The 57,502-nt window shown below is 69.7% G+C and carries 51 protein-coding genes and 1 pseudogene (1 of these 52 cut by a window edge); 28 read left to right on the top strand and 24 right to left on the bottom strand.

Annotation, left to right across the window (positions count from 1 at the left end; genetic code table 11):
- Positions 1-53: 53 nt before the first annotated feature.
- The 3 genes and pseudogenes from OO71_RS33285 to OO71_RS46710 form a co-directional block, all read right to left on the bottom strand.
- Positions 54-656, bottom strand: coding sequence for a TetR/AcrR family transcriptional regulator (locus OO71_RS33285; protein ID WP_033293960.1), 603 nt, complete (start codon positions 654-656; stop codon positions 54-56).
- A 415-nt stretch (positions 657-1,071) separates the two neighbouring features.
- Positions 1,072-1,230 (bottom strand): annotated as a pseudogene (locus tag OO71_RS52565) (SDR family NAD(P)-dependent oxidoreductase); the annotation flags it as partial.
- 178 nt (positions 1,231-1,408) lie between these two features.
- Positions 1,409-2,698, bottom strand: a complete 1,290-nt coding sequence (locus OO71_RS46710; protein WP_211260722.1) for a hypothetical protein — start codon at positions 2,696-2,698, stop codon at positions 1,409-1,411.
- A 362-nt stretch (positions 2,699-3,060) separates the two neighbouring features.
- Between OO71_RS46710 and OO71_RS33295 the strand changes: the two genes are divergently transcribed.
- The 5 genes from OO71_RS33295 (at position 3,061) to OO71_RS33315 (ending at position 7,189) form a co-directional block, all read left to right on the top strand.
- The gene (locus tag OO71_RS33295; RefSeq protein ID WP_033293961.1) at positions 3,061-4,107 is read left to right on the top strand and encodes a glutamate-cysteine ligase family protein; all 1,047 of its coding nucleotides are present in this window, start codon (positions 3,061-3,063) and stop codon (positions 4,105-4,107) included.
- A complete protein-coding gene (locus tag OO71_RS33300) occupies positions 4,104-4,496 on the top strand; it encodes an MAPEG family protein (RefSeq protein WP_033293962.1) in 393 nt (130 codons plus the stop codon). The genes OO71_RS33295 and OO71_RS33300 overlap by 4 nt, the downstream gene beginning before the upstream one ends.
- Positions 4,493-5,641 carry an MFS transporter gene (locus OO71_RS33305; protein ID WP_051792536.1) on the top strand — a complete coding sequence of 383 codons (1,149 nt, stop codon included), beginning with the start codon at positions 4,493-4,495 and terminating at the stop codon, positions 5,639-5,641. The genes OO71_RS33300 and OO71_RS33305 overlap by 4 nt, the downstream gene beginning before the upstream one ends.
- A gap of 66 nt (positions 5,642-5,707) precedes the next feature.
- Complete coding sequence (locus OO71_RS33310) at positions 5,708-6,529, top strand: SDR family oxidoreductase (protein ID WP_033293963.1); 822 nt, start codon at positions 5,708-5,710, stop codon at positions 6,527-6,529.
- 66 nt (positions 6,530-6,595) lie between these two features.
- Positions 6,596-7,189 carry a TetR family transcriptional regulator gene (locus tag OO71_RS33315; RefSeq protein WP_245633866.1) on the top strand — a complete coding sequence of 198 codons (594 nt, stop codon included), beginning with the start codon at positions 6,596-6,598 and terminating at the stop codon, positions 7,187-7,189.
- Positions 7,190-7,442: 253 nt separating this feature from the next.
- Here the strand turns inward: OO71_RS33315 and OO71_RS33320 are convergent, their stop codons facing one another.
- Genes OO71_RS33320 through OO71_RS33335 form a run of 4 tightly spaced genes read right to left on the bottom strand, consistent with a single transcriptional unit; the run spans position 7,443 to position 12,486 of the window.
- The gene (locus OO71_RS33320) at positions 7,443-8,420 is read right to left on the bottom strand and encodes a LacI family DNA-binding transcriptional regulator (RefSeq protein WP_051792537.1); all 978 of its coding nucleotides are present in this window, start codon (positions 8,418-8,420) and stop codon (positions 7,443-7,445) included.
- 59 nt (positions 8,421-8,479) lie between these two features.
- Positions 8,480-9,376, bottom strand: a complete 897-nt coding sequence (locus tag OO71_RS33325; protein WP_033293965.1) for an ROK family protein — start codon at positions 9,374-9,376, stop codon at positions 8,480-8,482.
- Positions 9,377-9,394: 18 nt separating this feature from the next.
- Positions 9,395-10,789 (bottom strand): sugar porter family MFS transporter, encoded by a 1,395-nt coding sequence (locus OO71_RS33330; RefSeq protein ID WP_033293966.1) that lies wholly within the window; start codon positions 10,787-10,789, stop codon positions 9,395-9,397.
- A gap of 17 nt (positions 10,790-10,806) precedes the next feature.
- Positions 10,807-12,486: a class I mannose-6-phosphate isomerase gene (locus OO71_RS33335; protein WP_033293967.1), complete on the bottom strand. Its 1,680-nt coding sequence runs from the start codon at positions 12,484-12,486 to the stop codon at positions 10,807-10,809.
- A 190-nt stretch (positions 12,487-12,676) separates the two neighbouring features.
- Here OO71_RS33335 and manA point away from each other — a divergent pair, with 190 nt between their 5' ends.
- The 3 genes from manA (at position 12,677) to OO71_RS33350 (ending at position 18,707) form a co-directional block, all read left to right on the top strand.
- The gene (manA, locus tag OO71_RS33340; RefSeq protein ID WP_063740147.1) at positions 12,677-13,978 is read left to right on the top strand and encodes a mannose-6-phosphate isomerase, class I; all 1,302 of its coding nucleotides are present in this window, start codon (positions 12,677-12,679) and stop codon (positions 13,976-13,978) included.
- 93 nt (positions 13,979-14,071) lie between these two features.
- Positions 14,072-18,400: a polysaccharide lyase family protein gene (locus OO71_RS33345; RefSeq protein WP_033293968.1), complete on the top strand. Its 4,329-nt coding sequence runs from the start codon at positions 14,072-14,074 to the stop codon at positions 18,398-18,400.
- Between the two features lie 31 nt (positions 18,401-18,431).
- Entirely contained in the window at positions 18,432-18,707 is a 276-nt protein-coding gene (locus OO71_RS33350) for a VOC family protein (protein WP_211260727.1), read from the top strand.
- A 22-nt stretch (positions 18,708-18,729) separates the two neighbouring features.
- Here OO71_RS33350 and OO71_RS46715 read toward each other — a convergent pair whose 3' ends face one another.
- Positions 18,730-19,134, bottom strand: coding sequence for a GNAT family N-acetyltransferase (locus tag OO71_RS46715; protein WP_245633867.1), 405 nt, complete (start codon positions 19,132-19,134; stop codon positions 18,730-18,732).
- Positions 19,135-19,312: 178 nt separating this feature from the next.
- Between OO71_RS46715 and OO71_RS33360 the strand changes: the two genes are divergently transcribed.
- The 4 genes from OO71_RS33360 (at position 19,313) to OO71_RS33375 (ending at position 22,792) form a co-directional block, all read left to right on the top strand.
- Complete coding sequence (locus OO71_RS33360; RefSeq protein WP_033293969.1) at positions 19,313-20,203, top strand: LysR family transcriptional regulator; 891 nt, start codon at positions 19,313-19,315, stop codon at positions 20,201-20,203.
- Positions 20,204-20,310: 107 nt separating this feature from the next.
- Complete coding sequence (locus OO71_RS33365; protein ID WP_245633870.1) at positions 20,311-21,177, top strand: MBL fold metallo-hydrolase; 867 nt, start codon at positions 20,311-20,313, stop codon at positions 21,175-21,177.
- Between the two features lie 12 nt (positions 21,178-21,189).
- The gene (locus OO71_RS33370) at positions 21,190-22,449 is read left to right on the top strand and encodes an SLC13 family permease (RefSeq protein ID WP_033293970.1); all 1,260 of its coding nucleotides are present in this window, start codon (positions 21,190-21,192) and stop codon (positions 22,447-22,449) included.
- 76 nt (positions 22,450-22,525) lie between these two features.
- Complete coding sequence (locus tag OO71_RS33375) at positions 22,526-22,792, top strand: hypothetical protein (protein ID WP_033293971.1); 267 nt, start codon at positions 22,526-22,528, stop codon at positions 22,790-22,792.
- Between the two features lie 5 nt (positions 22,793-22,797).
- Here the strand turns inward: OO71_RS33375 and OO71_RS33380 are convergent, their stop codons facing one another.
- Positions 22,798-23,703 carry a LysR substrate-binding domain-containing protein gene (locus OO71_RS33380; RefSeq protein ID WP_051792539.1) on the bottom strand — a complete coding sequence of 302 codons (906 nt, stop codon included), beginning with the start codon at positions 23,701-23,703 and terminating at the stop codon, positions 22,798-22,800.
- 122 nt (positions 23,704-23,825) lie between these two features.
- Here OO71_RS33380 and OO71_RS33385 point away from each other — a divergent pair, with 122 nt between their 5' ends.
- Positions 23,826-25,061, top strand: a complete 1,236-nt coding sequence (locus OO71_RS33385) for an MFS transporter (RefSeq protein ID WP_051792540.1) — start codon at positions 23,826-23,828, stop codon at positions 25,059-25,061.
- On the opposite strand, the gene OO71_RS33390 is transcribed toward OO71_RS33385, so the two are convergent.
- From OO71_RS33390 to OO71_RS33440, 11 genes are all read right to left on the bottom strand, one after another.
- Positions 25,033-26,493, bottom strand: coding sequence for an aldehyde dehydrogenase family protein (locus OO71_RS33390; RefSeq protein ID WP_033293972.1), 1,461 nt, complete (start codon positions 26,491-26,493; stop codon positions 25,033-25,035). The two genes, OO71_RS33385 and OO71_RS33390, sit on opposite strands and share 29 nt — an antisense overlap.
- Complete coding sequence (locus OO71_RS33395) at positions 26,490-27,161, bottom strand: HD domain-containing protein (protein WP_033293973.1); 672 nt, start codon at positions 27,159-27,161, stop codon at positions 26,490-26,492. Before OO71_RS33395 ends, OO71_RS33390 begins: the two co-directional genes overlap by 4 nt.
- A gap of 14 nt (positions 27,162-27,175) precedes the next feature.
- Entirely contained in the window at positions 27,176-28,435 is a 1,260-nt protein-coding gene (locus OO71_RS33400) for an NAD(P)/FAD-dependent oxidoreductase (protein ID WP_033293974.1), read from the bottom strand.
- 7 nt (positions 28,436-28,442) lie between these two features.
- Positions 28,443-28,763: a 2Fe-2S iron-sulfur cluster-binding protein gene (locus OO71_RS33405; protein ID WP_033293975.1), complete on the bottom strand. Its 321-nt coding sequence runs from the start codon at positions 28,761-28,763 to the stop codon at positions 28,443-28,445.
- 15 nt (positions 28,764-28,778) lie between these two features.
- A complete protein-coding gene (locus OO71_RS33410; protein ID WP_033293976.1) occupies positions 28,779-29,513 on the bottom strand; it encodes an SDR family NAD(P)-dependent oxidoreductase in 735 nt (244 codons plus the stop codon).
- A gap of 6 nt (positions 29,514-29,519) precedes the next feature.
- Positions 29,520-31,334, bottom strand: coding sequence for a PEP-utilizing enzyme (locus OO71_RS33415; RefSeq protein ID WP_033293977.1), 1,815 nt, complete (start codon positions 31,332-31,334; stop codon positions 29,520-29,522).
- Positions 31,335-31,355: 21 nt separating this feature from the next.
- Positions 31,356-32,405 (bottom strand): PEP/pyruvate-binding domain-containing protein, encoded by a 1,050-nt coding sequence (locus OO71_RS33420; RefSeq protein WP_033293978.1) that lies wholly within the window; start codon positions 32,403-32,405, stop codon positions 31,356-31,358.
- Between the two features lie 3 nt (positions 32,406-32,408).
- Entirely contained in the window at positions 32,409-33,659 is a 1,251-nt protein-coding gene (locus OO71_RS33425) for a cytochrome P450 (protein WP_033293979.1), read from the bottom strand.
- A gap of 101 nt (positions 33,660-33,760) precedes the next feature.
- Positions 33,761-34,534 (bottom strand): IclR family transcriptional regulator, encoded by a 774-nt coding sequence (locus OO71_RS33430; protein ID WP_033293980.1) that lies wholly within the window; start codon positions 34,532-34,534, stop codon positions 33,761-33,763.
- Between the two features lie 61 nt (positions 34,535-34,595).
- Positions 34,596-35,285, bottom strand: a complete 690-nt coding sequence (locus tag OO71_RS33435; protein ID WP_051792541.1) for an HD domain-containing protein — start codon at positions 35,283-35,285, stop codon at positions 34,596-34,598.
- Entirely contained in the window at positions 35,286-36,482 is a 1,197-nt protein-coding gene (locus OO71_RS33440) for a 4-hydroxybenzoate 3-monooxygenase (protein ID WP_033293981.1), read from the bottom strand.
- Between the two features lie 419 nt (positions 36,483-36,901).
- Here OO71_RS33440 and OO71_RS33445 point away from each other — a divergent pair, with 419 nt between their 5' ends.
- From OO71_RS33445 to OO71_RS33490, 10 genes are all read left to right on the top strand, one after another.
- Positions 36,902-37,285, top strand: a complete 384-nt coding sequence (locus OO71_RS33445; protein ID WP_051792542.1) for a hypothetical protein — start codon at positions 36,902-36,904, stop codon at positions 37,283-37,285.
- A gap of 69 nt (positions 37,286-37,354) precedes the next feature.
- The gene (gene pstC, locus OO71_RS33450; RefSeq protein ID WP_033293982.1) at positions 37,355-38,359 is read left to right on the top strand and encodes a phosphate ABC transporter permease subunit PstC; all 1,005 of its coding nucleotides are present in this window, start codon (positions 37,355-37,357) and stop codon (positions 38,357-38,359) included.
- On the top strand, positions 38,356-39,492 hold the full coding sequence (gene pstA / locus OO71_RS33455) for a phosphate ABC transporter permease PstA (RefSeq protein ID WP_033293983.1): 1,137 nt from the start codon (positions 38,356-38,358) through the stop codon (positions 39,490-39,492). The genes pstC and pstA overlap by 4 nt, the downstream gene beginning before the upstream one ends.
- On the top strand, positions 39,489-41,078 hold the full coding sequence (gene pstS, locus OO71_RS33460; protein ID WP_033293984.1) for a phosphate ABC transporter substrate-binding protein PstS: 1,590 nt from the start codon (positions 39,489-39,491) through the stop codon (positions 41,076-41,078). The genes pstA and pstS overlap by 4 nt, the downstream gene beginning before the upstream one ends.
- A complete protein-coding gene (locus OO71_RS33465; RefSeq protein ID WP_033293985.1) occupies positions 41,075-41,323 on the top strand; it encodes a hypothetical protein in 249 nt (82 codons plus the stop codon). The genes pstS and OO71_RS33465 overlap by 4 nt, the downstream gene beginning before the upstream one ends.
- Positions 41,320-43,719, top strand: a complete 2,400-nt coding sequence (locus tag OO71_RS33470) for a type 2 periplasmic-binding domain-containing protein (protein WP_033293986.1) — start codon at positions 41,320-41,322, stop codon at positions 43,717-43,719. The genes OO71_RS33465 and OO71_RS33470 overlap by 4 nt, the downstream gene beginning before the upstream one ends.
- 150 nt (positions 43,720-43,869) lie before the next feature.
- Positions 43,870-44,856 (top strand): substrate-binding domain-containing protein, encoded by a 987-nt coding sequence (locus OO71_RS33475; protein WP_245633868.1) that lies wholly within the window; start codon positions 43,870-43,872, stop codon positions 44,854-44,856.
- Positions 44,857-44,870: 14 nt separating this feature from the next.
- Positions 44,871-46,451 carry an Ig-like domain-containing protein gene (locus OO71_RS33480; protein WP_033293987.1) on the top strand — a complete coding sequence of 527 codons (1,581 nt, stop codon included), beginning with the start codon at positions 44,871-44,873 and terminating at the stop codon, positions 46,449-46,451.
- 72 nt (positions 46,452-46,523) lie between these two features.
- A complete protein-coding gene (locus OO71_RS33485; RefSeq protein WP_033293988.1) occupies positions 46,524-47,537 on the top strand; it encodes a hypothetical protein in 1,014 nt (337 codons plus the stop codon).
- Positions 47,521-48,243: a hypothetical protein gene (locus tag OO71_RS33490; protein WP_033293989.1), complete on the top strand. Its 723-nt coding sequence runs from the start codon at positions 47,521-47,523 to the stop codon at positions 48,241-48,243. The genes OO71_RS33485 and OO71_RS33490 overlap by 17 nt, the downstream gene beginning before the upstream one ends.
- Positions 48,244-48,270: 27 nt before the next feature.
- Here OO71_RS33490 and OO71_RS51040 read toward each other — a convergent pair whose 3' ends face one another.
- Both OO71_RS51040 and OO71_RS51045 read right to left on the bottom strand, forming a co-directional pair.
- Entirely contained in the window at positions 48,271-48,705 is a 435-nt protein-coding gene (locus OO71_RS51040; protein ID WP_162186146.1) for a hypothetical protein, read from the bottom strand.
- Between the two features lie 15 nt (positions 48,706-48,720).
- Positions 48,721-49,191, bottom strand: coding sequence for a hypothetical protein (locus OO71_RS51045; RefSeq protein ID WP_162186147.1), 471 nt, complete (start codon positions 49,189-49,191; stop codon positions 48,721-48,723).
- 507 nt (positions 49,192-49,698) lie between these two features.
- On the opposite strand from OO71_RS51045, the gene OO71_RS33505 reads away from it, so the two are divergent.
- Positions 49,699-50,736, top strand: a complete 1,038-nt coding sequence (locus OO71_RS33505) for a sortase (protein WP_245633869.1) — start codon at positions 49,699-49,701, stop codon at positions 50,734-50,736.
- Between the two features lie 16 nt (positions 50,737-50,752).
- Positions 50,753-51,541: a phosphate ABC transporter ATP-binding protein gene (locus OO71_RS33510; RefSeq protein ID WP_211260731.1), complete on the top strand. Its 789-nt coding sequence runs from the start codon at positions 50,753-50,755 to the stop codon at positions 51,539-51,541.
- Here OO71_RS33510 and OO71_RS33515 read toward each other — a convergent pair.
- Positions 51,523-52,836, bottom strand: a complete 1,314-nt coding sequence (locus OO71_RS33515) for an MFS transporter (protein WP_033293991.1) — start codon at positions 52,834-52,836, stop codon at positions 51,523-51,525. The genes OO71_RS33510 and OO71_RS33515 overlap by 19 nt on opposite strands.
- A gap of 18 nt (positions 52,837-52,854) precedes the next feature.
- On the bottom strand, positions 52,855-53,592 hold the full coding sequence (locus tag OO71_RS51050; RefSeq protein WP_063740149.1) for an SDR family oxidoreductase: 738 nt from the start codon (positions 53,590-53,592) through the stop codon (positions 52,855-52,857).
- 126 nt (positions 53,593-53,718) lie between these two features.
- On the opposite strand from OO71_RS51050, the gene OO71_RS51055 reads away from it, so the two are divergent.
- The 3 genes from OO71_RS51055 to OO71_RS33535 all read left to right on the top strand — a co-directional run.
- Positions 53,719-55,365, top strand: a complete 1,647-nt coding sequence (locus tag OO71_RS51055) for a sigma-54-dependent Fis family transcriptional regulator (RefSeq protein ID WP_033293992.1) — start codon at positions 53,719-53,721, stop codon at positions 55,363-55,365.
- Between the two features lie 120 nt (positions 55,366-55,485).
- Positions 55,486-57,033 carry an aldehyde dehydrogenase family protein gene (locus OO71_RS33530; protein ID WP_033293993.1) on the top strand — a complete coding sequence of 516 codons (1,548 nt, stop codon included), beginning with the start codon at positions 55,486-55,488 and terminating at the stop codon, positions 57,031-57,033.
- Positions 57,034-57,115: 82 nt separating this feature from the next.
- Positions 57,116-57,502: the 5' end (the start) of an NDMA-dependent alcohol dehydrogenase gene (locus tag OO71_RS33535; protein ID WP_033293994.1), read on the top strand. It continues 726 nt past the right edge of the window; 387 of the gene's 1,113 nt are visible here — the first part of the coding sequence; its start codon is at positions 57,116-57,118; its stop codon lies beyond the right edge, outside the window.

Genomic DNA, 57,502 nt, shown 5'->3' on the forward strand with positions numbered 1-57,502 from the left:
GCCCAGCCCAGCCCAGCCCAGCCCAGCCCAGCCCAGCCCAGCCCGCGGCTCGCTCAGGGCAGCATGCGGTGCCAGATCCCGATGCACACCTCGCTCGCCCGCGACAGGTCGTTCCCGGCCGCGGAGGCGTGGTAGAGCGTGCGCTCGGTCATCCAGCACAACGCCCGCGCCACGTCCGCCGCCGATCCGGGCCCGGTGCCGGGCAGTCCGGCGCCGGACAGTACCTCGGTCATCGCGGCGATGTAGCGTTCCACCGTTTCTGCCCACCGGGCACCGACTTCCGGGATCACCGCGCCCAGTTCGACGGCGGCCCGCATCACCACGCCGTGCCGGGCCCACGAGCGCTCGGTGTTGCGCACAGCCTGCGCGATGCGCTCGCGTGGCTCGGCGGCGGTGTCGGCTTCGGTGGTCGCGGCGTCGTCGGCGATCTCCTCCACCGTGCGGCCGACCAGCGCGGTGAGCACGTCCCGTTTGGACCCGAAGTAGAAATACAGCGCGTTGCGGGTGATCCCGGCGGCGCGGGCGAGCGATTCGACGGTGACGTCGTCGAGACTCCGGGTGCCGAGCTGCTCCTCGGCGGCGTCGAGGATGGCCTGTTCCCGCAGGTCGCCCTTGCGCGGTGCGTCCCGGCGGCGCCGGCGGGAGGCGTCGGTCATGCCGCGGGATGATAGCCGGGCTCGGCCGGGAAGCTGTGCGCCGTCGGGGAAATCGGTCGACCTGGTCAGCTCGGCCCATTCCCGGATGTCCTGGTCGACGGCCGCGCGCCCGTGCGTGACGAGGCGCAGCGCGTCGGAGCCGAGGAGGAGATGGGCGCGCGTCGATGATCTTCAAGACCGCTTCGGCGGCCTTCGCCGGATTGCCGAAGCTGGCGGCCGCTGGCGGCGCGGCGATGGTCCCGGATCGGGTCCATGACCTCGTCGTAGTCCGGGATGGACCGCCCGGTGCAGACCATCGAGCGACCGGCCCACCCGGTGCGGAACGACCCGGGCGCGACCGCGGTCCCGTGGATCCCGAGGTGTTCACCTCCTTGCCGAGCGTTTCGAGCAGCCCTTCGAGCGCATGCTTGCCAGCCTGGTAGAACGCGGTGCCGGGCACCGTGATCAGGCCGGCGATCGAGGTGACGCCGAGCAGGTGCCCACGACGGCGCGGCCGCATCGCGGGCAGGACGGCCTTGAGCGTCGCCACCGCGCCGAACACGTTCACCTCGAACCGGTCCCGCAGCTCGTCCATCGTGGACTCTTCGAAGTTGCCTTCGAGCCCGTATCCGGCGTTGGCGATGGCGACCCAGCCGAGGCCGGAGCTCACGCCGGTGATGAGGAAAGTCCTGGTCAGGACACTAGTCTACGTAAAGTCGAGAAAAGTCGTCACGATGACCATTCGGTCAGCTGAGCCATGACGTCCGCGGGTATCACCGGAGCCAGCCCGCCCCCGCCGAGGAGGTTGACGACCGGGCTGGTGGCGGCGCGCACCACACTGCCGCCCGGCGCGACGTCGAGGAGGCCGGTGTAGGTGGAAATGTCGTGGTAGAGGTCGCCGTGGCGGGCTTCGAGCCCGGCGGTGACGCGTGTGGCGGGGGAGCGGGCGCCGAACACCCGCTGCTGCACGATGAAGCCGCCGTCGGCCGCTGCGGCGCGGACCCGGTGCGCCCATTCGCGCGGGTCGAGTTCGGCGCCGAGGGAAACGGATTTACCGCCGTAGTCCCAGCTTTCTTGAGGACGAAACATTCCCGTTCGGCGATTACCCGGGCAGTTCTGCTTTCGTCGAGCCGGCGCGTCCAGGGTAGTTCTTCGACGGCTTTGCGTTCCCGGTCGTCGAGCCCGGCCCGGTCGGCGAGCTGCTCGTTTTCGGCGCATTCCGACAGCCGGGCGAAAAGTGCTTTCTGTTCGAGGATTCCGTTGACCGGATTGGCGAGGACGAAGTCTCCCGGCGCCTTGAGTGCCCGGGCGAACGGGGATCCGGCGGGAGTCCGATGGGCCCAGATGTGCCGGTAGAGGATGTCGGACCGGGATGGCTCGCATGTCGTCGGCTGGAGTACTGCCGCCGGATTTCCCTTGGCGGTGAAGTGTTCGGCAAGCCGGCGTAGTTCGCTAGCCTGCGCGTCGCCTGGGCGGGCGATGATTGCGATGCTCGGGTTTTCCTTCTTGCCACCGCGGAGCCGGTAGAAATGGACCAGGGTTTCGCGGAGGTCTTCCATGTGGCTGCCGCTGCGATCGACCAGGTCAGCCGCGGTCCACGACGGAATTCCGCGTTCTTCGGCGGCGGCCCGGATCCAGCTGTGCGTTGCGAGATCGGCATACGCCTGCATTGCCGGGATTGTTGTGTTGATTTCGAGCGCCCGAGGTTTCCCGTCTTTCCCGGAGCGGAGGAAATCGACCCGCGCGAGCACTGCCGGGCAAGGTGCGGAGGTGAACAGCTTCTCCATTGCCTCCCCTTCGAGCCCCTGGAACGGTCTGCCCAGCGGCTCGCCGGTGTGCGCGGCGACCTTCACGGCCGCCGAAAGAATGGCTTTCGCCTGCGCGGCAACGTATTCGAGCGTTTCCCGGGGAACGACCTGAGGCTCGCAGACGAGTGGGATCGGGACCGTCGAGCCGTCTGCTTTCCGCACGGTCATCCCGTGCGCCCACGCGTCCGCGGCGGCTGCGCGGCCGACGGATAGCAGTTGCTCCGGAGTGAAGTGCCGGGGGAGGGAAATGGTCATGGTGATCAGTCCTCACGGGTAGGGCTTCGCCGGGGATTGACGGGCTGGCTCGATGAATGCAGTATAACTGCAATGCAGTCTTACTGCATCTACCGGACTTCTGGAGGCGACCATGCCCACTCCTCCGCTCTACACTGCTGACCTGCGAAAACGGCCGCGTCGGGGCTACCCGGCGAGTGCGCCGGTACTCGACGCGGTCTTCGATCGGCCTTTCCGCACCGCCGCCCGGCCGAGTTTCCGGCCCGGTGGGCAGCCGGACTTGAATCCGCCGCCGCGGGGGTCGGTCACGAAGCTGCTCGGCAGGAGTCGGGACCGGGATCTCACCCCTCGAGGCAGTTCGGCGCTACCCGGTGGGCAGAGACATGGCTGATGCACCGGTGTGCGACGTCGTCCAGCAGATGTTCCGGCCCGGTCCAGGCCTTGGCGTGGGGGTCGAGGTCGAGATGATCCCGTCCTTCGCCGACGGCTCGCCGGTTCCGCCCGCGGTGCTCGACGCGGTCTTCGACCTGCCCTTCCGCACCGCCGCTCGGCCGAGTTTCGAGCCCGGCGGGCAGCTGGAGCTGAGCCCGCCGCCACAGGAGTCCGTCACGAAACTGCTCGCCGAGCTCGACCGGATTCTGGCGCGGGCCCGGGAGCTGGCGGCGTCCGCCGGGGTCGGTCTTGCTGCTTGCGGGACCGACCCGGGCCGCTCGTGCGCCGACGTCCCGCTGCGCCTGTGCACCGATCGCTACCTCGCGATGCAGCACGACTTCGACCGGTCCGGCGCGGACGGGCGGCGGATGATGCGCTTGACCGCGTCCCTGCAGGTCGCCGTCGATCTGCAGCCCGGGGCCGCCGGCCGCGAGCAGTGGCTGGTGGCCAACCTGGCCGGACCCGCGCTCGCCGCGGCCTTCGCCAACTCACCCCATCTCGACGGCCTCCCGGCGGCCACCCCCGGCACGAGAACCCGGATCTGGCAAGGCATCGACGCCGCCCGGACCGGCTACGACGGCCGTCACCTCGACCCGGACGACCCGGTCGGCGCCTACACCGCCTTCGCCGCGGCCGCCCCGCGGTTGCCGATCCCGCCTGCCGCGGCCGGCGCCTATCACCTCGGCACGCTCTTTCCACCGGTTCGCCCGCGCGGCGGCTACCTCGAGGTCCGCTACCTCGACGCCCAGCCACCCGGCCGCATCGCCGCCGCGGTCACGGCGGTCGCCGTCCTGCTGCTGGAACCGGTCACCCGCCGCGCGGCCGTGGACCTGCTGCTGCCGAACCTCGGCCGGATGTCCGGGCAGTGGACCCTTGCCGCGCAAGGAAACGTCCCCGAAACCGGTCCGCTGCTCGACCTCATCGCCGCCGGGAAACGCCGGATGCCGCGCGGTTTCCTGCCGGACCGGCTCACCACAACGAATAGGGAGACCCCGTGACCCTCGCCCTCATCTGCGCCGCCGTTCTTGCCGCGCTGGTGTTCCTCCTCGGCGCGAACGTCACCCGCCTGCGCGCGGCCGGTGCCAAGACCGGCGCGCCGTTCGCCCCGGATGACCCCGCCGATCCGCTGTACAAGGCGATCCGGGCGCACGGAAACGCGATCGAGTACATCCCGACCCTCCTGGTCCTCTTCGTCCTCGACGCGGCCCGCGCTCCCGCCTGGACACTCGTGTTCGTCATCGGCGCCACCCTCGCCCGCCTCGCGCACGCCGCCGGAATGCTGACGACGCCGACCCTGGCCGTACCCACTCCGCTGCGCGTGGCCGGCGCGTCCGGCACTTACCTGTTCGGGGTCGCCCTCGTGGTGACGCTGGTGAGCACCTTGTGACCACCGCGCTGCGGCTGTACCTGGCCGGGCAGCTGGCGTCGGTCGCGTGCTCGTGGGCGCAGGTCGTCGCGCTTTCGGTGGTGGCGGTGCGGATCGACCCGGCGTTGCTCGGCTGGGTCGTCGCCGCGCAGTTCCTGCCGAGTCTGCTGCTCGGGCCGTGGTTCGGCGTCGTCGCGGACCGGTACGACCGGCGCGTCCTGCTGATCGGGGCCGAGGCCGGGCTCGGGCTCGTGGCTGTCGGATACGCGACGGCACAGGCCTGCGACGCGCTCGACCGTCCGGTTCTGCTCGGCGCGGCTACCGCTTGGGGGATCCTGAACGCGCTGGACACCCCTGCGCGCCAAGCATTGCTGCCCAGCCTGGCGCCCGGTGCGGCCGTCCGGTTGCCAGCGCTCACCGGCGTCGTGCTGCTCACCGGGATGACCACCGGGTCGGCGCTGGGCGGATGGCTGGTCGCCACCGCGGGGCCGATGTGGGTGTTCGTGCTCAACGCAGGCTCGTTCGCCGCGGATGTCGTTGTGCTGCACCGGGTCGGCCGTCTCGTGGGAGCCCCGCCCCGCGCTGTCCGCGCTCGTGGGCAGCTGCGTGAAGGACTCCGTTATGTCCTGGTCACGCCGCCGCTGCGGACGTCGATGCTCGCGCTCGCGGTGATCGGCACCTTCGCGATGACGTTCCCGGTCTCCGTTCCCTTGCTGGCAACCGGAACCTTCGCCGGTGACCCGGCCTTCGTCGGTACCGCCATCGCCACCGTGACCGGAGGTTCCCTGGCCGGTGCGGCGGGCATGGCGGTAAAAGCACCCCGGCGCAACCTGGGCGGCGTCGCGGCACTGGCGCTCGCGATGTCCTCGGCCGGAGTCGCCGCCGCTCCTGGCCCGTTCTTCGCCCTCGCCGGGCTGGCCTTGGTCGGCGTGACCTGGTCGATCTACCTGACGTCGACCATCGCCGTCCTGCAGACCGCGGACCCGCGGTTCCTCGGGCGGGTGATGGCGCTGTTCGGCGTGCTTCTGGTGGGCAGCAACCCGATCGGCGGACCCATCGCCGCTGCGCTCGCCGAAGCCGCCGGGCCGCGCGCGCCGTTCGTGCTGGGCGCTGCCGCCGCCGGAGCCGGATGGCTGCTGCTCGGGAAGTGGTACTGGCACCCTTGAACGGAACTATGCTACGTTCTTGGTACTGAGTACCACTTACGGATCCAAGTTCCCGAGGAGAAGATCATGACCAAGACCGTCCTCGTCACCGGCACCTCCAGCGGGCTCGGCCGGGCCACCGCCAAGCTGTTCCACGCGCGCGGCTGGAACGTCATCGCGACCATGCGCGCGGCGGACCGGGAAACCGAGCTCACGCAGTACGACCGGATGCTGGTGACCCGCCTTGACGTGCAGGACTCCGGGTCCGTCGAGGCCGCCGTCGCCGCCGGGGTGCAGCGGTTCGGCCGTATCGACGTGCTGGTGAACAACGCGGGTTACGGCGCTTACGGCCCGCTCGAAGCGACGTCGGAAGAGAAGATCCGGCGCCAGTTCGACGTCAACGTGGTCGGCCTGCTCACCACCACGCGGGCGGTGCTGCCCCATTTCCGGGGCAACGGCAGCGGCGCGATCGTCAACGTCTCGTCGATCGGCGGGCGGGTCACCTTCCCGCTCGGCGCGCTGTACCACGGCAGCAAGTTCGCCGTGGAAGGGCTTTCGGAGTCGCTGGCGTACGAGCTCGGCGCGCTCGGGATCCGCGTGAAAATCGTGGAGCCGGGCGGGATGAAGACCGATTTCGGGGGCCGTTCCCTGGACTTCAGCAACGATCCCGCGCTGGCCGAGTACCAGCCGCTCGTGCAGAACCTGCTCGGCGTGCTGGGTCCGATGATGGCAGCCGGGTCCGAGCCGGAGGACGTCGCGGAGATCGTCTACACCGCCGCCACCGACGACAGCGACTGCCTGCGCTACGAGGCAGGCCCGGACGCCGAGCAGATCCTCGCGGCCCGGCGCACCACCGACGACGCCGGTTTCCTCGCCGGAATGCGGGCCCGGTTCGGACTCGCCGGCTGATCATCGGCCGGGTACTGGCCGGACCCGGGTACCGTTCCAGGAACCCAGTCACTCCGGAGGCACCCCATGACCACCAGCGGACGCGTCGGCGCGCGGGAGCTCGCGCGGCGAGCCATGATCGCGCAGATCGCCGCGATCGCGGTGGATCTGTTCGAGGAGCGCGGGTACGACGAGACGACCGTCGAGGACATCTGCGCGGCCGCCGGAATCTCGCGGACCAGCTTCTTCCGCTACTTCCCCGCGAAGGAAGACGTCCTGCTGCGCGACTTCACCGAACTCTCGGACCTCCTGCTCGAAGCCCTGGAAGCCCGCCCGCGCCGGGAGGCCCCGTGGACCGCCCTGCGCAAGGCGATCATCCCGCTGGCCGACCGCTACCAGTCCGACGACGTCCGCGTCCGGCGCATCCTCGGGCTCCTCATCGGCACCCCGACGCTCGGCGCATTCCACCAGGACAAACTGGCCCGCTGGGGAAAGCAGCTGCGGCCGGAAGTCGCGCGTCGGCTGGGTACCGATCCGGACGACACGACCGATCCGGCACCTGCCGCGCTGATCGCTTCGGCGTTCGCCTGCCTGGACGCCGCGCTCGCCGCTTGGGTGGCTGCCGAGGGAGAGCAGGAGCTGGCTCCGCTGGTGGACCGTGCCATGGGGGTTCTCGGCTGACCCCGGGTCGGCGGTGTTGGGGTTCCGTGAAGGGAACCTTCACGGAATGTGGGGCACGGAATGTGGGGCTGTGAAGGTGGCCTTCACGGAATGTGGGGCTGTGAAGGGAACCATGAGGGAATCTGAGTCCGTGATGGTTCCCTTCACGGAAGCGGGGCTGTGAAGGGAACCTTGAGGGAATCTGATTCCGTGAAGGTTCCCTTCACGGAAGCGGGGCGGAGCGGGTGGTGGCCTCGGGGACCGGCGGCTCACCTCACCGGCCGTAATGGACCAGTGAGGTCGGCACCATTGTCCGCCGCGCTGGGCCGGGGTCGGCGGAGTGGTCGCGGTCCAGCCGGTCCAGGAGCAGTTCCGCCGCGCGGCGGCCGACTTCCCCTGCGTCGTACGACACCACCGTGATCGGGCGGTCCAGGAGGTCGGCCATCTCGAAGTCGTCGAAACCGGCCAGTTCCGTTGCCGTGCCCAGGCGGCGGATTTCCCGGTACGCGCCCAGCGTCATCCGGTTGTTGGTGCAGAACAGTGCGGTGGGCGGGGCAGGACGGTCGAGGAGTTCGCGGGTGGCCGCGGCGGCCGTCGGGATGTCGTCGGGGCCTCGGCGGATCCACTCGTCGCGCGGGACGAGACCGGCTTCCTCGTGCGCCGCCCAATAACCGCGGAACCGTTCGGCGCCGGTGAACAGCGTGGGTGGGTTGCCGAGGAAACCCACTGCCCGGTGGCCCTCCGCGAGCAGGTGCGCGGTGGCCGCGCGGGCGCCGCCGAAGTCGTCGACCAGTACCGTGTCCACGTCGATTCCCGCGGGCGGGCTCGACGCCAGCACGATCGGGATTCCGCCCAGCGAAGCCGGGTCCAGGTGCTGGTGCGTCGATCCGGCGGGTACCACGATCATCCCGTCGACGCGCCGCGACACGAGATCGTCGACCAGCTCGTGTTCGCGCTGCGGGACCCCGGCCGTGTTGCCCAGCACGAGCCGCAGCCCGTGCGTCTCGGCCACCTGCTCCGCGCCCAGCGCGAGCTGGGAGTAGAACGGGTTGCCGAGATTCGTGACCACCAGCCCGATCATCCCGCTCGGCTTGCCCAGCCGGAGGTTGCGCGCGACCTCGTTGCGCCGGTACCCGAGTTCCCGCACCGCGGCGAGCACCCGGTCCCTGGTGGCGGTGCTGACGTTCTCGTCCTTCAGCACCCGCGACACGGTCATCGCGCTGACCCCCGCCCGCGCGGCGACGTCACGCATCGTGGGGCCGCCTGGGGGCACTGGGCTGGCACTCTCTGTGAAATCAACGGTGGATACGGTCATTGTAAGTGATGGTCGGGCTGCGTGGCCCACCAAGCCGCACCGAGGAGCGGCGCGTCGAGCGCGCGTTCGGCGGTGCGGAGTTCGGCGTCCGAGCTGAGCCGCAGCCCGATGCACAGCGGTCTTTCCACGAGGTCCCACGATGCGGCGATCGAACCGCCGACCACCAGCACCGTCGCGTCGAACTTCGCCAGCCACGGTCCCATCGTCGCGCCCAGCGCGCGGAACGCGTCCCCCAGCGCGGCCCGCGCGTGCCGGTCGCCGCGGCGGGCCAGGTCGGCGATCCGGCGGACGTCCGGGGCGTCGTCCGGACGGCCGAGCGTCGCGCGGACGTAAGCGTTCCGGATTCCCCGCCGCGACACGGTTTCCTCGAGCGGCCTGCCCTGGTGCTGCAACAGATACGCGCTGCCTTCGGGCGGCACGAGCGGACCGTCGTTCACCGGCGTCCCGCGATCGAGGAACGCCGAGCCGACCCCGCTGCCGAGCGTCAGACACACCGCGCGCGGGTGTCCGGCCGCCGCTCCCGCGACGTACTCGCCGATGCCGAACGCGTCCGCGTCGTTGAGAAATCGCAGCGCGGCCGGTGCAGCGGGGAGCCGCCGCGCGAGTTCCGCGCCGACGTCGACGCCGTACAGCGAGTCGAACTTTCCGACGTCGCGGAACAGCCCGATACCTGCCTCGTAGTCGAACGGCCCCGGGGTCGCGATTCCCCAGCGCGCGTCGGCGGGGACTTCGATCATCGCCGCCGCGGTCGCGATGCCGTCGAGGATTTCGGCGGCACTGCCGTGTGCGGGCAACGGCATCCGCACGACATTGCCCACCGGGGCGCGGGTGGTCAGGTCGACGAGCGCGGCGGTCACGTGCGTGCCGCCGACGTCCAGCACCGGAACCCTCATCGGAATCCTCCTGCCCGTTCAGCGCATCGCGGTGAACGTACCTGCGCGCAAGGCGCTTTCGATGTCTTCGAGGCTGCGCCCCCGGGTTTCCGGCACGAACCGGAACACGAAGAGGAACGCGAGCGCGTTGACCCCGGCGAACAGCCAGAACGTGCCGGTGGTGCCGAGCGCGCTGGTGAGCGAAAGCGTGGTGAGGCTGACCAGCAGGTCGAAGAACCACACCGCGAACGTGGACACCGCGACCGCGACCGAACGCACCTTCAGCGGGTACATCTCCGGCCCGGCCAGCCACACGACCACCGAGAGACTGCCGCCGTTGCAGGCGATGTACCCGAGAATCCCGGCGATCACGACCCACCGCGCGGCCCCCTGCGGCGCGGGCTCCAGCATCAGGACCGCGGCGACCGCGATGAGGCTCAGCACCGCGCCGGGCAGCAGCACGAGCAGCAGCCGCCGACGCCCGATCGCGTCCACCAGCCGGACCCCGATCGCGACCATCAGGAAGTTCACGATGCCCACGCCGACCGTGGTGAGCATGGCGGCCGACCGGCCGAAGCCCGCGTCGCCGAGGATCGTGGGTGCGTAGTAGATGATCGCGTTGATGCCGGTGATCTGCGACGCGATCGCCAGCCCGATCCCGGCGATGAGCGCCGGGCGCATCCACCGGCCGCGCAGCGCGCGCAGCCCACGGTGGTCACTCGCGGCCGACGTTTCGGCCAGGTCGCCGAGTTCCGCGTCCACGGCTGCCTGGTCGGGACGGATGCGGGCCAGCACGGTCCGGGCCGCGCCGGGGTCTTGGTGGGTGAACAGCCATCGCGGGCTTTCCGGCAGCGAGAGCATTCCGAGCAGCAGCACGACCGCGGGCACCAGCCCGAGCCCGAACATCCATCGCCAGCTCTCGTCGAGCGCGTACCCGGCGAGGTACGCGGCCAGGATGCCGACGGTGATCGCGAGCTGGAACATCACCACCAGACCACCGCGCCGGGCGGGTGGCGCCAGCTCGGCGACGTAGAGCGGAACCGCTTGTGCGGCAAGGCCTACCGCGAACCCCAGCACCAGCCGGGCAATGCCGAGTGTCCACACCTCGGGCGCCACGGCGGCGAGCACCGCGCCCACCGCGAACACCGCCGCGGCCACGATGATGGCCGGACGGCGGCCGAGCCGTTCGGAAAGATGCCCCGACGAGTATGCGCCGAGGATGGCGCCGACGATGATCGCGCTGGTGATCAGCTGTTTGCCGGTGTCAGCGAGGTCGAACGCCCCGGCGATGGCGGGGAGCGCTCCGGAGATGATGCCGGTGTCGTAGCCGAAGAGCAGTCCGCCGAGGCTGCTGATCCCGGCGATGAAGGCGAGGGAGCGACCCCCGGTGGCGGGGCCGGAGCGGAGACGGGACGGGGCGGGGGAACGGTTCATGCGACTGCCTCTTTCGGTCAGCGGACCAGCGCCTTCACTACGTGCACCGGCTGCGGTCCGAGTGGCCGGAGCCGGTATTTCCCTGCGGCGGCAGGGATGGTGAGCGTTTCGGCGAACGCGAGATCGTGCCGCGCGCCGCGGTCGGTCTCGATCAGCACTCCTTCCCCGGCGGACACGTTCAGGACGTGGAACCGGCCGGCGGTGTCGTCCTCGGCGGGCTGCTCGAGGACGAAACGCCGTACTTCGTAGAACATCCCCGGCCAGGCGCCGAGCAGTTCCTCCCGCCAGCCAGGGCCCGCGCGCAGGGTCCGCGGCTGCTGGATCAGCTCCTGGACCTGCTCGCCCTGCCGCCCTCGTTCGAGGTTGGCGAACCCGTGCTCGTACGGCAATGGCCGCGAGTTGCCCTGTGCGTCTTTGCGCAGCCAGTCGTAGAACCGCAGGGAGTACAGGTACGGGGTCGCGCTGATCTCCAGTACGAGGTTGCCGGCGCCGGACGCGTGCGGCGTGCCCGCCGGGATCAGGTACAGCCGCCCGGGTTCCGCGGGATGGTGCTGTACGAAGCGGTCCACGTCCATGGGTTCGCCGCGTTCGATGGCCATCTCGACCTGCTTGCGCATGAGGCCGGGGTCGGTGTCCTGGTGCAGGCCGAGGTAAACGCGCGCGCCGGGTTCGGTGGCGGTGACGTAGTACGACTCGTGCTGGGTGTAGGTCCAGCCGAAGCGGGTGCGCATGTAGTCCGCTTGCGGGTGCAGGTGCAGCGAGAGGTTGCCGCCGTCGACGGTGTCGAGGTAGTCGAAGCGGATCGGGAACGAGGTGCCGAACTCGGCGTGCACGTCGGGGCCGAGGACGTCGACCGGATGGAGTACGCACATCAGCTGGAAAGGGAGCTCGACGTCGGCCTCTTCGGTACCCACGAGGATACCGGATTCGGGAGCGATGAGTTCGTAGCCGAGTGCGGTATTTCCTTGCTGCGGCTCGAAACCGAGCTCGCGCGCGGCCCATTGGCCGCCCCATGGGGTCGAGTTGAAGTACGGCCGGGTGCGTACCGGACGGGTGGCGAGGTCGGCAAGGGTGGCGCGCATCGTGTCGCCGGTGATCGACGCCGGGTCGCCCGGGTCCCGGACGTCCAGCCAGCGGTCGATGCGCGGGGCGATCCGGTCGCGGTGGGCGTCGGTCATCGGCCAGTCGGCGTAGAACAACCGGCGCAGGGTACCGGGTTCGCGGTGACGGCCGAGGTTGACGCCGGTACCTGCGATGACCGCTGCTTCGGCGTACCGCTTGGGCAGATCGGCGTACCAGAGGACGTCGTGCTCGACCAGCGCGGCGCCCGGGCCGTGGACGATCAGCACGCCTTCGGCCGGACGGGTGCATTGCGGCAGGTGCTCGTAGAGGTCGGCGAGGCTGTTGCGGGCCAGCTTCAGGTAGTACGGGTCGGTGCCGTCGTCGCCGGTGCGCTGGCAGATGGTGGGCCGGTCTGCCTCGTACTCGCGGAGATCTTCTTCTTGTACGGGAATCCCTTTGCTGGCAAGGGTCTCCTTGAGTGCGGCGATTGCGGTAGCCCAGTCCAGCGCCGCGGGCCCGTCGACCGCCAGCACCATCGGCCCCGGTGGCAGGCTCCGCGCGGCGGCATCCCAGCCGCGGGCGACGATGCCGTACGCCGGGGCGTAGCGCGGATTGCGGTCGTAAGCACGGGTCACGGAGTCCTCCGGATCGGGCAGGCGCGATGGTAACGTTAACAATGACGCCGGACGGCCGCCTCGTCAAGGGAAGCCGGGCGGTTCGGCGGGGAGCAAGATCAGGTCTCGCAGGGTGTTCGGGCCGGTTTGGGCTGGCTTGGGCCGGCACTGCCCGGGTGGAACAGCCTCGCCGTCGGATAAGGAAGCCACGATGGATCGTCTTGTCACTGCCGTGCGCCGGTACGAATGGGGTTCGCGCACCGCGATCCCGGCCCTGCGCGGGGTTCCGCCGGACGGGGAGCCGCAGGCCGAGTTGTGGATGGGGGCGTCGTCGCGGGTGGGGGAGGTTCCGCTTTCGGCGGTGATCGAGGCCGATCCGGCCGGGGTGCTCGGTGCCGAGGTGGTGCGGGCGTTCGGGCCGCGGTTGCCGTTCCTGCTCAAGGTGCTTGCGGTGGAACGGCCGCTTTCCCTGCAGGTACACCCGGATCCCGCGCAGGCCGCCGCCGGATTCGCGGACGAGGAACGCCGCGGTGTCCCGCTCGACGCCCCGCATCGCACGTATCGGGATCCGCACCACAAGCCCGAAATGCTGTACGCGTTGACGCCTTTCACCGGCTTGAGCGGGTTCCGCCCTCCGGCCTCGGCGGCTGATCTCCTGGCGCGGCTGGACGTTCCCGCGGTGCGGCCGTACGTCGAGGCGCTTCGGGCGGGCGGGGATGCGCTGCGGGTGGTGATGTCGGCGATTCTGGCGCAGGAACGGCAGGTCACGGCCGAGATGGTGGGTGCGGTTCGAGGTTTGGAGGAGCCGTACGCCGGGCTGGCGGCGTTGTATCCCGGCGATCCGGGGGTGATTGCGGCGCTGCTGCTCAACGTGGTGCGGCTGCGGGCGGGGGCGGCGCTGTACGTGGGGGCGGGGGTGCCGCACGCGTACCTGTCCGGGATGGGGGTGGAGATCATGTCCGATTCGGACAATGTGCTGCGCTGCGGGCTGACCCGGAAGCATGTCGACGTCCCGGGGCTGCTGCAGGTGGTCCGGTTCGAGCCGCAGGTGCCGGAGGTGGTGCGGGGGATGGATGTCGGCGGGGAGACGGTTTATCCGGTACCGGCACGGGAATTCCGCCTTTCGCGGGTGGCGGTGGAGGGGGAGCGGGTGGTCGGTTGCGGTGGGCCGCAGATCCTGCTGTGTACCCAGGGACGGGTCGAGGTGCGCACGCTGGCGTCGGCGATGGTGCTGCGTGGTGGGGACTCGGTGTTCGTCCCGGCGGGGGAGTGCTCTGGCTCCGAGGTGTCCGACCGGACAAGCCAGGAGCGACGCGCGGCATGCGAAACCCGGGGCACCGGCGAACAAGGCGTAGCAACCAAAATCCCCTCCACCGCAGGTGAGACCGCCGAGACCCGCGCAGAATCGCCCGGTACCGGGTGCGGCGGGCTCCGCCTCCGCGGCACCGGTGAGCTCTTCCGCGCCGCTCCCGGTACGGAAATCACCTCTTGCGCGCCGTCTAGTTATCGTTAACAATTCAGCCTCGGACGGGCCGCCGCGGGTTCCTCCCGGCACCGGCCTTTCCTTGACAGGGCTTTCCCTGACAGGGCCGAAGGAGGCTCGCAGATGTCGTCGTTCTCAGGCCGGACAAGGCGCCGGTCGTGGTGGTTCGTCGATGCGGTCGTGGTGCTCGTCGCCGCGGCATCCGTGTCGGCGGTGAGCGGGGCGCCGGGCGTCGCCGCGCCCCGGGCGTATACCGAACCGTCGGTGTTCACCATCGGCAAGCCGGACCAGTCCGACACCGAATTCGCCCTCGCTCCTGGCGACTACCAGAAATTCGCCACGACGTTCCCCGGCGACGTGACCTACACCGTCGGCACCAGCAAACCGGAGAAGGACTGGCCGTATCTGCAGCCCGGTCCGGCCGACTCGTGGGCGGGCGGCAAACAGCACACCGCCACGATCCGCTACGACCTCAAGCCCGAGCAGACCGGCGATCTCCTCCTGCAGATCGACTACGTCGACAGTCACGACAAGGCCCCGCCGACGGTCGAGGTGCAGTCGAACGGGCGGTCCGTCGAGTCGGTCACCGTGCCGCCCGGCGGGGGCGCAGGGGTATACGGCATCGGGTACTTCAGCGGCACCTCCGGGTACGTCAACCGGCCGCACCAGATCGGTGTCCTGATTCCGAAAGACACTGTCAACGCCGGGAAGAACCGCATTTCGCTGCGGACCACCGCCGGGTCCTGGGCGGCCTACGACGCGGTGCGCCTCGTTCCGGCGCCGAAGGAGCTGGGTGCGGTGCAGGTGCTGGCGAAAACGCCCACCGTCCTGTTCAAGTCCGACGGCGGAGCCGAACGTCAGCTCGTGGACGTCGACGTGAACAACACCGCTGGCGCGGGTCCGGCCACGTTCACCGCGGCCCTCGGCGGGGCGACCGCGCAGACCACCATCGATTCCCTGCCATCGGGACGTTCGACGCAGCGCATCTCGGTGCCACCCGCACCCGCATCGGGTCCGGCGAAGCTGGACGTGACTGCGGCGCGGAACGGCCAGCCTGCCGGGACGTACTCCACCAGCCTGCCCTACCAGCGGCGCTGGCAGCTGGACGTGATCAACGGCAGCCACCTCGACATCGGGTACCACTACGACCAGGCGACCACCCGCCAGCTGCAGGACGGGTTCCTCGACCAGGCGGTGACCCAGTGCCGGGACACCGCGAACCGCCCGGACGCCGAGAAGTTCCGCTGGACCGTCGAACAGGCGTGGATGATCGACGCCTACGTGCAGGACCGGCCGGCGGACAAGGTGCAAGCCCTCGGCGAATGCGTGGCGGCCGGGCAGATCGAGATCACCGGGTCCTACGACAACAACCTCAGTGACCTGGCGAGCACCGAGCAGCTCGCCCGTACCCAGGCCAAGGCAACGCGGACGTTCGCCGAGAAATTCGGGAAACCGGTGACCACGGCGTTGCAGGAGGACGTCGCGGGCGTCACCGCGCAGAAGATCCAGCTCCTCGCGAAAGACGGTGTGAAACTGCTGATCAACGGGACCAACCCGGACCACACCGGACGCTGGATCTCCCCGCACACCGACCAGGATTCCCCGGCGCTGTTCCACTGGAAGGCGCCGGACGGCAGCAAGGTCCTCACGTTCTTCGCCGCCAATTCCTACAACGAGGGCTACAAACTCGATTACGGTGCCTTCAAATGCACCCTCGCGCCGTGGCCCACCGACGATCGCAACGACAAATGCGGTACCTCGCCCAAACTGCCGTACACGCCGGTCGCCGCGCCGTCCCCGGACGTGGTGAACAGCCTCGTCGGCAAGATGAGCACCGGAATTGCCAACTGGTTCCCGGGATTGCAGGTCGGCCGGTATTCGCAATCGGTGTACCCGCTGATGTTCTTCGAAGACTCCTCCCCGCCGATGAACGGCATTTCGGACGTGATCCGCAACTACAGCCAGCAGTACACCTGGCCGAAGCTCGTCATGTCCACGCCGTCGCGGTTCTACGCCGATGCCACGACCCCGCACGGGCAGACCTCCCCGTCCGGCTATTCCCCCGACGCCAGTTCCCAGGATGTCGCGAATCTGCCGGTGAAAGGCGGGGACTATCCCGACTGGTGGTCCGACGGCGCGGGTTCCTCGGCCGCCGAAACCGGCGAGACGATGCGCTCCCAGGCCCGCGCGGCCAGCGCGGAAACCCTCGGTACGCTGAGTGGAACGGCCCCGAACACGCAATGCCTGGTCGATTCCGCTTATCGGGAAACCGAGCTCTATACCGAGCATACGTGGGCCAGCCCGGAACTACTGCCGAACGATCCACAATGGGCGGTGAAGAAAGCCAGAGCGGACAAGGCATCCCGGCTGAGCGTGTCGGCGATGGATTCGGCGACCCGGTCGCTGGGCGGGCAGGTCACCAATTCCTCGGCCAATCCCGGGCTCGCGGTGTTCAATGCGCTTTCGGTGCAGCGCAGTGATGTGGTGACCGCGCCCGTACCGGCGGACTGGTCCGGGCAGCTCGCCGACGTGACCACCGGCGCCGCGGTTCCGTACGAATCGGCAGGTCAGGGCCGGATCAGGTTCGTCGCCGCGGACGTCCCCGCGGTGGGTTACCGGACGTACGAACTGCGGCCCGGCTCGAACGAAGGGCGGCCGGACGAGGCATTGCATTGGGATCCGGGCAGTGGAACGCTCGAAAACCAGTACTACCGCGTCACTGTTTCGACCACGACCGGTGCGGTCACTTCGGTATTCGACAAAGCCGCCGGACGGGAGCTCGTCGATCCTGATTCACCGTTCGCGGTGAACCAGTACGTGTACCGGCCGAATCCGAATCGCGGCGGCCGGACCACTCCGGACAAGCAATGGTCGCCGGGCAGTGCCAAAGTGACAGTGCAATCGCAAGGGCCGGTGAGTATCAGCCTCAAGGTCGCCTATCCCGACACTCCGGGCGGCAAGGACGCAGGCGGTGCGGCGACCGGCGTGGAATCGGCCGGGGCCACGCTCACGTTGTACGCCAACACCAAGCGGCTCGACATCGCCAACCAGATCAACAAGACCTGGGTCACCACTCCGGAAGAAGGGTATTTCGCGTTCCCGTTCAAGGTGGACAAGCCCACGATCACCTACGAAGCACCGGGAACGCCGGTGACGCTGGGTGCGGGGCAGATGCCGGGGTCCTCAATGGACTGGCAGGCGGTGCGCAGCTACGCCGACCTGTCGAACGGCAGCGGCGGCGTGACCCTGTCCACTCAGGACGCTCCGCTGATGGAGTTCGGGCACATTCGGAGCATGGAACTGCTGCCGCGCCCTGGCCGTCTCGACCGGTCCGGCCCGGATCCGGCAGCCCCGTTGCCGGACAAGGGTTCCGCGTTCTCGTATGCCTTCAACAGCCTGTGGAACACCAATTACCGGCAGGCGCAGTCCGGGCCGATCGACTACCACTATTCGATCACCAGCCACGACGGTGGATTCGAACCGGTGGCCGCGACCGGCTACGGATGGGGGGTCCAGACCCCGCTGTCCGCGACGGCGATCGGCGCCGCACAGAAGGGGAATCTCGCCGCCGGAGCGCAGTCGCTGGTTTCGGTGGATGCCGGGAATGTGTTCGTGCAGACGGTCAAGCAGGCCTACCCGATCCGCCGCACGAATGCACCGGACCTGCCGGTGACCGTGCGCTTGCTCGAGGTGGCCGGCAAGAATGGCACAGCGAAACTGCGGCTGCCGTTCAAGGTGACCGGAGCGCAGCTGGAGACGCCGTCCGAAGTGCCGGACGGAAAACCGTTGAGCATTACCGATGCCGGGTCCGGTTCGGAGATCAGCGTTCCGGTGGGTGCGCACGGAATCGTGACCGTGGGCGTGAAACCGGCCGCGGGTTACGACGCCGGGTCGCCGGTAGCGTGCGCAACGGACTTCGCGCTCGCCCCGGACAGCTACGAGACGTACAACACCGCCTTCCCGCGCGATGTCAACTACACCGCACAGCAGGACGCGGGATTCACCACGGGCGTGTCGTACCCGTCGGCGACCACCCCGTGGGTCGGTACCCAGGGCGGCAGCGTGGCGAGTCCACAGTGGAGCTACATCCAGCCGGGACCCAGCGACGGCTGGGCAGGCTCGCGGCAGCATCCGTTCACCGTGAACTTCACCGTGGACCAGCCGCGAGACCTCACCCTGAACCTGTGGTTCCTCGACACGCACGACCAGGCACCACCGGCCATCGACGTCGCAGTGAACGGAGGAACCGCGCAGCGAATCCAGCTACCCGCGGGCGGTGGCGACGGGTACCACTGGGGTGACACCCAGCCGCTCAACGCCCACGGCATCGCACCGAGCACGCAGTCCATCCGCCTCCCGGCGGATCAGCTGAAACCGGGGCAGAACACGGTGACCATCACGACGGTCTCCGGTTCGTGGCTGGTGTACGACGGCTTCGCGATCGGCCGCTGAAACCCGGGCGCAGGGGCCACTCCGGCAAGGGGTGGTCCCTGCGCTGTCGATGTACTACGCCGACCCGGAAGGCAACGGCGTGGAAATCCAGGTCGACGCCTTCGGTGACTGGGACAAGTCGAAGGAATGGATGTGGGCGTCCCGCGAATTCGCCGAAAACGCCATCGGCGAATTCTTCGACCCGGACAAGCTCGTCGCGGCCCGCGAAAAGGGGTTGTCGAAGGACGAAATCCACCAAGCGGCGCGCGGCGGGGATTACCGGCCGGAGAAGATCCCGGAGGACATCCTGCTGCCGGAAGTGTACTGAGCCGCCGGGTTCGTGGCCGGGGCTACCTCGGCCACTCGGGAGCCAGTAGCCCCAGCACGACCAGGTCCACGAAGCGGCCCGACACCCACGCCGCGCCCCCCAGGGTGCCCTCCACCTGGAACCCGCACGCGGTGGCCGCGCCGAGCAGCGCGGCGTTGTCCGCCAGGGTCTCCGCCTGGATGCGGTGCAAACCGCGGACTGTGAAGCCGTAATCGCACAGCACCCGGATTGCGTCGGTGCCCAAGCCGCGCCCGTGGAAGGACGGGCGCAACGCGATGCCGAGGTGCGCCATGCGGTTGTGGAGATCGATTCCCCACAGCAACCCTTCCCCGGTGAGCGCACCGCCGCCCAGCTCGACCACCGAGAAGCACGCCGGATCGGCGACCGCGAACGGCAGGCCGCGGAATCGGGCGCGATCGGGCGCCACGGCCGGGAATCCGCTCTCGACCGTGCAGCCACGTCGTCGTACAGCTCGGCATGCAGGATCGCGACATCACTCTCGTGCCGGGCCCGCAGCCCGGCCTTCTCTCCGGTCAGCACGAAGATCTTCATACCGGATCCCGCCGCCGGGTGGAAATGTCGTACCCGGCACGTACAGTCGCCGGGTGGATGTCAGGCATCTCCGGTACTTCGTCGCCATCGTCGAGCACAACGGGTTCACCCGGGCTGCGGCGGCGCTCAGAATTGCCCAGCCGTCGTTGTCCCATGCGATCCGGACGCTCGAGACCGAGCTGGGGGTTCCGCTGTTCCATCGGGCCGGGCGGCGGATTCTGCTCACCACGGCGGGGGAATCGCTGCTCGGGCCTGCGCGCAGGGTGCTGGCCGACTTCACCGCGATCGAGACGGTCACCGCCTCGATGCGGGACCTCACGGCGGGGCGGCTCACCGTCACCGCGCCGCCGTCGATCGCCGTGCATTCGCTGGTGCCGTGGATCGGGGCGTTCGTGCGGGAGTATCCGGCGATTTCCGTCGAGTTCCTCGAGGCGCCGGACAGCAACCGGGCGGCGGCGCGGGTCCGGCGGGCCGAGGCCGATCTCGGGGTGCTGGAGGCGTTGCGTGCCGACGCGGAGCTCGTCCAGTACCGGTGTCCGCCGATCGAGCTGTTCGTTGCGCTTCCGCCGGGATCTGTTATCGGGGAAGGGGAAACGGTGCGGTTCGCCGAGCTGGCGGACGTCCCGTTCGTCGCCGGGCGGCCGGGTACGCGGGTGCGCAGTGTGCTCGACGATGCCGTGGGGCGCTACGGATTGCGGGTCGCGGTGGCCACCGAGGAGCGGGAAACCGTGGTACCGCTGGTGGTTTCCGGCGTCGGCGCGGCGGTGGTTCCGGCGCCGTTCGCCCGTGACGCGGCGTTGCACGGGGCGGTGGTGCGGAAACTCGACCCGCCCGTCGACCTGCCGGTCCAGCTCGTGCACCGGGCGGCGGGTTCGATGACCCCCGCCGCTGCCGCGTTCCTGGAGCTGGCCTTGCGGGCGGAGGCCGGCCCGGCCGAACCATAGAACTGTCGCATGGAAGTGATTCGGAACCGGTCTTGGACGAATCGAAGGGATCTGATGCCTACTGGGGCAACCCATTTCACAGTCCACAGAGGAGTGGCCCGGTGAACATGCCCGAAGTGAAGATCCACCCGCTCGGCAGCGGTACGCCCACCCCGACGCCGCAGCGGTTCGGGTCGTCCTACGTCGCCGACGTCGGCGGCGAGCTGATCATGATCGACTGCGGTCCGGCGACCACGTGGAAGCTCGTCAAGGCCGGGATGTGGCCCACGCACGTCAACACGCTGTTCTTCACCCACCACCACTTCGACCACAACGGCGACTATCCGTGCTTCCTGCTCACGCGCTGGGACCAGAGCATCGGCACGGAAGGCGAACTGGAGGTGTTCGGCCCGGCGCCCACCACACGGCTCACCGAGCAGCTGATCGGCGAGGAAGGCGCCTTCGCGTACGAGTATCAGGCGCGGATTTCCTTCCCCACCAGCCAGCACGTGTTCGTCAACCGTGGGGGCACGCTGCCCCGCCGCCCGCCGCGGGTGCAGACCCACGACATCGGGCCGGATTTCGTGCACGAAACCGGGAACTGGACGATGCGTGCTGCCGTCGCGAACCATGCCCAGCCGTACCTCGAATGTCTCTCGTACCGGTTGGACACCGCGGCCGGGAGCGTGGTGTTCACCGGCGACACCGAACCGTGCGATTCCGTCCTGGAGCTCGCGCAGGGTGCCGACGTGATGCTCTGCATGTGCTGGGACCTCGACCATCTCATGGACGACTGCGGCGAAGGCGACGGCCAGTGCGGTCCGGTCGGCGCGGCCGGGATGGCGGCGAAGGCCGGGGTCCGCAAACTGGTGCTGGTCCACCAGGGTCCCCACATCGCCCGCCAGGACCAGACGGCGGTGGCGCTGGCGGAAACCCGCAAGATCTACGACGGGGAGGTTGTTTTCGGGGCCGAGCTGACCAGTTTCCCTCTCTGACCGGAGCCTGCCATGGGAACCATCGTCGTCGTCTCAGTGGTCGTCCTCGTCGCGGTTTTCGTGCTGGCGACGGTGTGGGACGACCTCAACATCGGGGTACTGGCGCTGCCGGCGGCGTTCGCGGTCGGCAGTTTCGCCGGACTGCCGGTGAAGGAGATCGTGGCCGGGGTGCCGGCACAGATGATCCTGCTCATCGCGGGCATCACGTTCCTGTTCGGCATCGCGCGCACCAACGGCACGCTGGACTGGATTCTCGGCGCCCTGCTGAAACTGACCCGCGGACGGCGCGCGCTGATTCCGTGGATCTTCTTCCTGATCGCGGTCGTGGTGGCGAACATCGGTGCGCTGCCCACCGCGGCGCTGGCGATCACGCTGCCATTGGCGATCAGTGCCGCATACCGGTATGGCATCAGCCCGTTCATGATGGGCGTGGTCACCATCCAAGGCGCGTCGACCAGCGCGTTTTCGCCGATCAGCGTGTACGGGACGATCGCGAACGGCGTGCTTTCCGGGCACGGGGTCGCCACCAGCCCGGGGATGTTGTGGCTGATCCACCTGGTGGTGAGTGCGCTGGTGGCCGCCGTGGTGTACCTGGTGTTCGGCGGCCTCCGCCTGCTGCGGCAGCCGAAACTCGTCGACGCCGGAAACGCGCCGTCCGGGGGAACCGTGGCCATCGCGGTGAAAGCCACGGCCTACCAGAAAACCACCTTGGCCGGGCTGGTCCTGCTGGTGGTGGGTCTCGCCGGGTTCAACCTGGACCCGGGCCTGACGGCGCTGTCCATCGGCGCGGTGCTCAACGTGCTCTTCGCGCGCCGGGACAAACGGCCGGTGCAGGAGATCGCGTGGCCGGTGATCCTGCTGCTCGCCGGGGTGCTCACGTACATCCACGTGCTGGACGAGATCGGCGTGATGGACGCGCTCAGCCGCGGGCTGGCGAACCTCGGCAGCCCGGCGCTCGGGGTGCTGGCGCTGGCCTACATCGCCGCGATCACGTCCGCGCTGGCGTCGTCGTCGGCGGTGATGGGTTCCGTGCTGCCGCTGGCCGCGCCGCTCCTGGCCGGGGGAGCGGTGCCGTTCCTGGGTTCCCTCACCACGATCACGCTGTCGACGGTGATCGTCGACGCGAGCCCGCTGTCCCTGGCCGGGGTCCTGATCATGGCGGAAGCGAAACCGGAGGAACGCGGGTCGCTGTTCCGGCGCCTGCTGGTCTTCGGCCTCGCGACGGCGTTGCTGGCGCCGCTGCTGCTGTGGGTGCCGCTGGTTTTGCTTTAGCGGCATGGCTTTCGCGCGGGCGGGGACCGTGCCAAGATCGACCGGGAACTGCCCCCGTATCCCGAAGGACGTCATCGTGGCCGACCTCCCTCCCCGCCCGCACTACCATTCCAGCGCCGACAAAAGCGGCGAAGCCGTCGCCCTGCGGGTGAAGGCCGCGGCGGAGTCCGATGGGCCCGCCGACTACGCGAACCGGCTCCAGGTGGAGATTCTCGCGCAGCTGGTGGCCATCCGGCGGCACGCGCTGATCGTGGCCAGTGTGGTGCTGGTCTGGGCGGTGCTGACCGTCATCGGGATCATCGTGATCCTGGCCAAGCTGCCCGCCACCGCCCCGGGGTACTGAGCGCGCTAACCGGGTAACGCCGGACCGGCCGGATTCGCCCCGTGGATCGGCCGGTTCGGGTTGGCGTGCGCCAGGATTGCCGTGGTGAGCGCCTCCACCGGTTCCGCCGGCGCCCGCGGGTTGGTGATCAGTACCAGGTCCAGCTCGCCCAGCGCCGGGAGCCCGGCGCTGGGCGGGAGCTCGGACAGGTCGCCCGGCAGCAGGCTGCGGATGAAGATCGACACGCCCAGACCGGCGCGGGCCGCGGCCAGCACCGCGTTGTGCCCGCGGGCCGTGCACGCCACGCGGTACTTGATCCCGGCTTCCTCCAGCGCCTGCACCGCCAGCGCCCGGCTCGGGCTCGGGGCCTGGTAGACGATCAGCGGTACCGGATGGTGCTCGTCCCAGTGCAGGCCGCTGTTTTCGGCCGTCGCCCACACCAGGCGGTCGCGGCGGACCAGGCGGCCCCGGCCTTCGCGGGCGGCCGTTTTGAGCAGCGCGACGTCCACGTGGCCGGATTCCACCCGCCGTTCCAGCTGCACGCTCAGCTGCGACACCGTGAGGTCCAGCGTGATCCCCGGGTTCAGGTGCCGGAAGTCCCGCAGGATGCGCGGGACCCGGGTGAGCGCGAGATCGTCCGTGACGCCGAAGCGCAGCCGCCCGCGCATGCCGGTGCCGGCGAAGTAGTCGGCCGCCTGGGCGTGCGCGGCCAGGATCGAGCGGGCGAACCCGAGCATCGCTTCGCCGTCGACCGTCAGGCGCACGCTGCGGGTGTCCCGTACCAGCAGTGGCCGCCCGACGGCTTCCTCCAGCTTGCGGATGTGGTGGCTCACCGTGGGCTGGCGCAGCCCGAGCGCGGCGGCGGCCTGCGTGAAGCTGAGCGACTGGGCCACCGCGAGGAAGGTGCGGACCTGCTCCGGCGCGAAAACCACCGCCCCATGCTAACCCACCCATTGCACTTCGCAATGAGAATTATCGGTTGAATTCTCTTTCTCGATCGGTGCCGGGCATCGCACGATGGAACCGCAGATCTCTCCCGAGGAGGCGTTTCGTCGTGGCCATCGCGGCCGGCAGTCACCCCCAGACCGTCCCCCCGACCCCACGGCGCAGCCGGTTTTCCGTGCTGCGCTCCCGCAATTTCCGGCTTTTCCTGCTCGGCCAGTCGGTGGCCACCACCGGCCTCTGGGTCCAGCGCATCGCCCAGGACTGGCTCGTGCTCAGCCTCAGCGGCAGCGCCGCCGCGGTCGGCGTCACCACGGCCATGCAGTGGGCGCCCACCGTCGCGTTCGGGCTGGCCGGCGGCTGGGTGGCCGACCGCTTCCCGAAACGCCGGGTCCTGCAGGTCACCCAGGTCGCGGCGGCGGGGTTCGCGGTGCTGCTGGCCACGCTGACGCTCACCCACCAGGTCACCGCGTGGCACGTCCAGCTGGTGGCCGCCGGGCTCGGCACGGTGGCCGCGATCGACTGGCCGGTGCGGCTCGCGTTCGTCACCGAGCTCGTGGACCAGGACGACGTGCACAGCGCGGTCAGCCTCAACTCGTCGACGTTCCAGCTCGGCGGGTTCGTCGGACCGGCGTTGTCCGGGGTGCTGATCACCGCCGTCGGCCCGGGCTGGGCCTTCGCCGCCAATGCGGTGTCGTACCTTGCGCCGCTCATCGCCCTCGCCCGGATCGATGCCGCTCCTTCGCAGCGGCGGGCGGTCGAGCCGGTCCGGGGCGTGCTGCGCGACCTGGCCGTCCGGCCGGTGGTGTGGCTGCCGATGGCCGTGGCCGGGGTGTTCAGCCTGTTCGCGCTCAACCTGCCGGTGACCCTTGCCGCCCACGCCCGCATCATCCACAGTGGACCCGGTGGGTACGCGATGCTCACGTCCGCCGCCGCGATCGGCTCGGTGATCGGCGCGCTCCTCGCCGCGGGCCGCACCCGCACGACGTTACGCGGGCTCATCCGCATCGGCTTCGCACTGTCCGGCGCTTATGCGGTGGCCGCCGCGGTTCCGGTGCAGTGGGGTTTTCTTGCGGTTCTCGTTGCCATCGGCATTGCCACGCAACAGATGTACACCGCTGCCAACGCCACGGTGCAGCTCGCCGCCGGACCCGTGCTGCGCGGCCGGGTGATGGGCGCGTACCTCCTGGTCGTGATGGGCGGCGGGGCAGCCGGAGGACCGTTGCTGGGCGCCCTCGATGAGCATCTCGGTCCCCGGATCGGCCTGCTCGCGGCCGGGGTGGTCCCGGCGGTTGTGCTTGTCGTGCTTGCCTTCGCGCTCAGGCGGTCCGGCGGTGGATCGATTTGAACGTCGCGTATTGCGCCAGCCCTTCGATCCCGTACTCCACCCCCAGCCCCGAGTCGTGGCGGCCGCCGAAGGGGGCGTTGTGGTTGGAGGCAAAGAAGTTCACCCCGACGGAGCCGGTATCCATTCGCAATGCCACCGCGTGCGCTGCTGCCGGGTCGGCCGAGAACACGACGCCACCCAGCCCGAAGGAGGTGTCGTTGGCCAGCGCAATTGCCTCCTCGACGTCGGAGTAGCGCAGTATGCACACCACCGGCCCGAAGATTTCCTCGCGGGCGATCCGCATGTCCGGGGTGACGTCGGCGAAAACGGTCGGCTCGATGAACAATCCGGGACCGGGCCGCCCACCTGTCGTCGCGCGGGCGCCGTGCGCGGAAGCAAGGTACTCGCACACGATGTCGTACTGAGCGCGTGACGCCATCGGCCCGAAGACGGTGCGCTCGTCGAAGGGATCGCCCTGCGGAGCGGCCGCGACGGTGCGCGTGACCAGGTCGACCACCTCGTCGTACCGGCTCTCCGGAGCGAGGATTCTCGTGGCGAGGTAACAGGTTTGGCCGGTATTGCGCAGGCAGGTCCGGAGGAGGACGGACGCCATCCGGTCCAGGTCGGCGTCTTCGAGCACGATCGCCGAGGACTTGCCGCCCAGCTCCAGCGTCACCGGCCGCAGCCGTTCGCCGCACGCGGCCGCGATCCGGCGCCCGACCGGGGTCGAGCCGGTGAAGGCGACCTTGGCGGTCAGCGGGTGGCGGACGAGCCGGTCGCCGGTTTCCCCGCCACCGGTCACGAGATTGACCACCCCAGCGGGGACTCCGGCGGCCACGCAGGCCTCGACGACGAACCGGATCGACAACGACGTCCCGGGCGCCGGTTTCAGCACCACCGTGCACCCGGCCAGCAACGCCGGGGCCAGCTTGACGACCATCAGGTTGATCGGGAAATTCCACGGCGCGATGAGCACGCAGGGCCCGACCGGGTCCTTGCGCACGACGGATTCCGCGCCCCCGGCGGGAAACGGCCGGACGTCGTCGTCCGACAGCCACGACGCCAGCCCGGCGACGTGCCGCAGGATTCCGGCGGCGTTGGCCGCGGCGCCGCGTGTCTCGCTGATCGGGGTGCCGTTTTCCAGGGTGTTCGTGACGGCCATTTCGGCAGCCCGAGCGTCGATCTCGTCGGCGATCCGGTGCAGGAGTGCGGCGCGTTCGGCAGGGGTGGTTTCGGGCCACGGGCCGGTGCGGAAGGCCCGGTCGGCGACGGTCAAGGCGGCGTCGACGTCTTCCGCCGAGCAGTCCGGCACGGAACCCCATTCGCGGCCGGTGGCGGGGTCGACCAGTGACAGCCGTTTGGTCGCGGAGGATCGGGTCCAGCGACCGTCGAGGAAACAGTCGTCGACGTGCGTCCAGCGCGGCTCCGGCCGGGGCGGGAGGGTGTCACTCACCGGAGTACCGCCGTCTTCAGCAGATCACGCGACCGGTCCAAAGCTGCCGTCGCCATCGTGATTGCCGGGGCAGTCAGCAATTCCGGGATGATCTCGGCGGCCAAGCGGTCGGTGTAGGTCGCCGGGTCCATGCGGAACCAGCCTGCTGCCAGTGCGATCCCGGCGTGGTCGAAGCGCCACAGCCGGTCGGCGTCGCGGACCAGGGCGTCTTCCAGTGAACGGGCTTCCTGACGGGTGTCGTGACCGTCGATGATCGCGCAGACTTCCGCTACGAAATCGTCGGCGTATCCCAGCGGCGGCAGCACTTCCCGGGCGATCACGCAGCCTTGCCGCTCGTGTTCGAACCGGATCGCGGCCTTGCGCCAGTCCCCGGCGAAGCCCTCGGACAGGATGCGGTCCTCGTCGACGCGGCCCCAGCCGGTGTCGTGCAGCTGGATTGCCACGCGCACCAGCAGGCGGTCGGCCTCGGGGAAGCAGTCGCAGAGCCGTTCGGCGTAGGCCAGCGAGATCGGCAGGTGGATGTCGTTGCCGCGGGCGCGGGTTTCCGGGACGACGGCCTTCCAGATCGGGTCGAGGTCGTCGCCGGGGGCCGGGGTGAGCGAGATCGGGGAGGAGTCGATCGGGCCGGTCCCGGGGATCGGGCGCGACGCGGGCAGCACGGTGGGCACGGTGGTTCCCCTTCTCAGCCGGTGCCGGCCAGGTCGGCGGCGACGGATTTGAGCGGCCGCGCCGGATCGGCGGCGGCGTCGTACGGCAGGTGCTGCCGTTTGGCCAGTGCAGCGCGGACGGCCATGAAGTCCAGCGGGTGGTTCACGCAGTCGGCGGCCAGGATGTCCGCGCCCCGGTAGTACAGGACCGAGTACTTCCCGCGCGCGGGATCGGACCGGACGAGCGTGCGGTCGTAACCGTGCGACAGCCCGGCGATCTGCAGTTTCAGCGAGCCTTGGTTGGACCAGAACCACGGGATACCCGCGTACTCCTCACGCCGTCCGGTGAGCGCGTACGCGGCCACTTTCGCCTGCTCGATGGCGTTGTTGACACTCTCGAACCGCACCCGGTCGCCCGGCGGCGCGCCCGGCACCGGGTTGGGCAGGTTTGCACAGTCGCCGACCGCCACCGTGACGCCGTCCGAGGCCAGCGCGGACTCGTCGACGCGCACGCCATTGTCGCACTCCAGCCCGATCGATTCGGCGAGTTCGGTGTTGGGCAGCACGCCGACGCCGACCAGCACGAGATCAGCGGGCAGCACCCGGCCGTCGGCGAGTTCGACCCCGCCGACCCGGTCGCCGCGCGGCACGATCCGGCGGACCACGGCGTCGAGCACGATGTCGATCCCGGTCGCGCGGTGGTGGTCGAGCAGGTACGCCGACGTTTCCTCGCCGACCGCCCGCGCCACCAGCCGCGGCGCCGCTTCGAGCAGCGTGACCGACCGGCCCATCTTGGTCAGCGACGCCGCCGCCTCGATGCCGATGAACCCGCCGCCGATCACGACGACGTCGTGGACATCAGGGACGCGGGCCTTGAGTTCGAGCGCGTCGTCGGCGTTGCGGAGGTAGAGGACTCCGGGCAGGTCGACGCCGTCGACGAGCAGCCGCCGAGGCCGCGCGCCGACCGCGAGGGCGAGCCGGTCGAAGGGGAACTCCCGTCCGGACATCGCGTGTGCCGTGCCAGAGCCGTTGTCCTGCTTGGCAATCCGGATGATCCGTTCGTTCTTCACCACGTCGATCCGGTGCTCGGCCCAGTACTCGCCGGTGCGGAACATCAGCGACTCGTTGGTGATTTCGCCCTGCAGCCATTCCTTCGACAGCGCCGGGCGCTGGTACGGCCGGTGGTTCTCGTCGCCGAGCAGGGTGATCGGCCCGTCGTGGCCGAGCGCGCGCAACGACGTCGCGAGCGAGACCCCGGCTTGCGAGGAACCGATGATCAGCAGTCCGCCGGTCATGTCCGCCTCACACCTGGCTCGCCGGCGTGGTCACGTGCAGGGTACCGCCGTCGGTGATCTTGAGCTGGCAGGACAGCCGGGAGTTGTCCTGCCGGTCCTCGGCGGTGCCCCAGAGCATTTCGTCCTCCATCTCGGCCATCGGATCGAGCGCGGCGAGATCGGACTCGTCGACGTACACATGGCAGGTGGCACACGACAGCGACCCGCCGCATTCGGCGACGATTCCCGGTACCCCGTTGCGCACGGCGGTTTCCATGACCGAATCGCCGACGGTGGCCGCCACGGTGCGGGACTGTCCATTGTGGTCGGTGTAGGTGACCTCGGGCATGAGGGTCCTCCTGGGTCAGATGAACTGGCGGCCGCCGTCGACGACCAGGGTCTGCCCGGTCACGAACCCGCTGTCCGGACCGGCGAGATACAGCGCGGCGCCCACGATGTCCTCGGGTTCGCTCGCCCGGCGCAGCGCTCCGCGGTCGACGCCGTAGGTCTCGGCGTTGTCGAGAAGTCCTTTGCTGGCCTCGGTGAGCGTGAATCCGGGGGCGATCGCGTTGACGGTGATCGAGCGGCGGCCGAGTTCCTTCGCCATCACGCGGGTCAGCGCGATCACGCCGCCCTTGGACGCGACGTAATGCGCCCAATTCTCCGAACCGCTGTACACCGTGGCCGACGAGAGGTTGATCACCCGGCCGCCCTCGGGCAGGTACGGGCTCACCGCGCGGGTCATCAGCCACGGACCCTTGAGGTTCACCGCCATCACGAGGTCCCATTCGGCCGGGTCGATGTCTTCGAGCGGCGAGCGGGTGACGGCGCCGTAGACCGCGGCGTTGTTGACCAGGACGTCGATCGTGCCGCCGCCGAACTCGGCGACCTGAGCGGCGAGCTCCTCGGTCGACGACGGATCGGTGACGTCGACATGGCCGAACCAGGCGTCCTTGATGAGCTGCGCGGTTTCCTTGGCACCGCCGGCATCGAGGTCGGCGACGGCGACCCGGTACCCGCGGTCCGCGAAGCCGAGCGCGAAGGCCCGGCCCAGGCCGCCTGCCGCACCGGTGACGAGAACGGTTCGAGAGGGGGACATGGCAGGTCAGCTCGCCAGGATCGTGACGCGGCCGGTGTTGCCGTCGACCCTGATCCGCTGTCCGGTTCGGATGGTCGTGGACGCCGACCCGGTGCCGGTGACCGCGGGCAGGCCGTACTCGCGGCAGACGATGGCCGCGTGGCTCATCATGCCGCCGATGTCGGTGACGGTCGCCTTGATCTTCCCGAAAATCGGGCCCCACGACGGCGCGGTGATCGTGGCGACCAGGATCTCGCCTTCCTGCACCTCGCCGAGCTGATCGGCGGACGTGATCACCCGCGCGACGCCCTCGACCGCGCCCGGCGACGCGGCCATCCCGGTGATGGCGCCGTCGTCGCTGCCCTCGTCGCCCGCCAGCCATTGCTGCACCTGCTCGGTGGTGATGCCGTACAGCATCATCGTGAACGGCTCGGTGATCTGGGCCGGTGGCGTGTTGAGCGCGGGCTGCGGACGGCGGGTCGCGAGCGCGTCGATGATGCCGCGGCGCCGTTCGATCTCGGCGGGCCAGTAGTGCGGACCGGCCGGTTCCGCGCCGACCGCCCACCCGGTCACCAGGTCGAAGATCGCGTCGCGGACCTCGTTCCGGTTGAGGTACAGCAGATCGGCCGGGTCGGCCCAGAACCCGGTGTCCACGAACACGCGGGCGAGCTCACGGATCTTGCGCCAGAAGACGCCCATCGTCCAGTGCTCGATGTAGAAATTGTGGTTCTCGACGTACGGGTATGCCGTGGCGGCCAGCCCGCGCTTGGCGTCGAACTGCGCGCGGACGTCGTCGGCCAGCAGATCGCGGTATTCCCCGATGATCCGGTCCTTTTCGGCGGTCAATTCCTCGACCGGGCGCATGATGTCCTGACCCTCGTCGACGCGCCGGATATAGTCCTTCAGGTAGCCCAGCGGGATTTCCTGGTGTTCCTTCCAGTACTTGTCGTGGCCGTAGAAACCGTTGCCGACCGTGAAGTTGAACCAGGGGTCCTGCGCGGCAACGTATGCGGCAAGCCATTCCTCCCCGCCTGCTTCACGTACTGCCTGCAGCGTGCCTGCGACATCCTCGGGGTGCTCGAAGGCCTTCTGGATCTTCATTTCCACCGCTTTGACGGCGAGTTTCTTCAGCTCGTCGTCCGGACGGAACAGCTCCATGTCCACGCCCTGCACCATTTTCGCGATGGCCTGGTCGGGGATTCCGGGGAAGGCTTCCTTGCAGAACCCGAAGAAATCCAGGTACGCGAGGTAGCCGAGGTTGAGGAATTCGAAGTGGTACTGCCAGTTGCGATACAGCAGGGCGATGAGCCGGTCGTAGTTCTCCATCAGCACCTGGGAACCGTCCATGGCCTTGCCGGACACGATGTCGTCGAACGGCACGGCGTCGGGCAGCGGGTGGAACTCCAGCTGCTCCATTTCGTCGATGGTGGCGCGGACCTTGGAATGCCATGCTTCGAGCAGGCTGTCCCAGTTCTGGAAGTAATGTCCGGCGCGGCGCTCGAATTCCGGTACCCGGGCGGCGATCTCGTTTTCCGGCACCGCTACCGGGCTCATGTAGAGGTAGCCCAGATGAATCTTGAACTCGATCCCGTTGGCCGGCGGGATCAGCAGGTGCCGCGTGTTGTACTGGCCAAGGCATTTCACCGCGAACTCGCCGCCGATCGTTTCGAACGGCTTGAACACGGTCGGCCAGTGCTGGCTGTCGCAGAACCAGAATTTGTCGTCGGCGCCCGGGGCGTTGTCGAAGGCGAGGTGGTACGGGTACAGCTCTTCCCATCCCTCGGCACCGGCCGGAACGTCGATTTCGGACGGTTTGGGGAACGACTTCATCGTCTGGGTCATCGGGATTCCTTCGGATCGGGCTCAGCGGCCGAGCAAGGATGAGGGGAACGAGAATCCGGGGGTACTCGCGGCCGGAGCGGGCGCGGTCGCGCGGGCGGAATGCACGGTTTCCGGACGGGATTGCAGGAGCAGCAGGTTCTCGCCGCCGGGGAGGTCGGCGTCGAGGGCCCACTCGATGTCTTGCGGGCAGCCGTAATGCTTCTCGGCGCGTTTGGCGAGGGTGGCGACGGCGGTCAGCTCCGCGTCGGTGAGACAGCGAACCGCGCGGCGGGCGGGCTCGACGGGATGCTCCATGAGCGTGCCGTCCGGGCCGGGGACGAGTTCGGCGTGCTTGTCGCCGATGTGCTCGCGGACCGGCGTGAGCATGACCTTGTCCAGCAGGATGTTGTCCGGTGTGACCTGCCCGGACACCACCAGCTCACCGACGCCCCACGACGCGTCCACGACGATCTTGGACCGGTCGCCGTTGGCCGGGTCGAGGGTCATCGCAACCCCGGCGACCCGCGCGTTGACCATCTTCTGCACGGCCACGGCCATCGACAGGTCGTGCTCCGGAATTCCGTTGCGCAGCCGGTAAATGATCGCGCGGCTGGTATACAGCGACGCCCAGCAACGGCGGACGTGCACGCGCACCGCGGGGTACCCGGTGAGCCCGAGATAGGTGTCCTGCTGCCCGGCGAAACTCGCGTCGGGAAGGTCCTCCGCGGTGGCCGACGAGCGGACCGCGACCGGGACTTCGCCGGGGAAACGGGCCATGAGCTCGTCGTAGGCACGGTGCAGCATGCCCTGCATGGCTTCCGGGACTTCACGGGATTCGATGGCGGCACGGATTTCCGCGGACACCCGGTCGACGCACGCGACGTCGTCCGGATCGAGTTCGGCGAGCTTGCCGTCGATTTCCGTGCGCAATCCGGTGTCCGCGACGAAATGGTCGAAGGCTTCCGTGGTGACGGCGAATCCGGGTGGCACCGGCATTCCGGCGGAGGTCATCGAAACGAGCGACGCGCATTTACCGCCGAGGAGCGCGAGTGCGGGTTCGCAATCGCTGTCGAAAAACACGATTTCGGGCATGGCTCAGGCCTCCCAGGTGACCGGGACCGCGGCCGGGGCGCGGAAGGACAGGTTGTCCCCGAAGTGGATTTCGGCGTCGGCGGCGAGCCGGACGCCGGGTGCGAGCCGGGCGACCTCCTCGACGGCGATCCGCGCCTGCAGCTTGGCGAGCATGTTGCCGAGGCAGTAGTGGATGCCGAAGCCGAAGGCCAGGTGCTCGCGGGCGTTGGGCCGGGCGAGGTCGAACGATTCCCCGTCGGCAAAACGGGATTCGTCGCGGTTGGCCGACCCCATCAGCAGCAGAATGTCCGCCCCGGACGGAATTGCGACACCACCGATTTCGACGTCGCGCAAGGCCCGGCGGCGCCAGCCCACAATGGACGGGCTGAATCGCAGCACCTCGTCCACCGCGGCGGGAATGCGTTTCGGGTCCTCGACCACCTGCTGCCATTGCTCCGGATACGACAGCAGTACCCGCAAGGCATTCGAAATCAGCGTGGTGGTCGTTTCGTGCCCGGCGAACAGCAGCGAGTAACACACCGAAGCGATTTCGTGGTCGCTGATCGGATCGCCCGCGGCCTGCATCCGGACCATGTCGCCGACCAGGCTGTCTCGCTCGGTTTCGTGTGCTTCGGCGACCAATCGGCGGCATTCTGCCCAGTATTCGACCAGGTTGCGGGCGTGTGGCACCTGCTCGTCGTCGGATAGGTCGCCCCACGTCATCGCCGACCGCGAATCCGACCAGCGCTTGAACGTGCCGACCTGGCCGATATCGGCCCCGATGAGGGTGAGGATGGTGATGGTCGGGACGTCGTAGGCGAGATCGCGGACCAGGTCACCGTAGTGTTCCGGGCGGGCCAGCATGGTTTCGAGCAGCCGGACGACGTTGGCGCGGATCTCGGGTTCGAGCACCTTGAACCGGCGCGGCGTGAACGCCTTGGCTGCGACCTTGCGAATGCGCGTGTGCTCGGGCGGCACGCGAGCGGAAAGCCCGGAGTACGCGGTGAACCCGCCGTCGGCCATGATCTGCTTCGCCTGCGGCCCGCGTTCGCGCACCGGGGCCTGCGCGTTCTCCGAGGAAAACGTGTGCCAGTCCTCGAACACGGCCTTGACGTCGTCGTACCGGCTCACCACCCAGCAGCCGATCCGCTCGTCGTACATCACCGGCTCCCCGGCCCGCAGGGCGGCGTACGCCGGGAACGGGTCGTCCTGGGCGAACGGCTCGTACCCGTGGTGGACCGGGCATCCGGTGCCGGGCGTCCTCGTCGACGTCATCCCGCCTCCTGTCCTCTGTCCTCTGGTGACGACTGCCCCATCGTGACTTCGGCCGGGCCGCACCGTCTACTCGGGACTTCCGTCAGACGAAAGCGGGATCGTCAGGACCTGCGGCGGGGCACGCGTACCAAGCTCGGCTGCGGACGCGCGTCGGCCGCTTCGATGCGGGCCGCGACCCCGCGCAGGGTCGGCAGATGCCGCGTCATGGTGGTGCTCTGCGTCGCCAGCATCACCAGCCCGATGGCCGCCGGATGCGGTTTCAGGCGCACCGGCACCGCGATCGAGCACGCGCCGTCCCGCACTTCCTCCTGCGTGGTCGCGTACCCCTCGTCGCGCACCTTGCGCAGTTCGGCGGCCAGCCGTCCGGGGTTGATGTGGGTGTGCCGGGTCGCCGCTTCGAGCCGGTGCGCCAGATACGCCTCGCGCACCCAATCCTCTTCGTACGCAAGGAGAACCTTGCCGACGGCAGTCGCGTGCAGCGGCAGCCGTCCACCGACCCGGGACGCGCGCGGCACTCGGGTCGAGCCGTAGACGCGGTCGATGTACAGGGCTTCGTGGCCGTCGCGGATGGCGATGTGCGCGGTCTCGCGGGTGAGGGAGAAGAGGTCCTGCAGATACGGTCGCGCGGTGTCGCGGAGGTGCCGGCCGGCGTTCTGCGCGACCTCCCACAACCGCAGCCCGACGGTGTACCGGCCTTGCTCGTCGCGTTCCAGCGCACCCCATTCGGTGAGTTCGCCGACGAGGCGGTGCGCGGTCGGCAGCGGCAGGTCGGCGCGCGCGGCGAGGTCGCTGAGGGAGAGCGCGTGGGAACCGCCTTCGAAGGCACCCAGCAGGGCGAGCACCTTCGAGGTCACGGTCCGCCCGTCACCACGCATCGCCGCTCCTCGGGTATCTCGGGGACATCGTCGCGCGTGGCAGGGTGCGGGGCGAATCGGATCAGCCGAGCGCGACCCGCTGCGGTGCGGTGTCGATGGTCGCGATGGCGGCGAAACCACGAGCCAGCGTGCGGGCCGCGGCGGTGCAGAGATGGTCGTGGACCCGGCTGCCGATCAGCGCATGCGCTTGCGTGCGGGTGAGCCCGAACCAGCCCATCACCGTGTCGACGCCGTGCGGGGTGAGCCGCCAGAGCTTGTCGGCGTCCTTGACCAGGGCGTCGTTGAGCGACAGCGCCTCCCGGCGGGAGTCGTGGCCGTCGATGATCCCGGTGATCTCGGCGATCCGGCCGGGGTCGTGGCCGAGGTCGCCGAGGATCCGGGCGGCGATCGCGGCGCCCTCCTTCTCGTGACGAAGGACCAGGTCAGGGCGCCCTCCGCCGGGCCGGATCGCTTCCAGGACCTCCTCGGGTGGCACTCGTGACCAGCCCGTGTCGTGCAGGAGGATCGCGGGCAGCACGACGTCCCGATCGGCGTCCTCGTGCAGGTCACAGAGCGCTGCGGCGAGGCCGTAGGAGTACGCGGTGTGCACGTCGTTGCCGCGGACGTCCAGGTACCCGACAGCACGCTGCCAGACCGCGTCGTCCTCGGGGCGGAACGCGGGCGCACCTGGGGGTGGAAGGTGCGCGGTGACGTCCTGACCGAGCTGGTTGCGGACCGGGTCCTGGCGCGGCAGCGTGCTGTCGGTGGCCATTCAGCGGGCTCCGGGCCAGCCGGTGTAGGCCTCGGCGAGGAAGGTCGACCCGGCCGTCGAACCGGTGACCGAGGCCAGCTCGCCTTCTTGGCGCCGCACGTCGAACGGGGTGGCGTCGGGGAGGGTGTGCAGCATGGTCGTCATCCAGTACGAGAAGTGCTGGGCTTTCCAGACGCGGCTCAGCGCGCGTTCGCTGTAGGTCGACAGCGGTGCGGTGTCCCCGGCGGCGATGGCGCGTTCCAGTTCCTCGGCGAGCACGCGGACGTCGGCGAGGGCGAGGTTGAGGCCCTTTGCGCCGGTCGGCGGCACGGTGTGCGCGGCGTCGCCGGCCAGCACCAGGCGTCCGTGGTGCATGGGTTCCTGCACGAAACTGCGGAACGGCAGCACCGACCGGGACACGATCGGCCCCTCGGCGAGCCGGTACCCGTTCGCGCCGACGCGGGACTGCAGCTCGTCCCAGATCCGGTCGTCGGACCAGTCCGCGGGGTCGGTGGCCGGATCGCATTGGAAGTACATCCGCTGCAGGGTTTCGGTGCGCTGGCTGATGAGCGCGAACCCGCGGGGGGAGTGGTTGTAGATCAGCTCGGGCGCGCTGGGCGGGGCCTCGGTGAGAATGCCGAACCACGCGAAGGGGTACTCGCGGAAGTATTGCGTACGCTCGGTTTCCGGGACCTCGTTACGGCACAGGCTGCGTGACCCGTCAGCGCCGACGACGAAGTCCGCGCGGATCTCGTGCCCCGTGCCGCCGTCGTCGGTGAACCGCAGCACCGGTTTGTCGGACCTGAGCTCGCCGACCGCCACGTCGGTCACGCCGAACCGGACGTCGCCGCCGTCGCGGGCGCGGGCGTCGGCGAGGTCGATGAAGACGTCGGTCTGCGGGTACAGCTGCGTCGAGGCCCCGGCCAGGCCACGGAAGTCGATCCGGTGCCCGGCCCCGCCGAAGGCGAGCTCGATCCCGTCGTGCCGGTACCCGTCGCGGTGCACCCGGTCCGACACCCCGGTCTCGACCAGCAGATCGACCGACCCCTGCTCGAGAATCCCGGCCCGGTGGGTCTCCTCGATCTCGCGCCTGCTGCGCAGATCGACCGCCACCGAGCCGATCCCGGCCCGCGCGAGCAGATGCGACAGCATCAGCCCGGCAGGCCCGGCCCCGACGACGGCGACCTGGGTCCGGCTCTCGATGCGCGTGGTGGTCATGGCCCCATTGTCCGGGGCCCGGCCGGGTTGGGGCCAGCTGCGGCTTCCATCCAGCGAAAGCCGGGTGGCGGCGCTCCGGGCACGGCAGTCTCGGCGGACGGCTCGGGCAGTCTCGGTTGCGCGTCATTTCGCCCGGCTGTGTACCCCCGGTTGCCATTGCCGCGCGCCACCCGCCCGTTCGCCGCCGCGCATTCCTTCACCCACCCGTTCGCCGCCCCACACCCCTCCACCCCCCATCTCCCCGCCGTCGAGTTTTCCATTCTGCCGGACTCTTTGTCCGATATTTGCCTACCTGCGTGCTTCATCTCTCGTGAACGTCTTCAGTCCCGCGGCGAAGTCTCCTGTTCCGCTGCCGGATACCGCGATGACCGAACCTGGTGCGCGCTTCACCGGGGGACCCGTGCGGAAAAGGGACGAGAATGGCCGAGGCTCGGTTCGAAATGGTGCACATTTCCCCGGAGCAACTGCGGGGCCGGGGATATTCCGGGGCGGCGGGAAACATCGTATGGCGGTTTCTTTCCGCCAACAACCGCAGTCTGGCGCAATCGGTGAATTCGTTTCCGGACGCCGCTTCCTGCGCCGATGCGGTCCGGGTGCTGCGGGCCGGGCTCGCGGTGGCCGAGGTGGTCACGGTGCGCGACACCGGCGGGAAATGGCGGTGGCAGGTGCGGATCGGGGGTACCGCGGTGGGGGTGTCGGCGCGCAGTTATCTGCGCCGGCTGCACGCGGTCTATTCCGGGAACTCCTTCCGGGAACTCGCCGAACACAGTTCCGCCGGTTCCGCGGTGCGTGTTCGTCCGTAGTTCACGCGTGCGCCCGGGAAAGTCCAGTTCCCCCGGCAAGGCTGCTTCCGGACCAGACAGGGGAATGCGATGACGAGCGTGCTGACCGAGCCGCTGCCGACCGAGGTGCGGCGAAGAACCGGGGCCCCCGGCGGGGCCGACCGCGTGTTCCGCGGCGTCCTCCTCTCGGCGGGCCTGATCGTGCTCGCGATCATGGTCACGGTCGGCGGGTTCCTGGTGAAGAATGGCAGCCAGGCGCTGGACGTGGCCGGATTCTCCTTCCTTTTCACCCAGGCGTGGCAGCCGGATTCGGGCAACTTCGGCATCGCCGCGGTACTGGCAGGCACCTTGCTGATCGCCGGAACCGCACTGTGCGTGGCTTTTCCGCTGGCGTCCGGGGTGGCGCTCTACATTTCCGAGTACGCCCCGGCGCGGCTGAAGCGGGTGCTGATCAGTCTGGTCGACCTGATGGCCGCCGTCCCGAGTGTGGTGTACGGCCTCTTCGGCGCCGTTTTCCTGCAGTGGAACGCCCTCGACGTGCCCCGCTGGCTTTCGGTGCACCTCGGCTGGTTCCCGCTGTTCAAAGTGGACGGTTACGACGCGAACGACCCGCTGAGCAGCCAGACCGTGTTCGCCAGCTCGACCCTGTTCGCCGGGGTGATCGTCGGCATGATGGTAATGCCGATCGCCTGCTCGGTGATGCGCGAGTCATTTTCCCAAGCACCGCAAGGTGAACGCGAAGGCGCGTACGCGCTCGGCGCGACCCGCTGGGGCATGATCCGCAGTGTCGTACTGCCCTACGGGCGGGGCGGGATGATCGGCGGCACCATGCTCGGCCTCGGCCGGGCGCTCGGTGAAACAATTGCCGTGTACATGATCATCGCGCCGGTGTTCACCATCCAGCCGCACATCCTGCAGACCGGCGCCAACTCGGTGTCCGCGCTGATCGCCCAGCAGTGGGCGGCGGCCAGCCCGTTCGGCCTGTCCGCGCTGATGGCCGCCGGGCTCGCGCTTTTCGGGCTCACCCTGCTGGTCAACTTCGGGGCGTCCGCGATCATCGCGCGCAGCCGGTCCGGACAGGGCAGCGAAGCATGAGCGACGTTCCCGAGCGTCGGCGGGTCACCAAACCCGGCCGGCTCCTCGACCGGGTCACCGTGCTGGGCGCACTCGTGTCGGCCGTCGCGCTCACCGCACTCGTTTTCGACCAGCTGGCCCCGTTCGGCGGGGTGATCGGGTTCGCCGTCCTCGCCTGGCTCACGTTCCTCGGCCTGTATGCGTTGCTGGTCTCCCTGACCGAGAACGCGCTGGCGGTACGCGACCGGCTCGTGTCCGCGGTGGTGCACAGCCTCGCTGCGTTCGCCCTGCTGGCGCTGGTGACGATCGTCGCGTACCCGCTGATCCGCGGGATCGATGCGTTGAGCCACTTGAACTTCTTCACCTCCGACATGGCGAACGCCGGACCGCTCGACCCGCTGTCACAAGGCGGCGTCCTGCACGCCGTCGTGGGCACGCTGGAGCAGATCGCCATCGCGCTCGCCGTCACTGTCCCGTTAGGACTGACCTGCGCGGTATACCTCAACGAGGTCCGCGGCGCGTTCTCCCGGCTGGTGCGGACGATCGTCGACGCGATGACCGCGCTGCCGTCCATTGTGGCCGGTCTGTTCGTGTACGCCGCGCTGATCGTCGCGCTGGGACTGGAAAAATCCGGTCTCGCCGCGGGGTGCGCGATCAGCGTGATGATGCTGCCGATCGTCATCCGGGCCGCCGACGTGGTGATCCGGCTGGTGCCGGGCTCGCTGCGGGAGGCGTCGCTGGCACTCGGCGCGAGCCGGTTGCGGACGGCGTGGCACGTGGTGCTGCCGACCGCGCGCTCCGGCCTGACCACGGCGATCCTGCTCGGCACTGCCCGCGGGATCGGTGAGACGTCCCCGGTGCTGATCACCGCCGGGTTCACCGCCTACCTCAACGCCGACCCGCTCGCCGGGCCGCAGATTTCCCTGCCGCTGGCCACGTTTTCGCTCGTCACCTCGCCGGAGGAGGCGATGAAGGCCCGCGGGTTCGGGGCCGCGGCCGTGCTGATGGTGCTCGTGCTGGTGTTGTTCGTGATCGCGCGGATCGCGGGCGGACGTCCGGCCGGGGAGCTTTCGCGGGGCGCCCGCCGTCGCCGCGTCCGTGCCTCGGAGGTCGACCGCGAACGGTTCGAAGACCGGATGTGGGGGGAGTCATGAGGAAACTCCGGTGGATCGCCGCGGCGATCGTGCTGATGGTACTCGGCCAGTCGACCGCGTTCGCACAGGGGTACGTGCCGATCAGCGGCGCCGGGTCGACGTGGAGTTCCAACGCGCTGGACCAATGGCGCAAGAACGTCGGCCAGTACGGCATGCGGATCAGTTACGCCGCAACGGGTTCCACCGACGGCCGGAACCAGTTCAAGGCCGGTCAGGTCGACTTCGCGGTGTCCGAGATCCCTTATGGACTGACCGACGCCGGGGTCACCGACCACGCGCCGGCCGACCGCGGGTTCGCGTACATGCCGATCGTCGCCGGTGGCACGTCGTTCATGTACAACCTGCACATCGGCGGCACCCGGGTGACGAACCTTCGGCTCTCCGGCGCGACCATCGCCGGGATCTTCACCGGGGCGATCACCACCTGGGCGGACCCGGCGATCAAGACCGACAACCCGGGCCTCACGCTGCCCGCCCGCAAGATCATCCCGGTGGTCCGCTCGGACGGCTCCGGGACCAGCGCCCAGCTCACCACGTACCTGGCCAGCCAGTTCCCCGGACCGTGGGACGCCTTCTGCCGCCGGGCGGGCCGCGCGACGCCGTGCGGGTTCACGTCCAACTACCCGCTGGTGCCGCCGGTGGTCGGGCAGTCCGGTTCGCTCGGCGTCACCAACTACGTGCGCCAGGATCAAAGCGAAGGCTCGATCACGTACGTCGAGTATTCCTATGCGCGCAACGCCGGGTTTCCGATCGCCAAGGTACTGAACAAGGCCGGGTACTACATCGAACCGAAGGCGACGAGCGTGGCCGTCGCCCTGCTGGCCGCGGCGATCAAACCGGACCTCACGCAGGAACTCGGCGGCGTCTACGCCAACCCGGACGCGCGGACATATCCGCTGTCCAGCTACAGCTACATGATCCTGCCGACGACGCCGACGTCCCCATTCAACCCGGACAAGGGGCGCACGCTGTCGGACTTCGCGTACTACTTCCTGTGCGAGGGTCAGCAACAGGCCGACCAGCTCGGCTACTCGCCGCTGCCGAAGAACCTCGTGCAAGCCGGGCTCGACCAGGTCGCGCGAATCCCGGGGTCGACGAAAAAGCCGACTGACATCTCGAAATGCAACAACCCGACGTTTTCCCCGGACGGCACCAACCTGCTCGCGAAGAACGCGCCACAACCGTCGCCGTGCGACAAAGCGGGCGTGACGCAATGCGCCGAGGGCACCGGCGGCGCGCGCACCCCGACCCCGGTGAGCAACCGCCCGGGCGCAGGCCCCGGCACCCCGGGCGGCACCAACCCCGACGGAACCCCGGCCGGACCAGGCGGAACCAGCGGTACGCCGAGCGGCGCCCCGGGAGCGAACGGGCCCGCGAACGGCGCGATCGACCCGGATACCGGGTTGCCGATCAACGGCCAGAACCTTGCCGCGGGTGGGACGTCGGTGCCGGTTTCGCTGGATCAGCGGGATAACGCGACTGCGGCGTTGCTGACTGCGCTGGCGGTCGCGTTGTTGCTGGGGTTGGTGATCGGGCCGCCGATTCTGGCGCGCAGGTTGAGCGGCGAGGAAGGCGGGGAGAAATGAGGCTGGCCGGTGAGGCGATGGCGGTGACCTCGTTTGCCGCCGTGGCGTCTGGAGTAGCGGGGGTGATCGACCCGGATACCGGGTTGCCGGTCAACGGTCAGAACTTGGCCGCGGGTGGGACGTCGGTGCCGGTTTCCCTCGACCAGCGGGACAACGACACCCCCGCCCTGCTCGCCGTGGGGTTGGTGATCGAGCCGCCGATTCTGGCGCGCAGGTTGAGCAACGAGGAAGGCGCGGAGAAATGAGGCTGGCCCGCGTCGTCCTGGTGGCGATGATGCTGGTGACCTCGCTTGCCGTCGCGGACACCAGTCACGCGCAGGAGGCCACCGGCTCGGCGGTCACCGTGTCCGGGTCCGGGCCGTTCTCGGCGTTGAAGGTCACCGTCGGGCAGACCACCGACCTGATCAACCAGACCGTGCACGTCAGCTGGACCGGGGGCGCGCCGACCGGGCCGTCCGGCAACTTCTCCACCAACTACCTGCAGCTCATGCAGTGCTGGGGCGACGACGCTGCCGCCGGGCCGACCCGTGAGCAATGCCAGTACGGCGGCCTCGCCGCGCAGAGTTCTCCGGTGGCCGGTGCCTGGGCGCGGCGGCGGCAGGTCAGTTACGGGTCCACGTTGGTCGATCCGCTCGAAACGCTGAAACCGGAAGCCGGGAAGCAGGCCGTCGTGCCGTTCCGTTCCGTCACCGGTGCCACGACGACCACGACCGGCGACTTCTTCACCGCGGGCACCACGAATGAGGTCCCGCTCGCGAAGACCCGGCTCGACGGCGGTGGCGAGATCGACTTCGAGGTGCAGACCGCGCTCGAGTCCTACGGGCTCGGCTGCGGCACGGTGGTGAACGGCAGCCCGCGGTCGTGCTGGCTGGTCGTCGTCCCGCGGGGGGCGACGGAGGTCGACGGGTCGCCGGTCGGCGGGGGTAACCGGCCGCAGCTCGATTCGTCGCCGCTGAGTGCGTCGAACTGGGCTCACCACATCGCCATCCCGCTGAAGTTCCAGCCGGTGGGCGCGGCGTGTCCGATCGGCGCGGCCGAGCGGCAGACCTCGGGTGACGAATTCCTGTCCGACGCCGTGCTGCGCTGGCAGCCGAAGCTGTGTGCCGGCGGGGGAACGGTGTTCGGCTTCACCCAGGTTCCGGACGGCGTCGCCCGCCAGACGGTGGTTTCGGACAACCCGGGGCTTGCCTTCCTGCGCGATCCGGTACCGCCGGAGCAGGCCACCCGGCCGGTGGTGTACGCGCCGATTGCGTTGTCGGGCTTGAGTATTGCGTTCATCACCGAGCGGCAGTCGGCGGGGGAGGGCGTGGTACCCCCGGAGGTCTGGCGCCGCGACGGGGAGCAGATCTCCGACCTGCAGCTCACCCCGCGGCTGGTGGCGAAGCTGCTGACCCAGTCGTACGTGCTGTCGCTGCCGGTGCGCCAGGACTACCTCAAGGGCAACCCGGATTCCCTGACCATGGACCCGGAATTCGTCGCGCTGAACCCGGAGTTCAAGGACTCCGGGCGCTTGATGTCCATTGTGGACGCTCTGGTGCCCACTGTGGACATGGACGCGACCACGGCGCTGTGGCAGTGGATCGCCGCGGACAAGGACGCGACGGACTTCCTGAACGGCGTACCGGATCCGCACGGGATGAAGGTCAACCCCGGCTACCGCGGCCTGAAGCTGCCGGTGTCGAACTTCCCGCGGGCCGACCTGACCTGCACCGGCACCGGGCTGCTCACCAGCTGCGCGCTCGACCTGCGTCCGCTCGCGGGGGACATGCACGAGGCGGGCCGTGCGATCAGCCGCGGCGACACGCTCGGCAAGGCCCCCACCGGATTCGCGACGCCGGACGGCAAACCTCAGCTCAAAGCGGTCGACCGGCAGCCGCAGGGTCAGCGCAGCCTGCTGGCGATCGTCGACACTCCGACCGCGGCGCGATATGGCCTGCCGACAGCGAAACTGCGTAACGCTTCGGGTGCTTTCGTCGCCCCGTCGGACTCCGCGATGCTCGCTGCGGTCGCGGCCGCGAAACCGGGTCCGGTCGGCGAGGTCCTGCACCTGGAACCGACGACGACGGCGAAAGACGCGTACCCGCTCACAAACCTGGCCTACGCGGCGACCGCACCGTCTGCTTTGGACACCAAAGCCGGCGCCGACTACGCCGTGTTCCTGAAGTACGCGGTGGGGGCGGGCCAGCAGCCGGGAATCGCGCCGGGGCAGCTGCCCGCGGGGTACGTCCCGCTCCCGGAAGCGTTGCGGGCGCAGACGACCAAGGCGGCGGACCGGATTGCCGCCGAGGCGGGGAAAACCACCACGCCCCCGGCCCAGCAGCTGCCACCGGACCGGGAAGACCTCGCGAGCCTGCCGGTCAACGAAAGCCCCGCTGGGCAGGCGCCGTCCGGCGGGACGGGCGAACCGGCCCCGCCCGAAGCCGCCCCCGAATCCGGCCCGCTCCCGGCGAAAGCCGTTGTGGCGCCGCAATCCCCGCCGCCTGCCTCGGCGGCCCCGCAGCCCGTGGCGCAGACCCGGCGGACCCCGGCCACGCCGGTGGGGTTCGTGCGGTACGCGCTGCTCATCCTGCTCGTGGTGGGTGCCGTGGCGGCAGTGGCCGGCCCGGTGCTGACCCGGCACGCCCGACGGGTGGGGAGGTGATGTCCACGGCCCGCCGCGCGGGGAGCTGCCACTCCACCGCCCGACGCGCCGGGTGAACCCAGCAAGCCCGGTGCCGCGGGTGAACGAAGAAAGGCACCGGCCCGTCCGGGCACCAGCCCGGACCCACCTGCTGAGCAAAGGATACCTGAAGTGCGCAGAAGACACGCTCTCGTCACGGCCGCCGCGGCGGCCATGCTGGTCGCGCTGGGCGGCGCCGCGCAGGCGGACCCGTCCGGCACCCCGACCTACCGGCAGCTCGCCGGGGTCGGCTCCGACACCACCCAGGGCGTCATGAACGGCCTCGCCGACACCATCACCGTCGGCGGCGTCAAGGCCCTCGGGTCCTACGACGCGACCGGGTCCGCCAACATCACCACCAAGGACCCGGCGACCACCCCCGGCTGCACCATCCCGCGGCCGGCGGGCTCGGGCAACGGCGTGAACGCGCTCGTCGCCTCGCTCGACGGCGGCACCGGCTGCGTGCAGTTCGCGCGGTCGTCGGCCAACAACTCGGCCAACTACGCGGGCAAGAACCTCACCTACGTCCCGTTCGCCGTCGACGCGGTCACCTACGCCGTGCGCGCCGACAGCGGGATCTCGAAGAAGCTGTCCACCGCGCAGCTGAAGAGCATCTTCAACTGCACCGCGCCCGGGGTCGGCACCACGTACAAGCCGCTCCTGCCGCACTTCGGCTCGGGCACGCGGTCGTTCTTCCTGTCCCAGCTGGGCCTCACCGACGCGGCGAACTACACCACGACGTTCTCGTGCGTGAAGGACGTCGACTCCGCGAGCACCCCGATCGAAGAGAACACCGGGACGTTCCTGATCGACCCGGCCAACGTCGCGCCGTACTCCATCTCGTCCTACCAGGCGCAGGTCAACGGCGTGATCCCGGCGGTGCAGGGCAAGGCCGTGCTCGCCACGCTCAACGGCATCTCGCCGACCGCGCTGAACACCAGCTCGTCGTTCAAGCGCGACGTCTACAACGTCATCCCGACCGGACAGACGGCGAATGCGCCGTACAGCACCGTTTTCGTCGGCGGTGGTTCGGCGATCTGCCAGAACTCCGACCTGATCAAGAAGTACGGCTTCGGCCAGGCCGCGAACTGCGGCGACCTCAGCATCGTCACGCCCTGAAAGGCACTGCACTCATGAAAAGATCCTTCGTACGCCGGTTCGCCGTCGGGGCGGCCGTCGTCGGCACCGCCCTCGCGGCGATGTTCGGGTCGGTGGCGACGGCTTCGGCCGACGTCCCGCCGGGCACCCTCGGCACCGTCACCCTGAACCCGGCAACGGGCCTCGACACGACCGCGGGCGTCGCGACGACGTCGGCGGGCTGCCCGGACACCTCCGACGCCTACAACATGTACGTCTTCGGGTCCGGCGCGTGGTCCGGCGGCTTCATCGTCACCACGACCACGAGCGTCAACTTCTCCACCACGTCGGCCTTCCCGATCGCGATGGGCCTGTCCATGAAGGACATCGCCATCGACCACGCGACCACCATCACGCCCGGCCGGTACGACCTCGTCGCCCAGTGTGTCGACTCGTTCACCCTCGACGTCAAGGGCACCTTCACCCAGGCGATCTACTTCACCGACGCCACCCACTACCAGAGCACCGACCCGGCCGCCCCGGTCACCACGACCACCGCGCTCTCGGTTTCCCCGGCCTCGCCGGTCACCGCGGGTGCGCCGGTCACCCTGACCGCGACGGTCACCCCGGCGTCGGCAGGCGGCACCGTGCAGTTCAAGGACGGCGCTGCGAACCTGGGTAACCCGGTCGCCGTGAACAACGGCACCGCGGCGCTCACGACGAGTGCCCTCACCGCGGGCAGCCACTCGCTGACCGCAGTGTTCACCGGCGGCTCCCCGAATGTCTCCGGATCGACCTCGTCCGCGGTGACCTACCAGGTCAACGCTCCGGTCGCGACGCCGACCACGACCGCGCTCTCGGTGACCCCGAGCGGCACGGCCACGCAGTACACCTCGGTGACGCTGAACGCGTCGGTCTCGCCCGCGGGGGCGGCCGGTTCGATCCAGTTCACCGACGGCGGGGCGAACCTGGGCAACCCGGTCGCGCTGGCCGGTGGTACGGCGTCCTTCACGTCCGCGACGCTCTCGGTGGGGGCGCACACCTTCACCGCGAAGTTCGTCCCGGTCAACTCCGCGGCGTACCTGGCTTCGGAGTCGGCGGGCGTCCCGCTGACCGTGACCGCGTTCGCCGGGGTGGCCACCTCGGAGAACATCACCACCACGGTCACCGCCGGTGAGCTGCTCATCAGCGTGGCGAACTCCAACGTCACGCTGCCGTCGCCGGTGATGCTGCCGGACGCGTCGATGCTGCAGACCGCGGGCAACCTCAACCCGGTCACCGTCACCGACACCCGGGCGGGCAACCCCGGCTGGAACGTCTCCGGCCAGGCGACCGACTTCGGCGACGGTGCCTCGCACGCGATCAACGCAGGCAACCTCGGCTGGACGCCGTCGATCGTGGACAAGCTGGCCGCGCAGAACATCACCGCGGGTCCGGCCGTCAACCCGGCCGCGGCGATCGCCCCCGGCACGGCCGCTCCGGCGGGCGTGGGTCTCGCCGGGTCGCGCACCCTGGCCACCGCCGCCGCGAACGGCGGCAACGGCACGGCGCACCTGACCGCCGGGCTGTCGCTGAACGTACCGACGTCGGCCGTGGCCGGCACGTACACCTCGGTACTGACTCTCACCGCCATCTGATCCACCCGGGTTCCCGGCGGGCGCCGTCCCGCCGGGAACCCGGTCTTTCCCGACGTTTCCGAAGGGACCCCGATGCGCTTTGCCGCACTGGCCGCCGCGATCCTGTTCGTGCTCGCGCCCACGGCCGCCGCCGCTCAGACCCCCGCCCCGCCGCCGTCCGCGGGCGACCAGCGGGTGACCTTCGGCATCCGCCCGGCGACCGCCACCGCACCCGACAACCGCGCGAGTCTCGGGTACAGCGCCACGCCGGGCGCCATCGTCAAGGACTTCGTCGCCGTGTCGAACGTCGGCACCACGCCGGTGACCGTGAAGATCTACGCCAGCGACGCGTTCAACACCCCGGAGGGCGGGTTCGACCTGCTCGCCGCCGGGAAGCCGTCGGTGGACGCCGGTGCCTGGACCAAACCGGACAAAGTGAGCGTTTCCCTTGCCCCGCGGTCGGTTTCGATCGTTCCGTTCACCTTGACCATCCCCGCGAACGCGGCCCCCGGTGACCACGCGGCAGGTATCGTCGCCGCGCTGACCACCGAGCAGACGGGCGCGAACGGGCAGAAGGTTTCGGTGGAACAGCGGGTCGGTGCGCGGGTGTATCTGCGCGTCACCGGAGAGCTCAAGCCCCGGCTGGCGATCACCGGGCTCACCGGGTCGTACGCGGCGACGCCGTTCGGCCGCGGGGACGCGACGGTCAGCTATACCGTGCGCAACACCGGTAACACGCGACTGTCGGGGAAGCAGCGGGTCAGCGTCAGCACGCCCTGGGGGTCCACTGTGGACGCCGAGCAGCTGCCGCCGATCCCGGAACTCCTGCCCGGCGGCCTGTTCAAGGTGACGACGACTGTCCGCGGCCTGCTCCCGGCGGGCTGGCTGGACGCGGCGGTGCACGTCGATCCCGTGCCCGTGGCCGGATTCACCGACCAGGTCGGGCCGGTCGACGAGTCCGTGACCTTGAGCGCGGTGCCGTGGGCTGCGCTCGGCGTGCTGGCGGCGTTGCTGCTGGGACTGGCCGCCGTGCTCTATGTCCGGCGTCGCCGCCGCTCTGCCGCGCCGCCGGCCGAGGAGGTGCCCGAACATGCGACGGTGGGGTGAGGCACTGGTGGTGGCGGCTGCACTCGGGCTGCTTGCCACGCCTGCGGAAGCCGAACCGCTGGGCGGGCTGGTCATCACGCCGGGCGAGGGGCAGGACGCCGCGACGATCCGGATGCACACCAGCGGCGGCTGCCCGGCCGACGCCGACGCGTTCTTCGCGACCATGCGCGGCAAGGGAATGCCCGCCGACGGCCAGATCGTGGTGGCCAACACCGACGTCGGCCTGTCGCACACCGCCGGGTTCGACGTGTACCTCGCGCAGACCTTGCGGGACTTCGCCGCGGACAACAAGACGACGCTGTCCGGACAGTACGACATCGCGGTGTACTGCATCGATTCGTTCAGCCAGCAGAAAAAGGGCGAGTTCACCGCGGCGCTGAAGTTCGACACGCCGGTCAGGTATGCGGCCCTCGGGGCGGCGAAAGGTCCCTCCCGCGCGCCCGAAACCCCGCCGCCGGGTGCGGGCGCCGGCCCGGTGCCGGGGACGGGCGCGACGCAGCTGCCGGGTACGACGCAGCTGCCGGTCGCGACCTCCCCGGCGCCGGAATCCGGTGCGCCGGCTTCGCCGGAAACCGCGGTGGCAAGCGGAAAAGCCACGTCCGGGACGGGTGTGCTGGCCGTGGTGTTCGGGTTCGCCGGGGCGGTCGGCCTGATCGCCGCGGTGGTGGCGCTGATCGCGTGGATGAGACGCCGTGTCCAGGAGTAACGGAAGGAAAGCTGTCATGCGCAAGCGTCAATGGGTGGTGGCGGCGGGCTCGGCAGCCGCGGCGGCGTGCGGCGTGGTCGCGCTGGCGACGTCGTCGGCCTCGGCCGCGCTGCCCCCGCCGGGCAGCCTCGGCACGCTGGCCCTCGAACCGCCGGCTGGCACCGGGACCACCGCGCCCATCGTGCGGACCTCCCAAGGCTGCACCCCGGACTCCGACGCGTACATCGCCCACGTCTTCGGCCCCGGCGGCTTCTCCGACGGCCTGGTGGCGACGTTCGGCCTGCAGGACGTCAACTTCTCGACCACGCAGGCGTTCCCGGTGCAGTTCACGAAGAGCATGAACGACATCGCCCTGGACAACAGCACGACGGTCGTCGCCGGGACGTACGTCGTGCGGGTGTCCTGTGTGGACTCGTTCTCCCAGATGACCACGGGCACCTTCACGACGAACATGTACTTCACCGATCCGGGGCATTATCAGTCGAACGACCCGGCCGGACCACCGGTGACCACGTCCACCACCCCGACGACGGTGAGCACCTCCCAGCCACCGACTTCCACCACGCCTTCCACCACGCCTTCCACCACGACGTCGACTTCGCCCACGACCACTCCGCCGACGTCGACCACCACGACTCCTACCTCGACTACTACCACCACCAGTTCGCCCACCAGCACCACGAGCACGACGGCAACCCCGGCCACCAGCACCACCACCAGCCAGCCCGCCACCTCGACCACCACCACCAGCACAACCGGCACTTCCACGACTGGCACTTCCACAACAGGCAGTTCCACAACAGGCACGACAACTCGCACCACGACGACCGGCACCACAACTGGCACCACAACCACCAGCACTGGCACCACGACGAGCACGAGCACCGGCACGGAGTCGCCGACAAGCACCCGCACGCCGACCAGCGAAACCACCTCGGCGGCACCCATTTCGGCCGGGAAGGGCGCCGGTGACCCAGGTTCGGGTGCGGCACAGTCGGTCGGAACCAGCGTCCCGAACCGCACCTTGGCGAACACCGGCGTAGCCGCGGGTCACCTGCTCCTGTCCGCCTTGGCCCTCCTCGGCGCAGGCGGCGTGGCACTGACACTGACCCGCCGACGCAGGGCGGCCCGGTGGCCTTCCGAGTGACCCCGCCCCCCGGAGTTTCCCCGCCCACCACGGCAGAAACTGTCCTGGCGACGGAACCGGCCGCAGCTGGAGAAACGGACACGTTCGCGGAACCGGGCGCGACTCATGGAGCGGGCCTGCTCGCCGGAGCGGGCCCGCCTGGAGCGGGCCCGGTTGCTGAAGGGAGCCCGCCTGGAGCGGGCCCGGTTGCCGGAGCGGGCTCTGCTCGTGAACCGGGCCGAGTTGCCGGAGAAGGCCAGGCCGGGGTAGCGAGCCCGGTTGCTGAAGAGGGCGTGGTCGGCGAATCGGGCGCCGGAGCGGGCCAGGCCGTGGAATCAGGCCAAGTCGCCGCAGCAGATCTGGCCGCTGAAACCACCCCCCTCCTCGAACCGGTCCCCCTGGCCGACAAGAACCCGGCCGACGAGAACCCGGCCGACGAGAACCCGGCCGATGAGAACCCGGGCGCCGAACCACCCCAGGCATCCGGCGCGCCACCCACCGGCACCACCCCGCCACCCGCCCGGCACACCGCGATGCGCCTGGCGGGCCAAGCACTGTCCATCGCCGCAGCGCTGATGCTGTGCCTCGTCGCGCAGGTCGGGCTGATCGGGGCGCTCGCGCACAACCGCGACCAGGACCGGGCCTACGCCTCCTTCCGCGACCAGCTCGCCAACGCCACCGCACCCGCGGGCGGCATGGACCGCGACGGGAAGCCGCTTGCGCTCGGGGCTCCCGTCGCCGTGCTGGTCATTCCGCGGATCGGCATAAGAGAAGTGGTCGGCGAAGGCTCGTCGGCTACCGTGCTCAAAGCCGGGCCGGGGCATCGGCGGGACACCGTCCTGCCCGGGCAGCCCGGGGTCAGCGTGGTGATGGGCCGCCAGGCCGGGTACGGCGGCCCGTTCGCCGACCTCGGCACGCTCGCCCGTGGCGACCTGATCACCGTGATCACCGGGCAGGGCAAGCACCAGTTCGAGGTGCTGAGCCTCCGCCACGCCGACGACCCCCAACCCGCCGCGCCCGTACGCGGGCAGGGCAGGCTCACGCTGATCACCGCCGACGGACCGGCGTACCTGCCGCGGGACGTCCTGCGCGTCGACGCTCGCCTGCTCACCCCTGCGGTACCGGCGGCGGGTGCGCTGCCGGGATTCGCCTTGCCCGGCCGGGAGCAGGCGATGGAAGGCGACGCGTCGGCGATGGTGCCGCTGGTGATCTGGGGGCTGGTGCTGGCGCTCGCCGCGGCTGCCGTCGTGTTCGTGCACCAGCGGGCGGGCCGGTGGCATGCCTGGGTGATCGGGGTGCCGCTGCTCGGGGCGCTCGGGGTGACCGTGACCGACCAGGTGGCGTCGCTGCTGCCGAACCTGTTGTGAGGAGACGCTCGTGACCATGCTGCTGGACCAGGCCACCGCCATCGAGGCCCGCGAGGTGTCCGCGTGGTTCGGGGACCGCAAAGTCCTCGACCGCGTGTCGCTGCACATGCCCGCGTCCTCGGTCACCGCATTGATCGGCCCGTCGGGGTGCGGCAAATCGACGTTCCTGCGCATTCTCAACCGGATGCACGAGCTGGTCCCCGGCGCCACCCTCGCCGGGGAAGTGCTGCTCGCCGGTGACGACATCTACGCCCCGTCCTGGAAGCTCACCGATGCCCGCCGCCGCATCGGCATGGTCTTCCAGAAGCCGAACCCGTTCCCGGCGATGTCGATCTACGACAACGTCACCGCCGGGCTGAAACTCACCGGTACCAAGGCGAAACCCGCCGAACGGGACGACCTCGTCGCCGAATGTCTCGTCAAAGCCGGGCTGTGGAAGGAAGTCCGCGACCGGCTGCGGCAACCCGGCGGTGCGCTGTCGGGCGGCCAGCAGCAACGGCTGTGCATTGCCCGCGCGCTGGCCGTCCGCCCCAAGGTCCTCCTGATGGACGAGCCGTGCTCGGCACTCGACCCCACGTCGACCCGCCGCATCGAGGAAACCATCGAAGACCTGAGTGGCGAGGTCACGATCGTGATCGTCACGCACAACATGCAGCAGGCGGCGCGGGTTTCGGCGCAGTGCGCGTTCTTCCTGGCCGAGGAAGGGGCGCCGGGCGTGATCGTCGAGGCGGGACCGACCCCGGACATGTTCGGCGACCCGGCCGACCCGCGCACGGCGGACTACGTTCACGGCCGCTTCGGCTGAGCAGGCTTGAGCAACAGAGCGCAACCGGCACTGATCAAACAACCAACCACCATGTACCCGGCAATGGCAGTAGAAGTCCCGAAACCGCTCAACAACGCGGTCGCGATCAACGGCGCGAAGGCCCCGCCCACCACGGAACCCACCTGGATTCCCAAGGACAGTGCCGAATACCGCACCTCGGTGGCGAACGCTTCGGAGAACAACGCACCCTGTGGGCCGTAGAGCAGGCTGTGCAGCAGCGAAAGGCCGACCACTAGAGCGAGCGTTAGCAGCGCAGGCGAACCGGTATCGACCAGCGGCCAGAAGGCGAACGACCACAGCCCGAGCAGCACCGCGCCTCCGGCGAAGACGGTTCGCCTGCCGAGCCGGTCGGACAGCAACCCGGCGAACGGAAGAGCTACGAGTTCGATCGCCGAGGCAATGAGCAGGGCACTGAGCACCGTGCCTTGCGGCAGGCCGAGATGGGACCGGTTGGTCGCGTAGGAAACGACGAAGGTGACGAACAGGTAGTAGGTCAGGTTGATGGCGAGGTAGGCCCCGGCGGCGAGCAGGATCTGGCGGGGGTACTGCCGGATCGCGTCGACGATGGGGGAGCGGCGGCGCGGGCCGGTGGCGGCCGAGCGGAAGTCGCTGGTCTCCTCGAGCCGGAGCTGGATGTACACCGACAGTGCGATCAGCAGAATGCTGGCCAGGAACGGTACTCGCCAGCCCCAGTCGAGGAACGCCTGCGGGGACGTCGTACCGGTCATCAGCAGGAATGCGCCGTTGGCGAGCAGGACCCCGCCGGGGGCACCGGCGGACGCGAAACTGCCGTAGAAACCACGTCGTTCGGCGGGGGCGTTCTCGGTGGACAACAGGATCACGCCACCCTGCTGTCCACCCACCGTGATCCCTTGCAGGAAGCGGAGAATCACCAGCAGGACCGGTGCGGCGACGCCGATGGCCGAGTACGTCGGCAGGAGTCCGATGACCGTCGTGGTCACGCCCATCGCGAGCAGCGCGGCGACGAGGGTCTTCTTACGGCCGATGGTGTCGCCGATGTGACCGAAAAGCGCGCCGCCGAACGGGCGGGCGACGAACGCGACACCGAAGGTCGCGAAGGACAGCAGCGTGCCGGTCAGCGGGTCCTGTGTGGGGAAGAACAGGTGCGGGAAGACGGTGGCAGCAGCCGTGCCGTAGATGAAGAAGTCGTACCATTCGATACTCGCGCCAGCCCAGGACGCGAATGCGACGGCAGCCGTACGTCGCTTCGTCGGAACCGGCGTAATCGGGGGTGCAGATGGCAGCTTTGACATCGTGCATGGCCTTTCGGGTCAGACGAGCGTGTGCCCGCCGTCGATGGTGAGGACGTGGCCGTTCATGTAGTGGTTGCCCATGAGGAAAAGCGCGGCGTCGGCGACTTCGGCGGGCGACCCGATCCGCCGTCCGGGAAGCTGCCCGGCGATCGCAGCGACCTTCGTATCCCTTGCGGCGCCGAAGAAACCGTCGAGCAGCGGGGTGTCGACGTAGCCGGGGGACAGGACGTTGCACCGGATCGGGGCCAGTTCGCTGACCAGCGAACGCATCAGCGCCTCGACCGCCGCGCACGACGCGCCCGCCACTGCCTCGCGGGCCATCGGGCGGGTACCCGCGATGCCGGACATCAGCGTGATCGAGCCGTCCGGGCGCAGCAGCGGCGCGGCGTGGCGGCTCGCGTGGAAAGCGGCCCAGAAGCGCAGGTCCATGGCGGGCCGGACGGCGTCGGCGTCCGCGTCGACGACCGCCGTCGGGACCAGTTTGGACGGGGTGACGAGCAGGTGGTCGAAGGGTCCGATGCCGGTGAGGAAGTCCTTGATCGCCGCCTCGCCGGACCCGTCGACCTGCCGTCCCTCGGCGGTGGGGCCGAGCAGGGCCAGCGCCGCGGCGAGCCGGTCCCGGTCGCGTCCGCCGATCACGACGCGTCCGGCGCCCCTGGCCACCGCCAGCTCGGCGGTCGCCAGCCCGAGGCCGGAAGTCCCGCCCAGCACCACGATCGTCGCGCCCTCGAGGGGGGAAGTGGGTTCTGCATTCACAGGAGGCAGTGAACGGACTTGACGCCGCGAGCCGGTGTTCAAACTTTGTACACCGCCTGTGACCACCGCTTTCGCCGGGCTGATCCGGGTTACCATCGGACCTCCCGAGCGCCGGAGGTGGCCGAGATGACCGTGGAGCTGCCCGACACCGCGGATGACGACATCAGGTCGTCGTGGGAACGCTCCTGGCTCTCCGGAGTACGCCCCGACCTGTCGCTCGAACGCCTCGACGCCGTCGAGATCGACCGGCAGAGCAGGCTCCTGCAAGCGGCCCTTCCGGTGCTGGACCGCGTCGCGGACGCGCTCGCGGAAACTTCGTACTTCACCGTCCTGGCCGACAACGCCGCCCGCATCGTCCACCGGGGACGGATCACCCACCGCACGGAGGACGTCCTCGACCACACCGGCGTCGTCCTCGGCAGGCAGTTCACCGAGGACTCCACGGGTACGAACGCCATTGCCGCCCCGTTCGAGCTGCGGCGCGGGGTCGCGGTGCACGGCAACGAGCATTTCGCGCAGTCGCTGCGGGTCTACAGCTGTTATGGCTGCCCGATCATCAACCCGGTGACCCGGCGGCTCGAGGGCGTCCTGGACCTGGCCGGCCGTGCGGGGGAGGAGAACCCGCTGTTCGGGCCGTTCCTCCGGCAAGCCGTCGTCGACATCGAACGGGCCCTGCTCGCCGATTCCCGCGACGCCGGCCGTCGCCTGCTGCACGCCTTCGACGCGGCGGCGAGCCGGCGTGGGGACCGCGCGCTGCTCGCGCTGGGGACGGACGGCGAGGTCGTGGTGGCCAACCGGACGGCGCTGGACCACCTGGACGCCGACGATCATTCCCGCCTGCAGGAACTCGCGGACCCGGTGCGGCGCAGCGGTCTCCGGCGCGAGGTCCGGTTCGGTACCGCCAGAGGCCTCGACCTGCAGCTGACGTTCGACGCCACCGACGGGCACGTGCTGATTTCGTTCCGTCCCGTCTACCTCCGCCGCCGCAGCTCCGAAGCACCGTCCCACCCCGTCGACCCGGTTGCGCGCGAGCTGGAACGCTGCCGGGACCACCGGCTGGCCACGGTGGTTGCGGGCGATCCCGGCACCGGACGCAGCCACACTGCCCACCGCCTGGCCGGTCCGGCCCCCGCGGTGACGCTCAGCGGCGCGGACGTCCACCTCCGCGGCCGCGCCGGTTGGCTGGACGACGTCCGCCGCGCGGCGACGGGCGAGGGCCTGGCCGTCATCGAAGACTTCGACCTCCTCGACGACCACCTCCTGCGCGCCATCGGCGAGCGCATCGCGAACGGCGCCTGGATCGCGCTCACCGGACCGCCGATGGACGTGCTCGGCCCGGAACACCGGTACCTGGCTTTCCGCTGCCTTGGCCGGATCGAGCTGTCCCCACTCCGCGAACGGCGCCCGGAAATCCCGGCACTGGCCCGGCAAATGCTCACCGAGGCAACGGGCGGCTCGGCGCGATTCACCCCGCCCGCCCTGGCGCGCCTCGCGGAACTCGACTGGCCGGGCAACCTGCGCGAGCTGCACCACGTGGTACGCACGGTTGCGGGACGTCGGAGCGCGGGTGACATCCTGCTCGCGGACCTGCCTGCCGAGTACCGCACGGGGCCGGAGCTGGCGGGGTTGAGCCCGTGGGACCGCTCGGAACACGATGCCATTGTGGCGGCGTTGAAACGTAACCACGGCAACAAGGTGGCGGCGGCGAGGGATCTGGGGATCAGCCGGGGAACCCTCTACAACCGCTTGCGCTCCCTGCGGATCGCGACCTGACCCCCCGCTGTCCAAGGATTGAACAGCCCCCAGGGCCGCCGCCTCGCCAGACTTCTCTCCGTGATCGGCGCCGGGGCGGATCGGCTGTCCCCGCGTCCACCACGGACGAGAGGACACACCGTGACCGCTGCTTCCGAGCTTCAGACCACTCTCGGCGCGATGTGGGGCTCGCGCGATCCGCAGCCGGACCTGCTGGACCTGGTTCGCCGAACGCCGTCGGGCAGTCCGCTGCTGCTTGTCGACGGCAAACGCCGCGAGGCCAGGTCCGGTGCGCGCTTCGAGAACGTCGACCCGACCACCGAGCGTGTGATGGGCACGACCGCGGACGCCGGACCCGACGACGTCGAGGAAGCGATCGCCGCCGCGCGCCGCGCATTCGATGAGACCTCGTGGTCCACCGACCATGCGTTCCGCCGCCGGTGCCTCGAACAGCTGCACGCGGGACTCGCCCGGGCCGCCGACGAGCTCCGCGCCACCGCGGTCTGGGAGGTCGGCGCGGCGTTGCGCACGACGTTCGCCTTCCACAGCGACTTCGCCCTCGACCTCCTGCCCTGGTTCGCCGAGCTGGCCGAGACCTACGCGTACGACACCGTCCTGCCCGACCAGCCCTGGGCGGCCGGGACCCGGCGCATGCTGGCCCGCGAACCCGTCGGTGTCGTCGCCGCCATCACGCCGTGGAACTTCCCGCTCTACACCGCGATGACCAAGATCGCCCCGGCCCTCGCCGCGGGCAACACCGCCATTCTCAAGCCGGCGCCGCAAACCCCGTGGCATGCGACCCTGCTCGCCCGGGTCGTGGCCGAGGAAACCGATATCCCGGCCGGGGTGCTCAACATCGTGCCGACGTCGGACAACCAGGTCGCCGAGCTGCTCACCACCGACCCGCGCGTGGACCTCGTCCACTTCACCGGGTCCACCGCCGTCGGCAGGCGGATCATCGCCAACAGCGCCGAGCGCATCGGCCGGGTCGCGCTGGAGCTCGGCGGGAAATCCGCGAACATCCTGCTGGACGACGCCCCGATCGCCGACCTGGTCCCGGTCGCCGCGGGCATGGTGTGCTGGTCGGCGGGACAGGGTTGCGTGCTGCCGACCCGCCTGCTCGTCCCGGAAAGCCGCTACGACGAGGCGGTCGAGCTGGCCACCGCGGCGTACCACGCGATCCCGTACGGCGATCCCCGTGAGCCAGCGGTGGTCCAGGGGCCGCAAATCAGTGCTGCGCAACGGGAACGCGTACTGTCGTTCATCGCCAAGGGTCGCGAGGAAGGTGCCACGCTGCTCGCGGGTGGCGGTGTTCCGGCAGACCAGCAGACCGGTTTCTTCGTGGAGCCAACGCTTTTCGGGGACGTCGCCCGCGATGCCACGATCGCCCAGCAGGAGATCTTCGGACCGGTGCTGTGCCTGATGTCCTATCGCGACGAGGACGACGCCGTCGCGCTGGCCAACAACACCGCGTACGGGCTCGCCGGGTCGGTCTTCAGCGGAAATCCGGACCGCGCGCTGTCGGTGGCGCGGCGGGTGCGTTCCGGGATGATGTCGGTGAACGGCGGGTTCTTCTACGCCCGTGACCTTCCGGTCGGCGGCTACAAGCAAAGCGGCCTCGGCCACGAATGCGGCGTGCTGGGATTCGAGGAATTCCTGGAGACCAAAGCGATCGCCATCGGGTCCTGACGTGTGCAAAGCCTGAACAGCCCGATGGTGCGCGACGTCGGCACCATCGGATGGACATCGCAATGACGCGAGAGGAGCACTCATGAAGACCAAGGCCGCCGTGAGCCTGGGCGTGCACCGTCCCTTCGAGATCATGGAGCTCGACCTCGACGGCCCCGGCGCGGGCGAGGTGCTGCTGAAGAACGTGGCCGCCGGGTTGTGCCACTCCGATCTGCACCTCACCGACGGCGACATGCCCCCGCGGTACCCGATCGTCGGCGGGCACGAGGGTGCGGCGATCGTCGAGGAGGTCGGGCCGGGGGTCACCAAGGTCAAGCCGGGCGACCACGTGGTGTGCAGCTACATCCCCAACTGCGGTACCTGCCGGTACTGCGCGTCGGGCCGGTCGAACCTGTGCGACATGGGCGCGACCATCCTCGAAGGCCGGTTCCCGGACGGCTCCTTCAAGTTCCACCGGGACGGCGTCGAC

This window comes from Amycolatopsis jejuensis, from assembly GCF_000717335.1.
GTDB lineage: Bacteria > Actinomycetota > Actinomycetes > Mycobacteriales > Pseudonocardiaceae > Amycolatopsis > Amycolatopsis jejuensis.

What these genes read in the sequence shown, in the direction of transcription:
- OO71_RS33420 (WP_033293978.1), bottom strand. Translation starts at nt 32,405, where the DNA reads ATGCCCGAAATCGTGTTTTTCGACAGCGATTGCGAACCCGCACTCGCG.
- OO71_RS33295 (WP_033293961.1), top strand. Translation starts at nt 3,061, where the DNA reads ATGGCTGATGCACCGGTGTGCGACGTCGTCCAGCAGATGTTCCGGCCC.
- manA (WP_063740147.1), top strand. Translation starts at nt 12,677, where the DNA reads ATGGATCGTCTTGTCACTGCCGTGCGCCGGTACGAATGGGGTTCGCGC.
- OO71_RS33315 (WP_245633866.1), top strand. Translation starts at nt 6,596, where the DNA reads ATGACCACCAGCGGACGCGTCGGCGCGCGGGAGCTCGCGCGGCGAGCC.
- OO71_RS51045 (WP_162186147.1), bottom strand. Translation starts at nt 49,191, where the DNA reads ATGGGTGCCGCCGAGGTGGTTTCGCTGGTCGGCGTGCGGGTGCTTGTC.
- OO71_RS33445 (WP_051792542.1), top strand. Translation starts at nt 36,902, where the DNA reads ATGGCCGAGGCTCGGTTCGAAATGGTGCACATTTCCCCGGAGCAACTG.
- OO71_RS33370 (WP_033293970.1), top strand. Translation starts at nt 21,190, where the DNA reads ATGGGAACCATCGTCGTCGTCTCAGTGGTCGTCCTCGTCGCGGTTTTC.
- OO71_RS33430 (WP_033293980.1), bottom strand. Translation starts at nt 34,534, where the DNA reads ATGCGTGGTGACGGGCGGACCGTGACCTCGAAGGTGCTCGCCCTGCTG.
- pstS (WP_033293984.1), top strand. Translation starts at nt 39,489, where the DNA reads ATGAGGAAACTCCGGTGGATCGCCGCGGCGATCGTGCTGATGGTACTC.
- OO71_RS33415 (WP_033293977.1), bottom strand. Translation starts at nt 31,334, where the DNA reads ATGACCCAGACGATGAAGTCGTTCCCCAAACCGTCCGAAATCGACGTT.
- OO71_RS46710 (WP_211260722.1), bottom strand. Translation starts at nt 2,698, where the DNA reads ATGACCATTTCCCTCCCCCGGCACTTCACTCCGGAGCAACTGCTATCC.
- OO71_RS51055 (WP_033293992.1), top strand. Translation starts at nt 53,719, where the DNA reads ATGACCGTGGAGCTGCCCGACACCGCGGATGACGACATCAGGTCGTCG.
- OO71_RS33440 (WP_033293981.1), bottom strand. Translation starts at nt 36,482, where the DNA reads ATGACCACCACGCGCATCGAGAGCCGGACCCAGGTCGCCGTCGTCGGG.
- OO71_RS33490 (WP_033293989.1), top strand. Translation starts at nt 47,521, where the DNA reads ATGCGACGGTGGGGTGAGGCACTGGTGGTGGCGGCTGCACTCGGGCTG.
- OO71_RS33325 (WP_033293965.1), bottom strand. Translation starts at nt 9,376, where the DNA reads ATGAGGGTTCCGGTGCTGGACGTCGGCGGCACGCACGTGACCGCCGCG.
- pstA (WP_033293983.1), top strand. Translation starts at nt 38,356, where the DNA reads ATGAGCGACGTTCCCGAGCGTCGGCGGGTCACCAAACCCGGCCGGCTC.
- OO71_RS33345 (WP_033293968.1), top strand. Translation starts at nt 14,072, where the DNA reads ATGTCGTCGTTCTCAGGCCGGACAAGGCGCCGGTCGTGGTGGTTCGTC.
- OO71_RS33435 (WP_051792541.1), bottom strand. Translation starts at nt 35,285, where the DNA reads ATGGCCACCGACAGCACGCTGCCGCGCCAGGACCCGGTCCGCAACCAG.
- OO71_RS33405 (WP_033293975.1), bottom strand. Translation starts at nt 28,763, where the DNA reads ATGCCCGAGGTCACCTACACCGACCACAATGGACAGTCCCGCACCGTG.
- OO71_RS33480 (WP_033293987.1), top strand. Translation starts at nt 44,871, where the DNA reads ATGAAAAGATCCTTCGTACGCCGGTTCGCCGTCGGGGCGGCCGTCGTC.
- OO71_RS33310 (WP_033293963.1), top strand. Translation starts at nt 5,708, where the DNA reads ATGACCAAGACCGTCCTCGTCACCGGCACCTCCAGCGGGCTCGGCCGG.
- OO71_RS33410 (WP_033293976.1), bottom strand. Translation starts at nt 29,513, where the DNA reads ATGTCCCCCTCTCGAACCGTTCTCGTCACCGGTGCGGCAGGCGGCCTG.
- OO71_RS33485 (WP_033293988.1), top strand. Translation starts at nt 46,524, where the DNA reads ATGCGCTTTGCCGCACTGGCCGCCGCGATCCTGTTCGTGCTCGCGCCC.
- OO71_RS33285 (WP_033293960.1), bottom strand. Translation starts at nt 656, where the DNA reads ATGACCGACGCCTCCCGCCGGCGCCGCCGGGACGCACCGCGCAAGGGC.
- OO71_RS33515 (WP_033293991.1), bottom strand. Translation starts at nt 52,836, where the DNA reads ATGTCAAAGCTGCCATCTGCACCCCCGATTACGCCGGTTCCGACGAAG.
- OO71_RS33365 (WP_245633870.1), top strand. Translation starts at nt 20,311, where the DNA reads ATGCCCGAAGTGAAGATCCACCCGCTCGGCAGCGGTACGCCCACCCCG.
- pstC (WP_033293982.1), top strand. Translation starts at nt 37,355, where the DNA reads ATGACGAGCGTGCTGACCGAGCCGCTGCCGACCGAGGTGCGGCGAAGA.
- OO71_RS33320 (WP_051792537.1), bottom strand. Translation starts at nt 8,420, where the DNA reads ATGCGTGACGTCGCCGCGCGGGCGGGGGTCAGCGCGATGACCGTGTCG.
- OO71_RS33330 (WP_033293966.1), bottom strand. Translation starts at nt 10,789, where the DNA reads ATGAACCGTTCCCCCGCCCCGTCCCGTCTCCGCTCCGGCCCCGCCACC.
- OO71_RS33425 (WP_033293979.1), bottom strand. Translation starts at nt 33,659, where the DNA reads ATGACGTCGACGAGGACGCCCGGCACCGGATGCCCGGTCCACCACGGG.
- OO71_RS33400 (WP_033293974.1), bottom strand. Translation starts at nt 28,435, where the DNA reads ATGACCGGCGGACTGCTGATCATCGGTTCCTCGCAAGCCGGGGTCTCG.
- OO71_RS33465 (WP_033293985.1), top strand. Translation starts at nt 41,075, where the DNA reads ATGAGGCTGGCCGGTGAGGCGATGGCGGTGACCTCGTTTGCCGCCGTG.
- OO71_RS33510 (WP_211260731.1), top strand. Translation starts at nt 50,753, where the DNA reads ATGCTGCTGGACCAGGCCACCGCCATCGAGGCCCGCGAGGTGTCCGCG.
- OO71_RS33470 (WP_033293986.1), top strand. Translation starts at nt 41,320, where the DNA reads ATGAGGCTGGCCCGCGTCGTCCTGGTGGCGATGATGCTGGTGACCTCG.